Origin of the sequence: Desulfobacter vibrioformis DSM 8776, assembly GCF_000745975.1 — a bacterium.
Lineage (GTDB): Bacteria > Desulfobacterota > Desulfobacteria > Desulfobacterales > Desulfobacteraceae > Desulfobacter > Desulfobacter vibrioformis.
The window spans coordinates 1-57,671 of sequence record NZ_JQKJ01000016.1 but is presented as its reverse complement, the minus strand read 5'-3'; the positions used below and the strand labels follow the sequence as shown (position 1 = coordinate 57,671).

Annotated in this window: 47 protein-coding genes, 1 tRNA gene, 2 pseudogenes and 1 riboswitch (1 of these 51 running past the window's edge); of the genes and pseudogenes, 21 read left to right on the top strand and 29 right to left on the bottom strand. The window is 52.1% G+C overall.

Annotated features, from left to right (window positions below; all coding sequences use genetic code 11):
- The 3 genes from Q366_RS11435 to Q366_RS11425 all read left to right on the top strand — a co-directional run.
- Nucleotides 1–567, top strand: the 3' portion of a protein-coding gene (locus Q366_RS11435; RefSeq protein WP_035238986.1) for a FecCD family ABC transporter permease. 441 nt of this gene lie to the left of the window's left edge; the window shows 567 of its 1,008 coding nt (coding positions 442–1,008); the start codon falls outside the window, past its left edge; the stop codon is at nucleotides 565–567.
- Entirely contained in the window at nucleotides 564–1,364 is an 801-nt protein-coding gene (locus tag Q366_RS11430) for an ABC transporter ATP-binding protein (protein ID WP_035238985.1), read from the top strand. Before Q366_RS11435 ends, Q366_RS11430 begins: the two co-directional genes overlap by 4 nt.
- A 77-nt stretch (nucleotides 1,365–1,441) precedes the next feature.
- A riboswitch (cobalamin riboswitch) is annotated at nucleotides 1,442–1,648 on the top strand.
- A gap of 113 nt (nucleotides 1,649–1,761) precedes the next feature.
- Nucleotides 1,762–3,753, top strand: coding sequence for a TonB-dependent receptor (locus tag Q366_RS11425; protein WP_035238984.1), 1,992 nt, complete (start codon nucleotides 1,762–1,764; stop codon nucleotides 3,751–3,753).
- A gap of 215 nt (nucleotides 3,754–3,968) precedes the next feature.
- Here Q366_RS11425 and Q366_RS11420 read toward each other — a convergent pair whose 3' ends face one another.
- The 7 genes from Q366_RS11420 to Q366_RS11390 form a co-directional block, all read right to left on the bottom strand.
- Nucleotides 3,969–4,505, bottom strand: coding sequence for a 2-oxoacid:ferredoxin oxidoreductase subunit gamma family protein (locus tag Q366_RS11420; protein WP_035238983.1), 537 nt, complete (start codon nucleotides 4,503–4,505; stop codon nucleotides 3,969–3,971).
- A gap of 18 nt (nucleotides 4,506–4,523) precedes the next feature.
- The gene (locus tag Q366_RS11415) at nucleotides 4,524–5,267 is read right to left on the bottom strand and encodes a thiamine pyrophosphate-dependent enzyme (protein ID WP_035238982.1); all 744 of its coding nucleotides are present in this window, start codon (nucleotides 5,265–5,267) and stop codon (nucleotides 4,524–4,526) included.
- A gap of 22 nt (nucleotides 5,268–5,289) precedes the next feature.
- Nucleotides 5,290–6,360: a 3-methyl-2-oxobutanoate dehydrogenase subunit VorB gene (gene vorB / locus Q366_RS11410; RefSeq protein WP_035238981.1), complete on the bottom strand. Its 1,071-nt coding sequence runs from the start codon at nucleotides 6,358–6,360 to the stop codon at nucleotides 5,290–5,292.
- 26 nt (nucleotides 6,361–6,386) lie between these two features.
- Nucleotides 6,387–6,605, bottom strand: a complete 219-nt coding sequence (locus Q366_RS11405) for a 4Fe-4S dicluster domain-containing protein (protein ID WP_004070495.1) — start codon at nucleotides 6,603–6,605, stop codon at nucleotides 6,387–6,389.
- Between the two features lie 21 nt (nucleotides 6,606–6,626).
- A complete protein-coding gene (locus Q366_RS11400; protein WP_035238980.1) occupies nucleotides 6,627–7,310 on the bottom strand; it encodes a hypothetical protein in 684 nt (227 codons plus the stop codon).
- 86 nt (nucleotides 7,311–7,396) lie between these two features.
- On the bottom strand, nucleotides 7,397–8,683 hold the full coding sequence (locus tag Q366_RS11395) for a radical SAM family protein (protein ID WP_035239090.1): 1,287 nt from the start codon (nucleotides 8,681–8,683) through the stop codon (nucleotides 7,397–7,399).
- A 148-nt stretch (nucleotides 8,684–8,831) separates the two neighbouring features.
- A complete protein-coding gene (locus Q366_RS11390; RefSeq protein WP_035238979.1) occupies nucleotides 8,832–10,577 on the bottom strand; it encodes an ARMT1-like domain-containing protein in 1,746 nt (581 codons plus the stop codon).
- 295 nt (nucleotides 10,578–10,872) lie between these two features.
- Between Q366_RS11390 and Q366_RS20325 the strand changes: the two genes are divergently transcribed.
- Nucleotides 10,873–11,532, top strand: coding sequence for a J domain-containing protein (locus Q366_RS20325; RefSeq protein WP_051958004.1), 660 nt, complete (start codon nucleotides 10,873–10,875; stop codon nucleotides 11,530–11,532).
- 39 nt (nucleotides 11,533–11,571) lie between these two features.
- Here Q366_RS20325 and Q366_RS11380 read toward each other — a convergent pair whose 3' ends face one another.
- The 6 genes from Q366_RS11380 to Q366_RS11355 form a co-directional block, all read right to left on the bottom strand.
- Nucleotides 11,572–14,712 (bottom strand): NAD-glutamate dehydrogenase domain-containing protein, encoded by a 3,141-nt coding sequence (locus tag Q366_RS11380; protein WP_035238978.1) that lies wholly within the window; start codon nucleotides 14,710–14,712, stop codon nucleotides 11,572–11,574.
- A 19-nt stretch (nucleotides 14,713–14,731) separates the two neighbouring features.
- Nucleotides 14,732–15,682: a helix-turn-helix transcriptional regulator gene (locus Q366_RS11375; protein ID WP_035238977.1), complete on the bottom strand. Its 951-nt coding sequence runs from the start codon at nucleotides 15,680–15,682 to the stop codon at nucleotides 14,732–14,734.
- An 85-nt stretch (nucleotides 15,683–15,767) separates the two neighbouring features.
- Nucleotides 15,768–17,117 carry an NADP-specific glutamate dehydrogenase gene (gene gdhA / locus Q366_RS11370; RefSeq protein WP_035238976.1) on the bottom strand — a complete coding sequence of 450 codons (1,350 nt, stop codon included), beginning with the start codon at nucleotides 17,115–17,117 and terminating at the stop codon, nucleotides 15,768–15,770.
- A 102-nt stretch (nucleotides 17,118–17,219) separates the two neighbouring features.
- Nucleotides 17,220–19,811: a PEP/pyruvate-binding domain-containing protein gene (locus Q366_RS11365; protein ID WP_245619942.1), complete on the bottom strand. Its 2,592-nt coding sequence runs from the start codon at nucleotides 19,809–19,811 to the stop codon at nucleotides 17,220–17,222.
- A gap of 429 nt (nucleotides 19,812–20,240) precedes the next feature.
- Complete coding sequence (locus Q366_RS11360; RefSeq protein ID WP_035238974.1) at nucleotides 20,241–20,831, bottom strand: YceI family protein; 591 nt, start codon at nucleotides 20,829–20,831, stop codon at nucleotides 20,241–20,243.
- Nucleotides 20,828–21,013, bottom strand: a complete 186-nt coding sequence (locus Q366_RS11355) for a hypothetical protein (protein ID WP_035238973.1) — start codon at nucleotides 21,011–21,013, stop codon at nucleotides 20,828–20,830. The genes Q366_RS11360 and Q366_RS11355 overlap by 4 nt, the downstream gene beginning before the upstream one ends.
- A 294-nt stretch (nucleotides 21,014–21,307) precedes the next feature.
- Between Q366_RS11355 and Q366_RS11350 the strand changes: the two genes are divergently transcribed.
- The 3 genes from Q366_RS11350 (at nucleotide 21,308) to Q366_RS11340 (ending at nucleotide 22,650) form a co-directional block, all read left to right on the top strand.
- Complete coding sequence (locus tag Q366_RS11350; RefSeq protein WP_035238972.1) at nucleotides 21,308–21,682, top strand: desulfoferrodoxin; 375 nt, start codon at nucleotides 21,308–21,310, stop codon at nucleotides 21,680–21,682.
- Nucleotides 21,683–21,799: 117 nt separating this feature from the next.
- Nucleotides 21,800–22,036 carry a hypothetical protein gene (locus Q366_RS11345; protein ID WP_035238971.1) on the top strand — a complete coding sequence of 79 codons (237 nt, stop codon included), beginning with the start codon at nucleotides 21,800–21,802 and terminating at the stop codon, nucleotides 22,034–22,036.
- A 143-nt stretch (nucleotides 22,037–22,179) separates the two neighbouring features.
- Nucleotides 22,180–22,650: a universal stress protein gene (locus Q366_RS11340; RefSeq protein WP_035238970.1), complete on the top strand. Its 471-nt coding sequence runs from the start codon at nucleotides 22,180–22,182 to the stop codon at nucleotides 22,648–22,650.
- 319 nt (nucleotides 22,651–22,969) lie between these two features.
- Here the strand turns inward: Q366_RS11340 and Q366_RS21305 are convergent, their stop codons facing one another.
- The 5 genes from Q366_RS21305 to Q366_RS11320 all read right to left on the bottom strand — a co-directional run bounded on the left by Q366_RS21305 (nucleotide 22,970) and on the right by Q366_RS11320 (nucleotide 25,710).
- Nucleotides 22,970–23,134, bottom strand: coding sequence for a hypothetical protein (locus Q366_RS21305; protein ID WP_156968164.1), 165 nt, complete (start codon nucleotides 23,132–23,134; stop codon nucleotides 22,970–22,972).
- Between the two features lie 298 nt (nucleotides 23,135–23,432).
- Nucleotides 23,433–23,942 (bottom strand): YfcE family phosphodiesterase, encoded by a 510-nt coding sequence (locus Q366_RS11335; protein ID WP_035238969.1) that lies wholly within the window; start codon nucleotides 23,940–23,942, stop codon nucleotides 23,433–23,435.
- Between the two features lie 4 nt (nucleotides 23,943–23,946).
- Complete coding sequence (locus Q366_RS11330; RefSeq protein ID WP_245619941.1) at nucleotides 23,947–24,633, bottom strand: M48 family metallopeptidase; 687 nt, start codon at nucleotides 24,631–24,633, stop codon at nucleotides 23,947–23,949.
- Between the two features lie 184 nt (nucleotides 24,634–24,817).
- Entirely contained in the window at nucleotides 24,818–25,414 is a 597-nt protein-coding gene (locus tag Q366_RS11325; RefSeq protein ID WP_245619940.1) for a M48 family metalloprotease, read from the bottom strand.
- A gap of 5 nt (nucleotides 25,415–25,419) precedes the next feature.
- Nucleotides 25,420–25,710: an integration host factor subunit alpha gene (locus Q366_RS11320; RefSeq protein ID WP_035238968.1), complete on the bottom strand. Its 291-nt coding sequence runs from the start codon at nucleotides 25,708–25,710 to the stop codon at nucleotides 25,420–25,422.
- Nucleotides 25,711–25,900: 190 nt separating this feature from the next.
- Here Q366_RS11320 and purB point away from each other — a divergent pair, with 190 nt between their 5' ends.
- Entirely contained in the window at nucleotides 25,901–27,286 is a 1,386-nt protein-coding gene (gene purB / locus Q366_RS11315; protein ID WP_035238967.1) for an adenylosuccinate lyase, read from the top strand.
- Nucleotides 27,287–27,295: 9 nt separating this feature from the next.
- Here the strand turns inward: purB and Q366_RS11310 are convergent, their stop codons facing one another.
- Nucleotides 27,296–27,595 carry a hypothetical protein gene (locus Q366_RS11310; RefSeq protein ID WP_035238966.1) on the bottom strand — a complete coding sequence of 100 codons (300 nt, stop codon included), beginning with the start codon at nucleotides 27,593–27,595 and terminating at the stop codon, nucleotides 27,296–27,298.
- 300 nt (nucleotides 27,596–27,895) lie between these two features.
- On the opposite strand from Q366_RS11310, the gene amrA reads away from it, so the two are divergent.
- Both amrA and Q366_RS11300 read left to right on the top strand, forming a co-directional pair.
- On the top strand, nucleotides 27,896–28,459 hold the full coding sequence (amrA, locus tag Q366_RS11305; protein WP_035238965.1) for an AmmeMemoRadiSam system protein A: 564 nt from the start codon (nucleotides 27,896–27,898) through the stop codon (nucleotides 28,457–28,459).
- A 23-nt stretch (nucleotides 28,460–28,482) separates the two neighbouring features.
- Nucleotides 28,483–28,749, top strand: a complete 267-nt coding sequence (locus Q366_RS11300; protein ID WP_035238964.1) for a Trp family transcriptional regulator — start codon at nucleotides 28,483–28,485, stop codon at nucleotides 28,747–28,749.
- Here Q366_RS11300 and Q366_RS11295 read toward each other — a convergent pair.
- Together Q366_RS11295 and Q366_RS11290 are read right to left on the bottom strand one after the other, a co-directional pair.
- Nucleotides 28,724–29,347 carry a phosphoesterase gene (locus Q366_RS11295; RefSeq protein ID WP_035238963.1) on the bottom strand — a complete coding sequence of 208 codons (624 nt, stop codon included), beginning with the start codon at nucleotides 29,345–29,347 and terminating at the stop codon, nucleotides 28,724–28,726. The genes Q366_RS11300 and Q366_RS11295 overlap by 26 nt on opposite strands.
- Before the next feature lie 269 nt (nucleotides 29,348–29,616).
- A tRNA-Gly gene (locus Q366_RS11290) sits at nucleotides 29,617–29,691 on the bottom strand.
- 105 nt (nucleotides 29,692–29,796) lie between these two features.
- On the opposite strand from Q366_RS11290, the gene Q366_RS11285 reads away from it, so the two are divergent.
- From Q366_RS11285 to Q366_RS11250, 8 genes are all read left to right on the top strand, one after another.
- On the top strand, nucleotides 29,797–30,789 hold the full coding sequence (locus Q366_RS11285; RefSeq protein ID WP_035238962.1) for an NAD-dependent epimerase/dehydratase family protein: 993 nt from the start codon (nucleotides 29,797–29,799) through the stop codon (nucleotides 30,787–30,789).
- Complete coding sequence (locus tag Q366_RS11280; RefSeq protein ID WP_156968163.1) at nucleotides 30,786–32,060, top strand: YihY/virulence factor BrkB family protein; 1,275 nt, start codon at nucleotides 30,786–30,788, stop codon at nucleotides 32,058–32,060. Before Q366_RS11285 ends, Q366_RS11280 begins: the two co-directional genes overlap by 4 nt.
- A gap of 222 nt (nucleotides 32,061–32,282) precedes the next feature.
- Nucleotides 32,283–32,486 (top strand): cold-shock protein, encoded by a 204-nt coding sequence (locus Q366_RS11275; protein WP_035238960.1) that lies wholly within the window; start codon nucleotides 32,283–32,285, stop codon nucleotides 32,484–32,486.
- 301 nt (nucleotides 32,487–32,787) lie between these two features.
- On the top strand, nucleotides 32,788–34,491 hold the full coding sequence (locus tag Q366_RS11270; RefSeq protein WP_051958003.1) for a cyclic peptide export ABC transporter: 1,704 nt from the start codon (nucleotides 32,788–32,790) through the stop codon (nucleotides 34,489–34,491).
- A complete protein-coding gene (locus tag Q366_RS11265) occupies nucleotides 34,478–36,130 on the top strand; it encodes a cyclic peptide export ABC transporter (RefSeq protein WP_051958002.1) in 1,653 nt (550 codons plus the stop codon). Before Q366_RS11270 ends, Q366_RS11265 begins: the two co-directional genes overlap by 14 nt.
- Before the next feature lie 21 nt (nucleotides 36,131–36,151).
- Nucleotides 36,152–37,000: a prohibitin family protein gene (locus Q366_RS11260; RefSeq protein ID WP_051958001.1), complete on the top strand. Its 849-nt coding sequence runs from the start codon at nucleotides 36,152–36,154 to the stop codon at nucleotides 36,998–37,000.
- Between the two features lies 1 nt (nucleotide 37,001).
- Nucleotides 37,002–37,994, top strand: a complete 993-nt coding sequence (locus tag Q366_RS11255) for an ABC transporter substrate-binding protein (protein ID WP_169742958.1) — start codon at nucleotides 37,002–37,004, stop codon at nucleotides 37,992–37,994.
- The gene (locus Q366_RS11250) at nucleotides 37,972–38,958 is read left to right on the top strand and encodes a PDC sensor domain-containing protein (protein ID WP_084691800.1); all 987 of its coding nucleotides are present in this window, start codon (nucleotides 37,972–37,974) and stop codon (nucleotides 38,956–38,958) included. Before Q366_RS11255 ends, Q366_RS11250 begins: the two co-directional genes overlap by 23 nt.
- Before the next feature lie 226 nt (nucleotides 38,959–39,184).
- Here Q366_RS11250 and Q366_RS11240 read toward each other — a convergent pair whose 3' ends face one another.
- The 5 genes from Q366_RS11240 to Q366_RS11215 all read right to left on the bottom strand — a co-directional run bounded on the left by Q366_RS11240 (nucleotide 39,185) and on the right by Q366_RS11215 (nucleotide 54,042).
- A complete protein-coding gene (locus Q366_RS11240) occupies nucleotides 39,185–40,390 on the bottom strand; it encodes a radical SAM family protein (protein WP_035238957.1) in 1,206 nt (401 codons plus the stop codon).
- 77 nt (nucleotides 40,391–40,467) lie between these two features.
- Entirely contained in the window at nucleotides 40,468–42,021 is a 1,554-nt protein-coding gene (locus Q366_RS11235) for an amino acid adenylation domain-containing protein (RefSeq protein ID WP_035238956.1), read from the bottom strand.
- 3 nt (nucleotides 42,022–42,024) lie between these two features.
- The gene (locus tag Q366_RS11230) at nucleotides 42,025–49,542 is read right to left on the bottom strand and encodes a non-ribosomal peptide synthetase (protein WP_035238955.1); all 7,518 of its coding nucleotides are present in this window, start codon (nucleotides 49,540–49,542) and stop codon (nucleotides 42,025–42,027) included.
- Complete coding sequence (locus Q366_RS11225; protein ID WP_035238954.1) at nucleotides 49,529–53,155, bottom strand: acyl carrier protein; 3,627 nt, start codon at nucleotides 53,153–53,155, stop codon at nucleotides 49,529–49,531. Before Q366_RS11225 ends, Q366_RS11230 begins: the two co-directional genes overlap by 14 nt.
- 347 nt (nucleotides 53,156–53,502) lie before the next feature.
- On the bottom strand, nucleotides 53,503–54,042 hold the full coding sequence (locus tag Q366_RS11215; protein WP_169742957.1) for a DUF697 domain-containing protein: 540 nt from the start codon (nucleotides 54,040–54,042) through the stop codon (nucleotides 53,503–53,505).
- 447 nt (nucleotides 54,043–54,489) lie between these two features.
- Between Q366_RS11215 and Q366_RS11210 the strand changes: the two genes are divergently transcribed.
- Nucleotides 54,490–54,990 carry a rubrerythrin family protein gene (locus Q366_RS11210; RefSeq protein ID WP_035239082.1) on the top strand — a complete coding sequence of 167 codons (501 nt, stop codon included), beginning with the start codon at nucleotides 54,490–54,492 and terminating at the stop codon, nucleotides 54,988–54,990.
- On the opposite strand, the gene Q366_RS11205 is transcribed toward Q366_RS11210, so the two are convergent.
- From Q366_RS11205 to Q366_RS11195, 3 genes are all read right to left on the bottom strand, one after another.
- A complete protein-coding gene (locus Q366_RS11205; protein ID WP_035238947.1) occupies nucleotides 54,974–55,306 on the bottom strand; it encodes a hypothetical protein in 333 nt (110 codons plus the stop codon). The genes Q366_RS11210 and Q366_RS11205 overlap by 17 nt on opposite strands.
- An 87-nt stretch (nucleotides 55,307–55,393) precedes the next feature.
- Entirely contained in the window at nucleotides 55,394–55,942 is a 549-nt protein-coding gene (locus tag Q366_RS11200) for a hypothetical protein (protein WP_156968161.1), read from the bottom strand.
- Between the two features lie 142 nt (nucleotides 55,943–56,084).
- Entirely contained in the window at nucleotides 56,085–56,513 is a 429-nt protein-coding gene (locus tag Q366_RS11195; RefSeq protein WP_245619939.1) for a hypothetical protein, read from the bottom strand.
- Nucleotides 56,514–57,217: 704 nt separating this feature from the next.
- On the opposite strand from Q366_RS11195, the pseudogene Q366_RS11190 reads away from it, so the two are divergent.
- Both Q366_RS11190 and Q366_RS21725 read left to right on the top strand, forming a co-directional pair.
- Nucleotides 57,218–57,379, top strand: a pseudogene (locus Q366_RS11190) (HU family DNA-binding protein); the annotation flags it as partial.
- 67 nt (nucleotides 57,380–57,446) lie between these two features.
- A pseudogene (locus tag Q366_RS21725) lies at nucleotides 57,447–57,671 on the top strand (IS1 family transposase); the annotation flags it as partial.

The following is a 57,671-nucleotide window of genomic DNA, read 5'->3' as shown; positions in this document are numbered from 1 at the left end:
TCCAACCGGATGCTGCTTACCGGCGTCATGATCTCCTATGTGGCCTCCTCCCTTGTTATGCTGCTTATGGCCCTGGCCCGGGCCGATGATCTTCAGACCATTGTGCTGTGGATCATGGGATCTTTGGACGAACCGGACATGGCCCTGATCCGCATGGCCCTGATGGGATCCCTGGCAGGCCTTTTTCTCTCCTATTTTTTCTGCTTTGATCTCAACGCCCTTGCCCTGGGCGAAGAAGAGGCCGCAGGCCTTGGGGTGAACACGGCCCGGGCCAGGAAAGGCATTTTTTTCATTGCATCGTTTCTAACCGGTCTGTCCGTATCCATGGCAGGCGTCATCATGTTTGTGGGTCTTATTGTTCCCCATTTCATGCGTCTGGTCACCGGGCCGGATCACAGGATCCTTTTGCTTGCCTCTTATTTGGCCGGTGCCGTGTTTCTGCTGATGTGCGATGTGGTGGCCCGGACCGTGATCGCGCCGCTGGAACTGCCCGTGGGTGTGATCACCGGCATCATTGGCGGCGTGGTGTTCATCTGGGCCATTTCCAGAAAAAAGGAAGACCTATGACACCATCACCGTTGGTGGAAATTCAGGATATCACCCTGGGCTTTGGCCACCGCCGGGTATTGTCGAATATCAGTTTTGATGTGCCGGCCGGCCGGATTGTTTCCGTTATCGGTCCCAACGGCACCGGAAAAACCAGCCTGCTGCGCACGGTTTGCGGAAACCTGGAACCGTTCAAGGGAAAAATTGTACTCAAGGGAAAGGACATTGCCAGGCAGGTCCGGGCCGACCTTGCCCGGCAGATGGCTGTGGTGCATCAAAACCTGGAGCCCTTGCCCATGCAGGTTCAAGCTTATGTGCTGTTAGGCCGGCTGCCTTTTTTCAAACCGTTTCAGTTTTTTGAAACCGGCAAAGACAGGGACCTTGCCCGGCACTTTATGACAGTCACAGGCATCCTGGACCTTGCCGATTCTGCCATGGACCAAATTTCAGGCGGGGAGCGCCAGTTGGCTGCCCTTGCAAGGGCATTGACCCAGGAACCGGAATTCCTTGTGCTGGATGAACCCACAGCACATCTGGACATCACCCACCAGGCCAGGATTCTTGATCTTATTTCCGGGTTGCGGGATCGTTTAGGCCTCACCGTACTCATGGTAATTCATGATTTAAATCTGGCCGCTGAATATTCCGATTTTCTGGTGCTGTTAAACAAGGATAAAGGGCAAATCCATGCCATGGGCACCCCGGAGCAAATTTTGACCCGGAAAAACATCCAGGCCGTGTATCATACCCCGGTCCGGGTGAACAAAAACCCCCAATCCGGCCGGCCCTGCGTGTTCATAGACAGGGCAGGGGCCTGATGCAATTCTTGATAAATTCTCAAAATCGCTGTGAAAGCCGTTATCTGTTTGACAAGTTCTGTGCATCAGATATAGAAATACAAAAAATTTGTTCAGGTGTGTGCAAAAGCACAATGGCAGTTTCATGGAAAACTGCTAAAAGGGAATCCTGTGAAATTCAGGAACGGACCCGCCGCTGTAACCGGAGACGATCTCTGCATTAAACCACTGGTACACTGTACTGGGAAGGCGCAGGGAAAGCAAGACCCGGAAGTCAGAAGACCTGCCTGGATAAGGTGCCGATAGCCTCGAGGATAGGGCTGGTACGAAAGATCCTGAGATAGTTTGGGAAATCCCGGATTGAAATTTATCGGTCCGGGTTTTTTTATGCCCGGACCAATACCTTCAGGAGGAAAAAGTGAAAAAAAAATTGTGGCTGGTTTTGGTGTCGGCTTTTCTGGCATTGCCCTGCACGGGCATGGCAGATGAAACGGAGGATGATGTGGTACTGGTGGATGATATTATTGTTACAGCCAGCCGGTCTGAACAGGCCAATGAGAAGGTCCCTGTCCAGATTACAGTGATCACGGCCGAAGATATCCGTGCCAGCGGAGCCCAGTCCGTGCCGGATGCCCTTAACCATCTCGGGGGCGTTGTTGTTTCAGACCTCAACGGAAACGGATTTAATCAGAAAGTTGACATAGGCGGGTTTGGTGAATCTTCTGACCGTCATGTGGCGGTTCTGGTTAATGGAAGAAAACTGAATCCCATTGATCTGTCGTCTGTCAACTTCCTTTCCATCCCCATTGAAAATGTTGAAAAAATTGAATTGGTTCACGGAGGTAACTCTGTGCTGTACGGTGGGGATGCCATGGGCGGTGTCATTAATATTATCACCAAAGACTCCCAGGATGGTGTGCATGGATGGGCAGAGGGCGGTATAGGCTCCTACGGCACAGCCAAAGGCCTCGCCGGGATCAGTTTTTCCTCGGGTAAATTGGGGGGGAGTATTGGCGGGGTTTTTTATGATACCGATGGGTACAGAGAGCATTCTGATGCAAGCCGGCAGAGTGGCAATGCAAGTATCAACTTTGATCCGTCGGATACCTTAGGCTTCTCATTTGAGGCATCTACGACCCAGGCCGATTATGAATACCCCGGCGCCCTAACAAAGACCCAGATGGAAACAAACAGAAAACAGTTTAATCCCAGCTACCCGAATGATGAAGGGGAGAGCCAGGACGATGCATATGTACTATCGGTTAAATCTGACTGGGGGGCGTTTGGCCGGCTAAATGTTGATCTCAGTTATCGAACCTATGAGCGGCACGATATCTCATGGGGTTCGTCCTACGATTATGATTTTAACACCCTTGGTGTCAGTCCTCAGTATATCCTGGATCATTCTATTTTCGGCCAAGACAATCGTTTAACTCTTGGTTTTGAATATTACGACACAAACTACGACGCCAGGATGTATAACTGGAATATTCTGGATTTCGCTAATTATAATCATACCCAGGAAACAGCCGGGTTCTATGTGCAGGATGAGTTCAGCATATTGGAAAGTCTGGTCTTAAATTTGGGTGCCCGCTATGAAGAATTCCGCACCACCTTGGAATCTGCTGATCTTGCGGCGAATAAGGATGTAAACGAAGAGGAGTGGGCTTGGAATATCGGTCTGGCCTATATTTTTTCGCCCAGGTCAAAAGTTTATGTCCGGGCTTATCAAGCGTACAGATTTCCACGGGTTGATGAATTCATGAATTTAACATCTGGTACGGTGAATTCGGATTTGACGCATGAAACCTCACAGGGATTTGAGGCAGGTGTTCGTTATGTCGGGTTGGAAAATCGTCTGGCTGTTGATTTCAGATTATTCACGTTCGATGTAGATGACGAAATCACCTGGGTTACTATCGGGTGGTCCGGCGAGAATCAAAACTTGAATCAAACCCGGCACCAAGGTGCGGAAGTGAATGCTGACTTCAAAGCGACCAGACTGATTTCATTTTTCGGCGGTTTGGGATACACCGATGCTGAGGTCATCAGCGGCCAGTATTCCGGTGTAGATATCGGCGGAAAGAAGATTCCTCTAGTTCCCGAGTTTAAGGCAAGTCTTGGGGTTGCATTGAATTTTGACTTTGGCCTGACATTCAGGTGTCAATATAATTATCTGGATGACAGGTACGCAGGAAATGATTTTTATAATTCCGATGAAAAGCTCGGCAGTGCCCATACCGTTGATTTATACTTGGCATATCCCTATAAGCAGCTGGAATTTTTTCTCAATGCAACCAATATCTTTAATGAGGAATACTGTGACGGTTACAGTTATGGGTCTGGCTGGGAATCCTACTATCCTGCGGCAGAAGCGGTTTATTACGGTGGTGTTCGGGTCAAATTTTAAGTTAGTCTGACAGACCGTTAATTTTTATCAGCGAAAAATATGCACCCTTCCATAACCCGACAGCGGTGATGGAAGGGCGCATGTTAAAAAATTCAGATCCTTTTCACAGCAGAACTTTTTGAACGCCATTGCATGAAATGCTCTGGCCAAAAGCGGGAAAAAGGCTTTTAAAGCACTTTTTCCCGCTTTTGATGTTTTGGCTGTTCAGGGAACTATTATGCCTGGGCAGCAGCCACGCCCCTGTCAAACGCATCCATGTTCAAGGGAATAATTTTTGCTTTGGCCGCAAATTCTTCCTTGACGCATTTTTTCAAAAGATCCAGATCCACCAGCTTGCTTTTGGCTGCAAATGCGGCCAGGGCAACGATGTTGGCGGCCCTGACAGATCCGGCCTCAATGGCAATATCATTGACCGGTACCACCAGCTCAACCACATCCTTGCGCTGGCTTCTGACCGGGATCAGTGATGCGTTAATAAATACAATCCCCCCGGGTTTAATGGTGTCGTCGAATTTTTCCAGGGAGGGACGGTTCATGGCCACAAGATGGGTGGGGCTTTTTATAATGGGTGATCCAATGAGCTTGTCACTGATCACAACGGTGCAATATGCGGTGCCGCCCCGCATTTCAGGTCCGTAGGAAGGAATCCAGGCGACCTGGAATCCCTGCTTCATTGCGGCATAGGCCAGCAGCTTGGCACTGAGAAGAATGCCCTGGCCGCCGAATCCTGCAAATTTAATTTCTGTCTGCATGGGTGTCTCCCAATTTTTTTAGGCGTCCTCAGGGGTTTTGTAATCGCCCAGTTCATAGTAAGGCAGCAAGGTTTCTTCGGCCCATTTCAAGGCATTGATCGGCGTCATACCCCAGTTGGTGGGACAGGTGGAGACCACCTCCACAAAGCTGAAACAGGTGTTGTCCATCTGGTACTGGAATGCCTTTTTAATTGCTTTTTTACATTTGTTCACCATCTGTGGCTTGAGTACGGCCTGCCGGGTGACATAGCCCGGGGTCACAATTTCACTCATGAGGTTGGCCATGCGGATGGGCATGCCTGTCTGGGCCGTATCACGGCCGGCAGGGGCTGTGGTGGCCCGCTGGCCCGGCATGGTGGTGGGGGCCATCTGGCCGCCGGTCATGCCGTAAATGGCGTTGTTGATAAAGATGACGGTTATTTTTTCCCCGCGGTTGGCGGCGTGAATGATTTCACCCATGCCGATACTGGCAAGGTCCCCGTCCCCCTGGTAGGTGAATACCATGAGATCCGGGCGCACCCGCTTGATGCCGGTTGCCATGGCAGGGGCCCTGCCGTGGGCTGCTTCCTGGAAGTCACAGTTAATGTAATCGTAGATCATGACAGCGCATCCCACAGGGGCGATCCCCACGGTGTTTTCCCGGATGCCCAGCTCATCTATGGCCTCGGCCACCAGCCGGTGGACAATGCCGTGGGTGCAGCCGGGACAATAGTGGGTGTAATTGTCTGTTAACGCCTCTGGCTTAGAAAATGCCTTTCCCATTATTTTCTCCTTGACCGGCGTGTTACCCGATCAGCTCTTTTACGATTTCCATGATTTTTTCAGGTGACGGAATTTCACCGCCGCATTCCCCGTAAAATTCCACTGGTTTCTTGCCCATAACGCAGCGCTGGACATCTTCCACCATCTGGCCCATACTCATTTCAATGCTGATCACGCATTTGCAGGTCTCTTTTAGTGCGGCATCATGTACCTGTTTTTCAGGGAAGGGAAATAAGGTCTTGGGCCGGAACATGGCGGCTTCAATACCCTCGGCCTTGAGCATGTCAATGGCGGTGCGGCATACGCGGCTCATGGTACCGTAGCTTGCGATCAGAATCTGATAGTCCCCGTCGGCATTGTACAGTTCATACTGAACATCTTCTTTTTTCATCTGCTCGTATTTGGCCTTGAGGTTCAGGTTGTGCTGGTTCAGTTCAGCAGGGTCCAGGAACAGGGATTTCACCAGGTTTTTCTTTTTGCTCTTCCGGGTGGACATGCCATTGGAGGCCCAGTCATCCTTATTGGTGGGTTCTGTTTTCAGATCATCAGGAAATTCCACCGGTTCCATCATCTGGCCGATCATGCCGTCGCCCATGACCATGACGGGATTTCTATATTTTTCAGCCAGGCCAAAGGCCTGCATGGTCATTTCCACGGCTTCCTGAACACCGTCCGGTGCCAGGACCAGCAGATGGTAGTCGCCGTGGCCGCCGCCCTTGGTTGCCTGGAAATAATCACCCTGGGACGGCAGGATTCCGCCCAGCCCCGGGCCGCCTCTCATGATATTGACAAACACAGCCGGGCACTCAGCTCCGGCAATATAGGAAATTGCTTCACTCATCAGGCTGATGCCCGGAGAAGATGACGTGGTCATGACACGCTCTCCGGCACCCGAGGCCCCGAAAAGCATATACCCGACCGCGACTTCACTTTCGCCCTGGAGAAACACGCCGCCTACTTCGGGCAGGCGTTTGCTCAGATATTCGGCGACTTCCGACTGGGGTGTGATGGGGTATGCAAAATAGTTTAGACAGCCTGCCCTGATGGCGGCTTCGCCGATTGCTTCATTGCCTTTCATTAAGACTTTAGCCATTGTCTTTTGTCCTTGGAAATAAAAATTTAAGCACTTTGTTCTTCAACTATACTGATAGCCACATCCGGACACATGGTACAGCAGATGGCGCAGTAAATGCAGTCCTCTGGTCTGGCCTGAAAGGCCGGGAAATGCCCTTTTGCATTTACCTTGTCGGTGATTTCAAGCACGTTCTTCGGGCAGAAATGCACACAAAGACCGCACCCTTTGCACCTTTCGGCATCGATAATGTGTTTATAGGCCATTGTAAGTATGACTCCTTGGTGTTAATTGCGTGTCCAGGGAAGTGCCAGAAACCGGTCAATGGGCAGGATCGGGCAGAAGATCCGTTCAGTGGCCAGTTGAGGCAAAAGTCTGGTGGACGCTGTTATAAATTCAATATTAAGACCGGTGGCTTCGGATACCCGGGTCACCAGATTGTAGCCGTCATAAATAATTTGCGGCGTGGTTTCGTCAAGAAGGTTGGCATTGGAAATCAGGCCTGTGACAGGCAGCTTTGCGGTGGCTTCGATCTGCGCCTTTATTTTAAGGCAGCCTTGGACATCGCAGGTATTGGGGCGCAGGGGGTTGATCACCTGCAGCAGTTTGACATGGCTTTTTTCAAGCACATCTTCCAGGGCCGCAAGAACAGTCACGCCCGCAGCATCGCCGCCAGCATCCAGAATGGTCACGTCGGCCGGATTTTTAATCATGTCAGCCACGGCCGGGGTCAGGATGGGGAGGTCTGCATGCATGTATTTTCTGCCCGGCAGCACCACTTCCACCCCGAGATCTTCCAGGGGCTTTTTAGCTTCCCTGCTTCTGAAATAGGGGTTGACCAGGTCCAGATCCGTTATCTTGACGCTTTTGCCCGACTTCCGGGATACGGCTGCCAGGTTGACAGCAGTTTCACTTTTACCGCTGCCGTAATTTCCAGCTATGATAATAATGCCGCTGATGTCGGGTAACATGTCAGCCTTTCCTTAACGGGTTAAAATACCATTAAATAATTACAAACTAATAATTAAATCAAATCAGGCAAGGTTTTTCAATGATATTATTGGGGTGGATTGAAATAGCCGTGGATGAGATGGGCAAATTTTTGGCTCAGGTCTTTTATCAGGTTTGCCATGCCGGTGGGGGAGCCGCCGGGTGCGGCATTTTCCATGATGCGGATATAATGCCGGGGGTCAAAATTAAGGTTGCGCCACTGGATCATGTTGATATCCGTGTCCCGGATAAAATCAAAAAGCGCCTGTTTTTCCCGTTGGCAATCTGTAAATCCCGGGCAGTTCAGGTAGTTGATTGCCACAAAACAGCCTTTGGCCCTGGCCCTTTTGATACTGTCCACCACATCTTCAAAACGATAGGATTTGGGACGGAAATAGGCCGTATAACACGCTTTGCGTACCGAGTTCATACTCACGCGCATGCTGTCCAGGCCTGCCTTGCACAACCGTTCCACCCGGTCTGGCAGGCTGGCATTGGAGTTCAGGTTGATGGTGCCCTGGCCGGTCTTTTCCCGGATCAGGACAATGGCCTTTTCAATGGCATCTGCCGAGGTTAACGGTTCTCCCTCGCATCCCTGGCCAAAACTGACCACGGCCTTTTCAACTTTCAGGATATGTTCCAGGGCCACGCCTGCAATCTCTTCCGGATCAGGGATAAAGGATATTCTGTCCTGGCAGGCGCACAGGTTATTTTCCGTTTGAAGGGAGATGCACCCAAGGCACCGGGCGTTGCAGACCACGGAGGTTGGCAGCGGCGCTTCATACCGGCCCAGGAAAAAGTTTTTGCCGGCCGGGCATCCGTACTCCAGGGCACATTTTTCCAGGTGGCGCATGAGCCGGTTGTCCGGATATTTTTTTCTGTATTTGTCCACCCCCTTTTGAACGTCTGCAATGGGCATCAGCCGCAGGTCCTGCCGGGGTTCGCCATCCACCAGAAGGGCCGCGGACCTGAAATTATTTTTCCCAAACCCCAAGGCGCCGTAGGAAAAAAGCGGCAGGGGCGTATCCATGCCGGCATCGTCATAGGCGCAGAAATGCAAATTCACATACCCCGGGGAGTTGAACACCCCCACCGGAAAAATGCGCTGGTCAGGCTGGAACGGGTTGGTTTCAAGCCTTTCAAACCGGTCTGTAACAAGGTTGAATACAATGGGGGCTCTGTCGGGCAGCATCATCAGTTCACTGCCGTGGGGCATGGGACAGGTACCGGATTTTGTCAGAATAAAAAAATCATTTCCGGACATGCCTGCGGCAGCATATCCGTCCAGTTCAAAAATATTGCCGTGTTCATCAGCCACTACAGCCGTGAGCATCTGTTTGTTGATATATGCCATGATGGGCAGGATATACCAGAATGGTGCCGGAATCTCAATTAAAGAAAGCGTGTTGTCTCCGCATATCTGAATCAAACAGGGCCATCGCCATATCATTTGCCGTCAGTGTAATGGCAATTTTAAAGATGACCATGGGAAACGCTGTCTTTTATATCCCGGCCAGGCGCTGATCGTACATGGAGCCTACCCCGTATTCATTCCTGCGCATGAATTTATCCACAGAAGGCCCTATAAGCTGCATTTCCGGGTTCTTTTTCTGGACATCCTGGGCAATACGCATCTCCTTGGTGCAGCCGGTGGAATAGGTGGCATCCTTTCCGATCCATTCCGGCGGTACCTTCTGTTCCATGAGTGCAAAACTTTGGGCAATGTCCTCGGAGGTCTGGAAACGCCAGATATCAATGTATCCGCTTTGTTGAACAATTTCCCACATATACATCAGATCATCGGCATCCATGCCCGGCTCATAATATGAAGAGGGATTAATGATAAACAGGTTGTCGGACTGGTTTTGTAAATGCTCGATAAAACAGCTCATTATTTTTTTTGCCACATCAATTTTGCCGGGGATGGAACCGATGATGCCCGAGTAGAACATTACCGTCATATTTTTGGTTTTGGCCTGCTTCATTTTGGAAATAATTTTATCGGCTTTTTCTTCAAGATCCGTGTGGCTGAAATTGATAAAATCAGGGTGCCTGGGTTTAAAGACGATGTCCAGCCTGTTGTCTTTTGCGCAGATGTTGAGCACATCCCGGGTAAACCTGAAATGGGTGCGGATCAGCCGGTTTCTTTGTTTTTCCCCCCTTGACACCACGCAGTCCACCTCCTTGAAAACCCGTGAAAAGGTGGTGGAGACCAGCAGAAGATTCAGTGCTTCCTGGGTACCGTCGGATATCACATACAGATGTTCATCCTGTTTCAGGCGCTGGACCAGCTTGTTTTTGCTGATGGTTTTGTCGTGGATGAAATGGGCCTGGTCCAGGGCCTTGGCAAGAACCGGGTCTGTACGGGTGTCGGTCAGGCACACTTTTTTAAAAAACGGTCCTTCTTTGACCGCAAGGATCACCACATGGCCAATGTTTGCAAGGAACTGGGCAATGGCAATGTCCGCCACCACATCCCCGGACTCGTCGGTAAGCCACAGGATTTTTGATTTTGGCCTATTCACCAGTTCAAGAAGCCGTTCCATGCCGTTGCCGGTCACTTTGGCTTTAAACAAAGCTTTGATGGCCGAAGACGAGGGAACCCTGAAATTGTCATCCTGCCACAGGGATGAGGCCGTCAAAAGGGAGAGCCGCCGTGTGAACTCTATCTCATTGATCTTTGCCTTAACCTGTTGGAGCGTTAATCCCTTCATGGTGTCAATGGCGCCGTTAACTTCGTTTAAGGCTTTTTTAAAGGTTTCCGAGACCATGAACCTGTATGCCCTGGCATTTTCCTTTCTTTTGCGGCTTTCATAGGGGTCTTCTATATGGGTGCGGCTTAAGAAAATTTTATACAGGCGTTTTTCAAGCCGGGAGGGTATGAGCAGCCGGCTTTGAATTTCGTTGTCATATTTTATTTGTATCAGGCTGGACAAAAATGCGCGGTCATATTCTGAATCAATAAACTCTTCGATGATGGCAAGAATTTTGTCAAGCACCTCACGGTAACGGTTGCGCAGAAACCTTGGCCGTTTCCGGGACATAATCGCAGCAAACATGGTATTGGAACAGGGATAGAACCGTTCGTCGTTTTCAGAATACACCATGAATTCCACCTGCTCCCGGGACCCGACTTTCGTGGGATAGGCAAATGGATCAATATGGTTTTCAAGGAAAAACGCCGTAAACCATGCGTTTTGGTCCGGATCTGTATTGACGGGCTTAGGTTCAGCTTCACAGGATGCCATTTTTTCTCCTTGGGTGCTAAAGACAGATCAAAGAACAATAAAGAATCCAGCGGTCACAAAGGCCGTTCAGGGCCGTTCCGGGTCCTGCGGCAGCGGAAGGGATACTATCATGCCCGGTTCTGTTTTTCAAATCAAGTCTCTCCTTTTTGTCTCTATTTTCATACCAAACATCCGGGACTGTTTTACCACAGGCATGCCCCAAGGGCTTGACCGGGATTGGGCCCCGGGGTATGGTTGACCCCCAGGGATAAGCAAACCGGACAAGCAAACCGGACAAGTAAAACGGAAAAACAAAATGGATAAACAAAAAGGGTTAGATATCTTAGGCCTTTCACCGTCCGCCACCCTTACGGATGCCCGCACCGCCTTTCGCAGGCTTGCCAAAATCTGGCACCCGGACAAGTTTGCAAAAGATCCGCTGAAAGCAAAGCGTTCAGAAGAAAAAATGAAACAGGTGAATGAAGCCTTTCATTTTCTGCTGCCCCTGTTGCCGGATACAGTTGCCGGCCAGGGTATTGAGCAGGGCGCCGGGCAATCCCCTGCAGATTCTATCCATGGCTGTGCCCCGGCCCATTGCAGTGGAGAAAAGTCCCGGGGCTTTTTTTCCTTCCTGGCAGCCGGCTTAAAAAAATGCTGTAATGGAAAACAGGGAGCAAACGTCCAGGGAACAGCCAGCGCCGGGCAACCGCACAGGCCAGGGCCCCATCGCCGGGCAGGAACCGTCCGCAGGTCAGGGAAAACAGAATTTGAAACAGTATTCCAGAACGCAGTTCATCATAGCCAGGCAGGCACTAAACCTTTGCTTCGTTCAAAAACAAGACCCCCAGGCCGCTATGCCGACTATAGAAAATACTTTCCGGTGCCTGGGTACTCCCGGAAAATGGGCTGCATGAAAAACAGGGGCGTGGGTCCTGTGGAGGCGATCAGTCCGGTTTCACCCGTGACAAGACATTGATACACGCTGCCTTGGGAAACCAGGTTATCCGTATGCCCGTTATGCCTTCTGTCCAAGGGGAGCTGCCAGGTCAGCCACTGTGCCGGAAAAGTCTTTTTCCAGCCTTGCCGTAAAATTTCCCCATTCCAGGCCGAACCGGTAAAAGGCCGTAACTGCCAGTTGTTTGGTGATGATGGCGTTCCGGTATTCCTGCATGGGATCGGTATTGAGGATGTCTGTGATCCGTTTTTTGCCCATCAGGTTGACCAGGGTTCCGGGAATATAGGCTGCCAGGATTTTCCAGACCAGGGCTTTCTGTTTTAATATGGTGTTGAGCCGGGTTTGAAATGTTTCCTGAAGATCCAGGATCTCTTCCCCTGCCTTGTCTGATTGGGCAAAGAGCGGAATGTCCGGATTTGTTTTGCAGCGGCGGATTAATATTTTTGTTTCCGCGGCTGCATGGGTTTCAACCAGGCCCAGGATCTCCCGAACCAGGGCACTGCGCACTTTAGAATCCTCAAGTATGGCAGCCTCGTATTGGTCCCCGAGAAGGAAACCCGGGAGGACTTCGGCCATGACCGAGGAGAATACGCCGCCCTTGTTGGCGGTGGTATCCTTGAGATGGCGGATACAGGTGTTTGCGGCAATATACCGGCGGGCGTTGTTGTCGAAAAAAAGGCTGGCGCCTTCCACGATGAATTCAAGTTCCTTGAAATTTTCCAGAAAGGATGTGACCGTGCTTCCGGTGACGCCCCCGTTGAATCCGCCGCAGGGCAGACAGGCCCGGATACCGGCCCTGCGGATGTAAGTTCTCATTTCCGGGTCAAAGAGGAAGTCCCTGTGAAAGAGGGCGCTGTCTTCGACCACGGTGCCGTCGGGCAGGAAGATGCGCGCAGTCGTGGCCGGTACCTTGAATCCCTCGGGGGACAGCATGTCCGAAGGAAAGGCCAGGGTGCTTGCGGCAAAGCCGGTACGGGCCGCCAAGACCAGTTTTTCCAATTCGCCGGGATCCAAACCGGCCGGATCAAAGAGGACGGCATCATTGTCTATGGCCAGGCAGATCCGGCCCTGGCAGCAGAGCAGTTCATTGCCCCCCAGTCGGCCGCCGGGTCCCCCGATGACCATGAGATTCAGATCTTTTTCCCGGGCGTTATGGTGGTGGATCAGGGTGCGGAAGGCCGCCATCATCGCCGTGGTGGTCATGCCCATGGTTCTGATTTTTCCACTGATTTTTTTCCGCAGTTTTTCCGGGTCCTGGGTAACCAGCTGGGACTTTCCATTGATCTGCAGGTCGCTTAGGCCGTTCCCGGCCGGCAGCAGCCCGAACAGGTTGCCGTTGTCCAGGAAACCGTAATTATCGTGGGGGATGCCGCAGCCTTTTTCCGTGGCAATGATCCGCCAGTGGGGACAGCCCCGCTCCTTGGCCCTGAGGGCCACGGTATCCATGAGGCCTGCCGTGCCCCGGTCCGGTTCGAAAAAAAGTATTTCAGGCTGGCCGTAATAATCCATTACATATTCATTGGGAAGCGTGAGATCCAGGATGCCTTCGGTGAAATCCAGTACTGCATCCCTGGGGTATTTCCCGTAGACCGGGTGGGGAACGATCACGCCTGCGGCACCGTCTTCGCAGATGTCCTTATGCTTGAGCCGCCGGTCCCGGGGCCCCAGAATAAAGCTGAGCAGGGCCGGATTTTCCATCTGCCTTTCCTGGGGCGTTGGACCGCCTGTTACCAGACGCAGACCCCCCCGGGCAATGTCGGCGGACCGCATGTGGGTGCCTGAGGCATAGTGGCCGTTGATAAAGAAAATCCCGTACACAGGCCGGTTGTATACCAGGGGATCCAGGATGCCGCTGTCCAGGCGGAAGCTGTAGGCCCGTTTGCCCGGGGAATAAAAATTGGTTTTCCGGCAGTGGGTCACAAGTCTTGCCATGAACCGGAAGATCTGCAGGGCTGTGGGGTGTTCTGTGAGGCGGGTCCGGCACATCCGGTGGAACGTCTCAACTTGTTCCCCGGGGTCAGTTGCCGACTGAAGGGGGGCCAGGGCCGGGTCAAAGCGAAGGGCGAATAATTCATATAAGGCTTTGAGCAGGCCGGGGCGGGCCGTGGCAGCGGCCTCGATGGTCCGGGTGTCAAAGGCGGCCCGGGCCGCCTCGTGGATCCGGCAGGCAAAGGCCTCTTCACAGGCCCTGTCATCCAGGCGGGACATGATGGCCCAATCACTTTGGGCCTTGGTTTCCGAGAAGATGAATATCCGGGCAAAGTCAATGGCATTGCCGGCAAAAAGCATTTCCTTGTAGGTCAGTTTTCCTTCCACGTAAAGGGTGGTGACAGGGCCCACATCAAAGGCCAGGAAATCCTGAATATCCCGGATCAGTCCGGTTTCCCGGGTCCGTGAAATTTCTCCCCGGATATAGAGGGAACAGATGGACGAGGGCACATCGGTGCCGTCCCAATAGGGCTCCCAATAGGCCCGCATGAGGGTGAAACCGTGGTCCTTGAGCATTTGCCGGAAAATGGGGATTTGGGGGGTGGCAAAATTCGAGTTGAACATGATCCGGGTTTCCGCGGTGGCCGGCAGATTAAAGGCTTCCACCAGGGGCGTCACCGATGCCTTGCAGTCCTTTAGGAATTTTTCATACCGCATGCGGGTGGATTCTGGGGTTGCGGTGTAATCCCCGGCAAGGTTGAAAAGAAAGGGAGACTGCCTGAACTCATTTTTGGTGAAATCGTTTACCGTTTCCGGACGGAAGATATAGGTGTAGTATTCATTTTCCCGGCTGTAGTAATATTCCCTGCGGTGGCCGGATATCATGGTTTCCATCAGTTTTTCCATGGCGTCCCGGGTTTCCCGGGTGGCGATGCGGATTCGCTGGACCTCACTGCCTTGCCCCAGGTCAAAGTCGATGTGGGCCACCCGGCCCACCAGGACGACCCGGTCATCCTGGACAGCAATACTGGAGGTGATGGAGGAGAGGATCTGCTTGAGGGAGTCCTTGGTGATATTTTCGAAAAAATAGCTGGGAAGCCCCAGGTCATTGAGCAGGATACCTGCGGCCAGATTGATGCAATGGGCCGTGATCAGGCCCTGGGCGGAAAGATCGATGACCGCTTCGTAGAGAATCCTGATATTGAGGTTGAGTGCGTCGGCGCGGTCAATGATATGGGGGGACTGGCTGATGTCGGGCAGCAGGTTGCCCATGGGTGTTCCTCCATGCGGGTTACAGGCCGGACAGGTAAGATGTCAGGTTGATTTTTTTATTGGTGATGCCCAGCTTTTTGCGGATGTGGTTTCTATAGGTTTCCACGCTGCGGTGGGAGAGGTTGAGCATTTTCCCGATCTCCTTGGAGCCCAGGCCGGTGCGGATCATATTGCAGATTTCGTTTTCCCTGGGGGTAAGGCGCTGGTGGAGCCGGGAGATTTTGGCACCAAAGGAAGAGGTGAGCTGGGCGATATTTTCTTCCAGATGTCGCAGGTATTCTTTGTCCAGGTCCGATCCCCGGTCTTCCATTTTTTTGACCAGGGGCAGCAGCAGATTTTCCACATTGGCCAGGACCCGCTCTTCCAGGTCCGCTTTTTCTTCCCGAAGCTGGTTCATCACTTCCCGCAGGGCAATATTTTTTTCCTTGAGCTGCTGGTTCTGTTCCTTGAGCTTGCGCCGGGATTCCCGCAGTTCGGTTTCCGCCATTTTCCGCTCGATGGTCCGGCCGAGATGTTCGGCCACGGCATTGATCAGGGACCGTTCTTCGGCCAGGAAAGCGCCCTCGTCCAGGTCGGGGCGCTTTTCCAGGTAACAGACCGTGAGGATGCCCATGGGTTCCCCGTAGGCAATGATTTCAGCCTGCTGTTTCCAGAATGTATTTTTGTAATTTTTCGTGCGGAAACTCTGGTCGTTGATGAGGAGCTGGGCGCAGGTGATCTCCGGGTACTGCCAGGATGGGGGAATGATATCCACCACCTTCTGGAAGGTATCTTCCAGGGACAGTCCGGTCTGTTCCAGGATCTTGGAAATACCGTACAGGCAGTTGATTTCCTTCATCCGTTCCTGGAGATTGTGGGCCTGCTGCTTGAAGATCATCTCCATACGCCGGTGCTCCTGCTCCAGTTGTTCCAGCTCCCGGTTGCGGCGGACCAGGGTGTCGATATCTGGCTGCTCCACGATGTGATTCATTTTCCCCTCCAGATTTTTTCAGCCGCCCGGGCATGAACAGGGCGGCTGATTCTGATATGGACCGGATATACCAGGAATTTACGGGCTATACAAGACCCTGATCCAACATGGCGTTGACCACCTTGGTAAAGCCGGCAATGTTGGCCCCGGCTACGTAGTTGCCTTTCTCGCCGTATTCGGCACAGGCATCCACGCAGGATGTATGGATGGATTTCATGATGCCCTGCAGCCGTTTGTCAACTTTTTCCCGGGTCCAGGCCAGGCGCATGGCGTTCTGGGACATTTCCAGGCCGGATACGGCCACTCCGCCGGCATTGGCCGCCTTGCCTGGGGCGTAGAAGATTTTGTGGTCCACAAAAAGATCCACCGCGTCAGGGGTAGAGGGCATGTTGGCCCCTTCGGACACGACAAAGACCCCGTTTTCAATGAGGTTGCCCGCATCTTTGCCGTTTATTTCGTTCTGGGTGGCAGAGGGGAAGGCGCAGTCGGCCTTGATGGTCCACAAGGGATTGTAATCCAGGGCCGCATTTGTCTCGGTGTATACTGCTTCCGGATATTTTTCCGCATATTCCTTGATCCGGCCCCGCCTGATGTCTTTCAACGCCTTGACCCAGGCCAGTTTTTCCCGGTCAATGCCTGTTTCGTCATAGATGAACCCGGCGGAGTCCGACAGGGTGACGGCTTTGCCCCCCAGATCCAGGATTTTTTCCACGGTGTACTGGGCCACGTTGCCGGAACCGGAAACCAGGCAGGTTTTGCCCTCCATGCTGCCATTGCGGGTGGCCAGCATTTCCGCGGCAAAATAGACAGCACCATAGCCCGTGGCTTCCGGGCGAATGAGGCTGCCGCCCCAGTCCAGGCCCTTCCCCGTAAGCACCGAAGAGGATTCATTGCTCAGTCGTTTGTACTGTCCGAAAAGATAGCCGATTTCCCTGCCGCCCACGCCGATGTCCCCGGCGGGCACGTCTGTGTTGGGGCCGATGTGGCGGTAAAGTTCGGACATGAAAGACTGGCAGAAACGCATGACTTCATTGTCGGATTTCCCTTTGGGGTCAAAGTCGGACCCCCCTTTGCCGCCGCCTATGGGCAGGGTGGTCAGGGCGTTTTTAAAAACTTGCTCAAAGGCCAGGAACTTGAGTATGGACAGGTTCACCGAAGGGTGGAAACGCAGCCCGCCCTTGTAAGGGCCGATGGCCGAGCTCATTTCGATGCGGTAACCGCGGTTCACCTGGACCGTTCCGGTGTCGTCCATCCAGGGTACCCGAAATATGATGGTCCGTTCAGGTTCGGCCAGGCGCTCCAGGATTTTGGACTGGCGGTATTCGGGGTTGCGGTCCAGCACGGGTTGTACGGTTTCGATCACTTCCTGAACAGCCTGGTGGAACTCTTTTTGATCGGGGTCTTTGGCAATGATTTTATTCAGTTCTTCTGACATGGTCTACCTTTCCTTTAAGATGTGAGTCTTGTAAATCGGGTTGATGAGATCAATGAGATCAAATTGTTCGGTATGATCCGCAAAATAATCAGCGTCGGGAACTCATTTATCCTGTATGTGATTGTCTGCTTTTCCGGCGTCAATGATGACACTGCGGGAATGTTTTCCATCGACTTTAATCAGCAGGGGGTGGTTCAGGCGCATATGACGGATGAACCCCTCGTCCCGGACCGTGCCGCAGCTGGCCAGGTTTTCCAGATCAATGCGGTCGGAATCCCCGGGATTCACGGTGATATAAGGAACGCCCCGGGCAGTGATGGTGTTAAAAAAATGGGAGCCCCCGGAGGCATCGGCATGGATGGTGCCGTCCCGGATTTCCACGATGGCACCGGCACCGGAGATCTGCTGCCAGTCAACCGGGATGCCCAGCCAGGGATCCGAAGACCCCCACCGGCCCGGACCAGCCAACAGAAACCGGCGGTTGGTTTTGGCCAGTTCCGCATTGATGCGGCTGATCTGCTGTGCCATATCCGGGGTTTTAGCCCCTTCAAAGGTCTCCGGGTTGACATAGACGATGTCCCGGATGGTTTTCAGGGTGCAGTTCCCCAGAGCCGAGGTGGAGACGCAGACTGCTTCGTCAAGATCTTTTTTGGTGATCAGGCTGGTGTCCCGCGGGCTGGACATGGGCCGGACCTGGAGCAGGGAAATGTTCCAGGGGCCGCCTGATTTGTCCGGGAGGTCAGCGGTAAACTCCAGTTCTATCGGGCCGCCGGCATCATGCGCCAAAGCCGTCATGAGATCGTTTACCAGGGCGGTAAGGGGCGGAGTCCCGTATTTCAAAACCTGGGCAAAGTTTATGATTTTAGGCCCCCGGCAGTACCAGGTATCCCGAATCCGGTCTTCGGCAGGCATATATGTGGCGGCCAGGGCCTTGACCGGAGCCTCTTCCAGGGCCTGGGCCAGGTCCCGGCGTTCCAGGTTGGAACAAATGCCGAAGCGCAGGGTCTCCGGATAGTCTGCCATTCTGAGGGCATAAAAGCGATTTTGTGTTTTTTCCAGAAAATCCCGGGTCCCGGAGAATTGGGGTGTGGCCTGGGGATGTTTGGGGAACACCCTGAAACTCTGCTCCCCCTGGGCCAGGGTATGGCCTAAACCCAGAGCCAGGTTCAGGACCCCCTCGTCGGCTTTGGCATTGGCTGCAGGGTAAAAATTCAGGGAATGGGCCGTGCCTGAAATGGCTGGGTAGAAAAAGTCTTTGTACCGGCTGCCGGCGACTTCCTGGATCATAACAGCCATGCTGTCCCTGAAGGGGTGGGCTGTTGTGCTGCGCACAAAGGCCCGGGCCTTTTTATAGTATGCAGAGGCATAGACCAGCTTGACTGCGGTGGCAAGATGGGACAAGCGGATGTCAGGGTCGGCATGGTTATTGGGGATCATATAGGTTTTGTACAGCCCGGCGCAGGGATGGGTGCCTGCATCTTCCAGAAGGCTGGAGGAACGCACGGCCAAAGGGGCACAGGTCGCGGCCAGATAGGTTTCCAAATGCCGGAGAATCTCCCGGGGCAGGGGGGCGTCGATGAATGCCTGGACCAATTCCGCCAAGGGGCGGCCGGTAAGTCTGATCAGGCCGTTGTCACGGACAAAGTCGTCAAAAATGTCTGTGCAGAGGATCAGGGTGTCAGGGATGTTGACAGCCATTTGGGGATAGGCCGTTCCAAGATCGGGGCGGCGGTTAAGGGTCTGGGCGAGAAAGGCAAGCCCCCTGGCTTTGCCACCGATGGACCCGCGTCCGATTCTGGTAAGCCCGGCAGGGCTTGTTTGAACAGGATACTGGTCTTGGGGATTGGGTTTTTGTTCCCGGTTCGGGCGGTCCGCTGCCAGGCTGAGGAAAAATTCATGGAGGTCCCGGTCCAGGTGGTTGGCATTTTTATCCAGAAAGGGGGCCGGGATGCCCTTGGCCATTGTTTTGTTTGCGCCTTCCGCACTCATGAGCATGATGGGAAGGCCGGGCATTTCTTTGTGAATGGTTGATAAAATGTCAATGCCGGCTCCGGACGCCTCTCTTCCCTGCCAGGGGAGCCGGGTATCGGAAAGGACACCGTCAAGGCGTTTTCCCAATTCACGGAACCGGTCCATGGCGGTTTCATGGGACCCGGCCAGGATAAGCCTGGGCCGTCTGGCACCGGGGAAGGCCGCATCTATTCCTTTGTATACTTCAGGAAGGAAGAACGAGGCGTATTCAAGACTGTCTTCCACCAGGAGAACTGCACGGCGGGTGGTGTCCTTGCAGAATTGGTCCTCAATGAAGCGGACCATGGCATGGAAGAGTCCAGGTGTCCCGGACCAGACAAAAATGTGATCCGCATCCTCTTCCGAAGGCCGGTTTTTGAAGCGGCCCGGACGCACCAGAAGGATTACCGGCAGGCCGGGGCAAAGGGTCTTGAGGTGGTGTCCCGTCATTCCTGTTTTGTCGTCCAGGGCCTCAATTTCAATGAAAACAAGGTCAAATGCCGTCTTGGGAAGCAGTGCGGCAGCCTCTTCCATGGAAACAGCGTGGGTGATCTTCCAGGGGGATGGATGGATATCGGCTTTCAGTCCCGGCAAATGATAAGGAGCGGAAACAAAAAGGATATTCCTGACTTGAAAACCGGGGAGCTGTGGATTTTCAGGTCTGGCGTCTGTTTTTTTGATCATTTTATCCATTTTTATGCGTTTGGGCCCATTTAAAATTCTTAACCACGATAGAAATGCGATATTTTGCATTTGGCTTATGGTGAACATGTTTATTTGAATATTAAAAAGAAAACAACGCGACAAAAATAAGATAAAAATGCGTATAAAAACATAGTTGACGAAAGACTTTACAGGCAGGCTAAACCGGTCTGAAGACCCGCTGGATGGCGATTTTGGAGATCGGAAGCAGTTGTGGAAAAGGGGGGTGGGGCGGCTGGTTAGATCGTCTTCCAGCCTAAAAAGTTAAGGCTCATGTTGTGTTTCAAGGTTTTATTTGCCCCAAAGCTCGACAAGCGAATGGAGCAAGGTCTTTCCTCGCTCCCGTGGTTCACCCTTTGCCATTATACGATCCTGAAACGGAACATGAGCCAAATAATTTTGAGATGGGCTTTACTGTTTATCTGCCAACGCCTCTATGGTAATCGTGATATGCACATTCTCTCCCACAATCCCCATCTTTACATATTTCCCGTTTCCGACATGATAATCCAGCCGGTTTAAAGAAAATTCAGTGGTAAAGCCGCTGACCATTTTTTCCTTTGCAAAGGGGTGGGGCTTGGGGCCAAAATATTGAAATTGCGTTTTTATATTTTTTGACACATCTTTAATCGTCAAGACACCTTCCAGGGCATAACGCCCTTTGGCGATCTTTGAAATTTTCTTAGAAACAAATGTCATTTCAGGATAGGTGTCTGAATCAAAAAACTCCCCGGTGCCAAGGTGGGCATCCCGCTTTTCAATATGAGTATCTATACTTTTAACTTTCACGGTGAAATTAAATTTTGCATCTTCAGGGTGTTTGGGGTCAAATGAGATATCCGCATCATAGTCCCGGAAGTACCCGGACACCGTGGTCAGAATATGGTTAATCTCAAATCTGATTTCAGTATGGTCTTTATCTGCTTCCCAGGTTTGTGCAAGCGCAGCGGTGCTGGAAAAAAGTAGAATCAAGACCGCAATCAAAAGTTGTCTGGGTTTCATGAGTTGCCTCCTTTTTCAAATTGAATGCCGCGTCCATCATCACAGGGTTCAGGCCCCGTCTCATTGGGTCTTGCATGCTCTGCCCATGCAGGATCAGACGTACAGATATCTATATTTTGTTCATTGGTATCACTCTTTTGTACGTTTTGTGTTTCCCGGTTTGAACTTGTTTTATCTGACATAATAACTCTCCTTTAAGCCTTGGATTAAATGGGATTAAATGTGCTTGTCAATTTGTTTCTTGGGTTATTTCTTGGGTTGTTTCTTGGGACTTCCATTTAAATATAAGAGGCCATCCATGTCTATTTCAATGGGGGAAATTATGTATATTTGCAATTACATGGTTATAAAATCCGCAATGGGTAAAAACCCGAATATACGATCAAACGCTTTACCTGTAATCTTGGCTCATGAAATCGGACAGGAATCGTCATTACTTGTTTTACCTGCATATAAAAAGACATAAAGGAGGAAACATGGCTGAAAAAAAACAGGTTTATAAATGCGAGATTTGCGGAAATGTTGTTGAAGTCCTTCACGGGGCTGCAGGGGACCTGGTCTGCTGCGGTGCTGAGATGGTTCTTTTTGAAGAAAAATCTGCGGATGAAGGAAAAGAAAAGCATGTACCCGTAATTGAGGCAACGGCTGACGGCGTTAAGGTAAAGGTCGGATCCAACCCGCACCCCATGGAGGAAAAACACTTTATTGAGTGGGTTGAAGTCATTGACGGCGAGACCTCCTGCCGCCACTACCTGCAACCCGGACAGGCTCCGGAAGCTATCTTTAAAGGTTGTTCAGCCAATGTCACGGCACGGGAATACTGCAACGTTCATGGCCTCTGGAAATCTTAATAGGCGAATTCATACATATACAAACCTTTTATGTTTAATCAAGCTGATACGAACATCAGACAATAGGGGATAAGAAGGTTTTAAAAGCCCTCCTTGAAAACTTGAAAAGGATACGCCATGGATGAGGCTATGACATTGAAAACACTGGACCAACTGATACAATTAGATACCAAAGCAATTCAAACATATGACCTTGCGTTGAAAATTGTAACCGATCCAGTTATCCGGGCACGGATTGAGGAGTTAAAAGCCCGGCATACACACCATGCCGAACAGTTGAGCCTTGAGATGCTCAAGATGGTGCATAATCAAATTGCCACACACTGGGATGCCATAACTTCAGCCGCCGTATAAAATTATTATTTAAAGGCTGCAGCCTGACGGGAATGAGGGTGACTTTATTAATTAGTGTCCGTCCAGAAAACGGATGGGCGCTGACTGCAAAGGGAAACGCAGGGTGTGTGCATCCTTTAAATAATCATAAGGAGATAAAATCCATGAACAAAATATTGCTTGCGTTCGATGAGTCTGAAAACGCTAAAAAAACGGTTGAATATGTTTCAGGACATTTTAACAAAGACCACGAAATAACGCTGTTCTATGTCGTGCCCAATACCGCCGCAGCCTGCGAACTTAACAGCCCAAGCCTTACGCCCTATTTTGAAAAAGAACGTAATGCGTTTTGCCGGATGGAGGAAAAGCGACAGGATATGATGCGGGAAACACTTGAGGCCGCAAGAAATGATTTACTGGGTGCCGGATTTAACCCAGAAAAAATTTCTATAAAAACCCAGCCCCAAGAGAAAAATATTGCGGCCGACATTGCACAGGAGGCCCAAAAAGGCAGATACAGCATGGTCGCTATGGGGCGAAGGGCCTCTTCGGGTATAAAAGAATTTTTTATGGGCAGCAACGCTTCACGGGTAATGCACGCTCTAAATGGCATTCCAATGGTAATCGTTGACTGAATAAAAATAGAATCAATAAAATAGAACCAACAGGATGTCTTAATACATATTTTTTAAGACAGGGATAAACAAGCAGGGGCAGGGTTCTGGTAAGACCTGCTCCTGATTGTTTTTCAGGTTTCAATCAAGCGCTGACCCGCTGCACCTGGCGATTTAAGTCTAAGTCAAATCAAAGCGGCTGATAAACACCCTGAAATTTTCTTATGAAGAACAAAGCAATGGTATCATCATGTGTTCAAAAAAAATCCTGCAGGGGCAATCAATCCCACCCCCGCAGGATAGTTCGGTCAATATTTGTGATACATATACTGTTCCCAATTCAGGCCTTCACTTTACAGATTTCGTTTTTGTCCGTGGATGTTTTACCACAGATTGTACATTTGAATTTATTGATATCATTACCTTTGTATTTTATCTGGACCATCCAGCCGAAATTATCAATTGAATATTCATAGTCCCCGACAGTACTTTTATATGTTTTCATGTCATCTCCTTATATATTTTATTTGGCACTGCCAGCCTAAATTATTAATTTAAGATTCAAAATCTCGGGCAGCTCTCGTAAATCCTTGCTGAATCTTTTATAAAAAAGATATGACTGTTTCAGAAATAGTCAATATTATTGGAACACAAAAATGTTATGTATAGATAACTAAAACAATCGATAAAACCTGCATGAACCGATGTGGCTCAAGGTTCAGCCACAAGCCTTCCTCTGAAATTTTTGCTTAAAAATGATGTTGCTCGTCGAATAAGACCCTGAAACCCAACATGAGCCAAAGTTAAAACGTCAGTGATGCCAGTTTTTTACCGGACAGCGTCACCAGACTTATACTGTTGCTGTCAATGACGGCAAAGGTGGCTGTTTCGTTTCTGGGAAGCGCAATGGAGCCTGGATTCAGGTGGATGCACGTTTGAATTTTTTCTAACTGGGGCAGGTGGGTGTGCCCCTGAATAACGATATCCGTGCCCTCCGGAATTCGATTGTTCTTATGTCCGTGATGCATGAAAATGGTTTTATCAAAGGCTGTAAAGCGCAGCTTATGGGAAAATCCTTTGCAGAACCCTTCCACGTCACAATTGCCGTAAATATAAAAAAGTTTAAAATCCAGGCCGGCAATGGTTGACCGGATCTGGTCCGGGGCAAAATCTGGCTCATTGTAGCTGCCATACCGTGTATCAAACAAATCCCCTGCAATGGCAACGGCATCACCGGGGCCAGCCAAGGCTTTGACCGTCAGCCAGGCCGAGAGACTGCCGTGAAGATCCGAAAATACTAAAAGCCGTTCCATGATATCAGACCATGCCTTTAATTTTTTCCATGGCTGCAACACGCTGGGCCAGTGGCGGGTGAGAGTAATTTAAAAACACATAAAAGGGGTGGGGGGTAAGGTTGGCAAGATTATCGGCACTGAGTTTTTTTAAAGCCGTTATCAAGGCCCCGGCCTTTTTTGTCGTCAACGCGGCAAACCGGTCTGCTTGGTACTCATCCTTTCTTGAGAAGAACTGCATGATAATGGAGATGACCAGATCAACCGGGGAAAAAAGAATACTGAAAAAAATCAGGCCGGCATATATGGACGGCGTATCCACATAAAATGCCGTGAAAAGGCTTTGCTGGCTGATGAATAAAGACAGAAGGTAAAAAATAACCCCCATCTGAAGAATGCCGAAAATCAGACGGCGCTGGATATGTTTTTTTTTGAAATGTCCCATTTCGTGGGCAAGTACGGCCAGAAGTTCGTCCGGGGTATGGGCGTTGATCAAGGTGTCAAACAGCACAATGCGTTTGTTTTTTCCAAAACCTGTAAAAAACGCATTGGACTTGGTGCTTCGTTTGGATCCGTCCATGACAAAGACCCGGGTCAAAGGAAAATCAATGGTTTTTGCGTAGGCAAAAAGTTTGTCCTTTAACTCACCGTCTGCAAGGGGAGTGAACTTATTGAACAAGGGCATGATCCATGAGGGAACAATGTATTGCACCGCCAGATTCAACCACTATGGACTGAAAGTCCATAGAATGGCGGGCTAAAGCCCGTTGCGACTGAAAGTCGCTGATCTAAGGTACCGCTGCGCGGATCATTTTTATACGGCTACAAGAACTAAGAACCGAAATCCGTAGCATGCCCCTTAATGCCTATAAAAATAATGCACTAAAAGTCTTGGACTAAAGTCCATAGTTTTTACTACCGATTGGGACAATAAAACCTGTGGTCACACCCCAGCAGATCATCCAGGCCCAGGACCCCGTGCTTTCCAGAAACCAGAATATGGCAGACAGCAACGGGATGCCCAGGGCCAGGGACAGCATCATGGATTTGATCAGATCCAGAACAAAAAGTTTGGGTGTGGTTTTATTAAAACCGAATTTCTCTTCAATGACAAAGGTGGAATAGATGGAAAAGGGCAGGGATATAATGAATTTGCATCCTGCAAGGATACCGATGAATAAAAGTCCGCACCCCATGGAAGACCATCCGGTTTCCCGGACAAAATTGTCCAGGGCACCGAACCCGCCCGAAAACCAGAACGCTAAAAGAATACCAAGATCAATGGTCGACGTGACCGTACCCAATCGGGTGGTGGCCTTAAGATACTGCTGGGACTGTTTATACCTTTTTCTGTCATACACATCTGAAAATTCTTCAGGCAGGTGGGTCGTCAGCCTGCTGATGTTCAGACGATCAGCCACATAATTCATTATAAAATCAACAATGAGCGTAACAAGAATAATGTTGGTGATCGTCTGGTCAGATAAAAACATTAATTTTACCGGGCGTTGGAATTAATCAAATCCCGAAGTTTTCCGGAACATTTAAAGGTGACAACCCGTCTGGCTGAAAGCGTCATTTCCTCATCTGTTGCAGGGTTGCGCCCCTTTCTTGCTTTTTTTTCATTGACGCAAAATTTGCCGAAACCTGAAATCATAATATCTTCACCGCCTGCAATGGTCTCTTTTATAATTTCGAGAAATTCTTCCATGACATCGTAGGCAACGGTTCTTGACAGGTCCAGTTCATTTTGTATTTTTTCTGTAATAATCGTTTTGGTCAGTGCCATAATAACTGTTTACTCCCGCGGCACACAAAGCTCGCTTCTTGAAAGATTAATAAAAACAGGTTCGTAAAATACTTTAAATCCTTCAAGATTGTCAAGATAAGGATGATCGGTTGTTGTATTTTATTGCAAAATCAACATGATGGTTCTATTATGACACCCGTATTTTTTATTTATTCATAATGGAGAGAAAATGACACAGGTGTTATCCATCACGCCCATAGACGGTCGTTATGCAAATCTTACCGGGGTTCTTTCACATATTTTCAGTGAATCCGGATTAATTCATCACCGGGTTCACGTTGAACTTGAGTGGCTGAAATTTCTGATAACGGATTTAAAGGTCCATGAGATTGTACAGGGCGGCCACGCCTTAGATTTATCAGGTCTGGATGTTTTGATAAATGATTTTAATGAGGATTATGCGCTCAGGGTCAAGGAGATAGAGTTCCGGACCAACCACGATGTAAAGGCCGTGGAATATTTGATTAAGGAAAAACTGGATGCGGCAGGACTGGCCTCCATACGGGAATGGGTCCATTTTGCATGCACTTCCGAAGATATCAATAATACAGCATACGGGCTGATGCTTAAAAAAGGCAAGGCCCTGGTGGTTGAGCTGCTTAAAACCTTTGTGGCAGAGATTGAGAAAAAAGCCCTGGTTTATAAAAGCATTCCAATGATGTCCCGCACCCACGGGCAACCTGCGACCCCCACGACTCCGGGAAAGGAGTTTATCAATTTTGCCTGGCGTTTGAACCAGGAAATCCAGGTGTTGGAAAGCACTGAAATCCAGGTGAAAATAAACGGGGCCACGGGCAATTACAACGCCCATGTGTTTGCGTTTCCCGGAATTGACTGGATGGCCGCGTCTGAACGGTTTATTCGGGATCACTTGTCTCTTGAACCCATTTTATTCACCACCCAGATAAATCCAAATACGGCCCTGTCCAGGGTTCTTCATGCCATGGTCCGGGCTGCGGCGGTGATGATTGATTTCGACCGTGACATGTGGGGATATATCAGTCTCGGATATTTTAAACAGCGGATTGCGGCAGGTGAAACCGGATCATCCACAATGCCCCATAAGGTCAACCCCATTGATTTTGAGAACAGTGAGGGGAATATGGGCCTTGCGATTTCCATGATGGAACATCTGGCGGTTAAACTGCAGAAATCCCGGTTCCAGAGAGATTTGACTGACAGTACAGTGCTGCGCAGCCTTGGCACAGTATTCGGGTATTTTACCATTGGGATGAAAAATGCCATAAAAGGCCTGTCAAAAGTGGATTTAAACCAGCAGATGCTTGAAAAGGATCTGGATGATAACCCCGAACTTCTGGCTGAACCGTTTCAGACTGTTATGCGGGTATATGGCGAGGATAATCCATATGAACGGCTCAAAGATTTGACCCGGGGCAGAAAAATTGAGAAAGAGGATTTGGCCCGGTTTGTGGACGGGCTTGAAAAGGTGCCGCCTGAAGTGAAAGAACGTATGAGGGCTCTTTTACCTCAGACATACCTGGGGTTGGCCGAATCCCTGGTGGACAGGTATTTTGAGGAAAAATCAAAAAAATAACAGCCCCTTCTAATAAATCGTCGGAGATTGTCTGGCATTAAAACTGGATAAGTACCAGGGAGCGGATTTGTACTTAAGACGGCTCAACCCTTTGGTCTCAAGGACATTCACCGCCAGGGAGAATGTGTGATAATCAATGTCAATGTCTTCCCAGCCCAGATATTTAAGGCGTTTAAGAGCCTGGCAGTAGGACATGTTGGGGTTGATCAGAAAGGCATTGGCCAGACTGCGAATAAACCCGGGGATTAAGGCTGCTTCCACCCCGTTTTCTATTAGTTTGTTCACAAGTTTCTGGTCAATAACAGTCATTTATCACCAATAACGATCTCTATTAGATTGTTGTTAATTCTTTCGGTGGACTTGACCGGTGGCCTTGACCGGTGGCCTTGAATTGACTTCAAATGTTTCAAGTCTACCATACCAATTAAGATCTACGATAGTTTAGAAAGATATTTAAGTCAAATCGAGTTATGTAGAATTGATATAAAAATTGGAAATTTATTATCCAGAATTCAATTGTTCCACGAATTGTTGGGTTTTAAAAAATATATTTGCGCTTATTTCCGTCGGATTCTTTCTAAATTCTTTTATGATAAGGATGCAGGATAAATGATTAGTGACAAACAAGGGCAGATGCTGCTGAAAATGGCTCGCATCAGTATTGCTGAAAAACTTGGCCTTCCTGTGGATGAAACACAAATTGATTTAAATCAGCCTTTTTTGGAAATCAAGCAGGGTTTGTTTGTGACCCTGCATAAAAACGGTGCATTAAGAGGATGTGTTGGTGTCATTGAACCGGTTGAACCCTTGAAAACAGGGGTTGGTGAAACCGCAAGGCTTGCTGCTTTTAAAGATTCCCGGTTTGCACCCCTTGCCAGGGATGAGTTTGACCAGGTGGATCTGGAGATCAGTCTTTTGTCCTTGCCTGAAAAATTTGAATACCGTACGTCAAAAGAGTTGGTTCAAAGACTTGTGCCTTTCAAGGATGGCGTTATTATAAAAAAAGGAAGCAGACAAGCCACCTTTCTTCCCCAGGTATGGCAGCAATTGCCTGACCCCCCTTCTTTTTTATCCCAGTTGTGCATCAAAGCCGGGCTTGATGCCGATGAATGGACCACAGGCAGCCTGACCATTCATACTTACAGGGTTCATATGTTTTGTGAAAAGGAATAATACTGCAGGGTGCAGAAAAATTTATGCGTATAGATCAGGAATTACTGGAAGTCATTTTATCCATTAACACTATGGATGAACTGGAACATTTTTTTGATGAAATTTTTACACCTGCGGAGCTTTCGGATCTTTCCTTGCGCTGGAAGCTTTTAAAAGATCTGCATGCGGGTATGACCCAGCGGAAAATCGCTGAGAAATACGGCATCAGCCTGTGTAAAATCACAAGGGGATCAAAGGTGCTGAAAAAAAAAGGTTCCATTGCACTTAAAGTGCTGGATTCAAGGAATTGACAAGTTCCAGGGCCAGCTCGGACCACAGTTCCAGGTTCAGTTGTGAGAGCGTTTGTGTTGCATGCCAGGTAAAGCTGTGCAATTCATCCCCGGGCAGATAGCCTTCCGGCTGCTGTGTCCGGATCAGAAAGACAGCGCCCAGGTGAACGCTGCCCACCGGCGTGATATCTTCACTGATGATGCCGATGAATTCAATGGGGTCACTGGAAACCCGCCGGATCAGTTCCTCATCCAGTTCTCTTTGCATGCCGTTTGTTAAAATGTTTTCAAAACTGTCTGCCTCCATGGTCTTATCCCCGGGGTTGATATGGCCGCCGATCCCGATGGACCACAGGTCATGGAGCCGTTTTTCGCTGCCCTGCCTGTTGTAGGACGCTGTCCTGCCGCCGTCAGCTGTCTGTAAAAGAATATACGGAATGATCTGTTTTTTTTGTCTGTCTTCTTCAGCAATGACCCGGCGGACAAAGGAAAAATTAGCTTGGGCGCATGTGGCGGCAAACGTGGAAAAATTCATTGGGAGAACTGTTCTCTGGGTTACCCAGGATGCGGGAAGGGTTTCACGGTCAATGCACAAGACCTGTTCTTGTTTTTTGCTCATAATTATTTTCCAAAGTTTGTATGAATTAATAATAATGGGCCGGTTGTAACATAAATGTTTCCAAAGGCATACCTTCAGTGGTTTCCATGGCCTTTTTTTTATGTCTGTGGTATGTGAAATCTGTATTTATTAAGCAATTGATGAGAATAGAATGTACTATATCTTGGTAAAAAGAATATTTAAAATGTATATGAATTTTCACACAAGAATAATCTGGGTGTAAAATTGAATTTTAACGGGCCGGATTTTTAAATGGATTTAAAAAAAGATGGAGCGGGAAACGGGAGTCGAACCCGCGACTTCGACCTTGGCAAGGTCGCACTCTACCACTGAGTTATTCCCGCTCAGCTGAAAAACGAGATCACTTTTATAAAAAAAACTGCGACTTGTCAAGCAAAGATTTAACAGCTATTTTATAAAATTTTGGATATACAGGTGGTAACGGTAAAATGAGTCTGGGAAATATTCTGGTTACCGGCGGCGGCGGGTTCCTGGGCAGGGCCCTGGTCAGAAAACTTGTGGATAAAGGAGAAACTGTTTTTTCATTCTCCCGGTCCTGGTATCCAGCGCTGGATCAACTGGGGGTTTCCCAGATCCAGGGAGACCTGGCCGACATCAATGCTGTGACACATGCCTTAAAAGGCATGAACACCGTGTTTCATACGGCGGCAAAACCCGGGATCTGGGGTGCTTATGATGAATATTTTCGCATTAATGTGACCGGAACCGTGCATGTTATTGAAGCCTGCATGAAAAATAAGGTTGGGCAGCTGATTCACACCAGTTCGCCTTCGGTGGTGTTTGATGACAAGGATATGCACGGGGCCAATGAGCGGGTTCCCTATCCGGATAAATATCTGGCCCCCTATCCTGAAACCAAGGCCCTGGCGGAAAAAGAGATAATTAAAGCTGCGGGGCAGGGACTTTCCGTAATCATTTTACGGCCCCATCTGATATGGGGACCGGAAGACAACCACCTGGTACCCGGCATTATCAGAAGGGCATCCCGGCTGAAAATCATCGGCCCGGATACGGATCTTGTGGATACCATTTATGTGGATAATGCGGCTGACGCACATATCCTGGCCGCTGAAAAGCTGTCCCTGAATCCTGATCTGTCCGGCAACATATATTTTATCAGCCAGGATGAACCCATGTCCAAATGGACCCTGGCCAATGCTTTTCTGGCAGCCGCAGGCCTGCCGCCCATTAAAGGGCATGTGTCCGGGAACACCGCTTATGCGGCCGGGTGGCTCTTTGAATTCATTTACCGGACCTTGGGTATTAAAAAGGATCCACCCATGACCCGGTTTGCGGCAAGGGAACTTGCCACCTCCCACTGGTTTGATATCAGCCGGGCAAAAAATGACCTGGGTTATGTGCCAAAGATCTCCACCCAGGAAGGCTTAAAACGCCTGAAGGCATGGTTGAACCGGAAATGAAGCAGAGGATCTCCTTTTCATTCGCCCAATTTCGGGCCAAGGCCATTCGGGTGCTTTACAGGGCTGGCAAGGGATATCAACGGGACAACTGTGCGCTGCGGGCATCTGCCTTGAGCCTGTACACCCTTTACAGCATCGTGCCGGTCATGGCCATGGCCTTTGGGATTGCCAAGGGCTTCGGGTTCCAGCAGTTCCTTGAGGCTGAGGTGATGTCTTTGTTTGAGGGCCGTGAGGAGATTGTCCAGAATATTCTGGTTTTCACCAACAATCTGCTGGAGAAAACCCAGGGAGGGCTTATGGCCGTGCTTGGCGTTCTGCTTCTTTTATATTCCCTGATTAAGCTGATGTTTCATATCGAAGGCACATTCAACTGTATCTGGTGGATCAGGGATGGCAGGCCTTTGATCAGAAAATTCACCGATTATCTGACCATTGCCCTGGCAGCATGGCTTTTGGGCATTTTGTCCGGATCCGTGAATTTATTCATGATTCCCCGCCTGGAATCTTTCTGGGTCTATCTTGGCGTTCCCATTGATATTAAAGGCATTCTCTCTTTTTTCATCCATGTCGTGCCCTATGTGGTCACCTGGTCGCTGTTCATGTTTTTTTATGTGATCATGCCTCATAAAAAGGTAAATTTCAAGGCTGCCGCCGCAGGGGCGGTGTTTGCCGGCACCCTGTTTCAGATTATCCAGACTGCGTTTTTAAAGTTTCAGGTTTTTGTCACAGGTTACAATGCCATTTATGGCAGTTTTGCCGCATTACCCATGTTTCTGATCTGGTTGCAGATTTCCTGGGGGGTACTGCTCTACGGGGCGGAAATCGCCTTTGAGTGGGAAAACACTGAAAATGCAAGAACCCCGGATCTGACGTTGACTGCCATGAGCATTCGGGCCAGAAAACTTGCCATGCTCGAGATTGTCAAAGGATGTGTCCGGCGTTTTGCCGAAAAAAAGCCCCCGGCCACAGATACCCGTATCGCAAGGGAACTGAATCTGCCCTTAACCATTGTACATCACCTTCTGGAGATTCTTATGGATGCAGGCATTTTGTATTCAGTGAATCTTGAAGGCAATACAACCGGGTACACCCCGGCCATGGATATTGAGTGCATGAGCATCATGGATGTGCTGTGTGCGGTAGAGAACCAGGGTGATTCAAATGCGTACACGGCAGGTACCCTGCTGGCCCAGTCCCTGGAGGACAGCCTGGACGGGTTTGACCGGGCTGCCCGGGCGTGTAATGGGGAACGGTTGATTAAGGATATCTGACATGGGATCGGCCCTGTCAGATATCCTTGGCACCTGGTGGTTTTCTAAGGCTGGAATTAATTTCCTTGACATGCTCTTTTTTTCATGTATGATGGCTGAACTTATTACAAGCGCTTATGTGCTTGAGTTTCTTCCTTAGATATTTTCCCCGAGAAATCAGTGATTATCTTTTTAAGATCGAGACGATTTATTTTTTATTTTTTTATTTAGGAGAACGCCTACATGGCAAATGGTATCGTAAAATGGTTTAGCGAGTCAAAAGGTTTTGGATTTATCGAACAAGCAAGTGGTGGCAATGACGTGTTTGTCCATCATTCAGGCATCAACGCAGCGGGTTTTAAATCTCTCAATGAAGGTGAACAGGTTTCATACGACATTGTACAGGGTCCCAAAGGACCGGCAGCTGCAAATGTAACCGTGATTTAATATCCCATTTTATCCCTGTAACATTTTAGCCCCTGGGTAGATTCTTACCCGGGGGCTTTTTAATTTCGATCGCTTTCATAAAAAAGTTCTTTCTCTAATCGTAATATTATTGTAATTATAAGCGTTTATAGATTAACAAATGGCTGTTGAATAATGGTTGAGGGGTTTAGGCTATCCTATTGTTTTATCTGGTTGTTTTGGCCGGTTGTTTTGGCCGGACTGCTTGACCAGGGATGAACCGAAAAGGAATGATATTCAATATGGGGCTCACGGGCCGGATATATGCGTCAGGGAGATGGGGATGAACCTGGTTCGGCTCCTGAATGTTTCCGGAGAAAAGCCGCTGCGCAGACTCATACGGTATGCGGCCGTCTCTGCCCTGGGCACCACGGTTATCCTGGCGGTGATTACCTATGCGGCAAAAACCATCCACGACGCCCAAGAGGCGTTTGTAGATCTCCGTCTTGCCATGATTTTTGTCGCCAGCACATTCATATACGCCACGGCAGAAAGTACCATGATCGCCCATCTGGCCGCTGACCTGGAACAATCCGTAAACCGGATCAGAATGGCATTGATTCACCGCCTGCGCCATGCAGATCTCTGGAAGCTGGAACATTTCGGCAGAAGCCGGCTGTTCGAAAGCATCACACAGAATTGCAAGGCCATTTCCGCCAATTCCCAATACATTGCCCAGGCCCTGAGGTCCGTGATCCTGATTCTGATGATCCTGGTTTATATTGGCACCATTTCAATGATCGCCTTCCTGCTTTTGTCCGGAATGATAACCGCCGCATCCCTGTTTTATTACCGCCTGGGAAAGAGCCTGGAACAGGCCCGCAAGGCCATGGGGGATCATGAAGCCCGGCTGTTCGACTACGTCTCAGACCTCTTTGACGGGTTCAAGGAACAGCGGCTGTGCAGCGTTCGCAGCCAGGCCATCAGCCAGGGGTTTGCGGCCCAGTCCCTGGAAACGGCCAATGCCTGCAGCCGTGTACACCAGCACACCTGGCAGCAATTCGTGTTCGGCGAAACCACCTTTAACGTCATGCTTGGGGTGGTGCTATTTATCGTCCCCCTCTACGCGCCCACGGTCAGCAGCAATCTGGTTAAAATTTCAGCGGCCATTCTCTTTTTGGGATCGCCGATTTTCGGCCTGATGCAGTCCCTGGCCGTGTTGCGTGCCACTGAAGCTGCCGCAGGACGCATGCTGGTGCTGGAGGAGGAACTGGCCGCACTGGAGGAAAAAGGCAGTGTTGATCCCTTTGAGCCCCTGTCCGCCAATTTCTCAGACATCCGGATGCAAGGCATTGAATTCACATTTCCAGCCCCGCCGGGAGAGCCCGCCTTTACCATCGGTCCCATGGATGTCTGTATCAAAAGGGGGGAAACCGTGTTCATCAGCGGGGGCAACGGTGCCGGAAAATCCACCTTTATCAAGTTGCTCACAGGCCTCTATCACCCCGCACGGGGTCAATTATCCCTGGACGGTTTTCCCGTCACACCGGCCCGCCTGGCAGGCTTTCGCAGTTTAATTGCACCGGTTTTCTCGGACTTTTACCTGTTCTCCCGGCTCTACGGCCTCACAGATGATGACCTGGCAGAAGCAGGCCGCCTGATGGCGTGGATGGAGATGGCCCAGGTCTCTGATATCCGGGATCAGGGCTTCACCCGCACCGACCTGTCAACCGGACAGAGAAAACGGCTTGCCCTGGTGGCGGCCCTGCTTGAAAACAAACCCATCCTGGTTCTGGATGAATGGGCAGCAGACCAGGACGCCCGGTTCAGAAAAAAATTCTATCGGGAAATCCTGCCCGCTCTTTCGGAAAAGGGACTTACCATCATTGCCGTGACCCACGACGACCGTTACTTTGATACGGCAGACCGCAGGTTTCATCTTGATGAAGGCAAATTGACGGAAGTCGCCCATTCTAAGAAGAAAAAGGGACGTAAGGAAACGGGGAGTTGCGTAATTGAACCAGGGAGGAAAGATGAAACTGTTTAGGCTGCTGGTCCGCGAAATTCCGGGTAATTTTAACGCCACACTGGCCATGAACGCCCTGATTCCGGTTTCCACCCTCGTGTTCGTGGCCCTTATTTCCACTGTGTCCCAGACCACAGCCACCCAGGGGGTCAGCCCGCGGCTGATGTTCATGTTCGTCATCAGTATCATCGTGTTCCATATCACCCATACCCACACGCTGGTGACAGCCTCCCGGGATGCCGAGCAGCTGATTCACCGGCTTCGCACCCGCCTGTTTGATCTTGTCCGGCAGACAGACCTGATCACCATTGAAAAGATCGGCCATGCCAGTCTGCAGGGGGTCCTGACCCAGGATACCCAGGTGCTTTCCCAGGTGCTTCCCATACTGGTCATTGGTCTGCAGCAATCGCTGATGCTGGTTTTTCTTGCGGCGTACCTGGCCTGGCTCTCCCCCCTGGCCTGTGTCTTGTCCTTCGGCCTTGCCGGCCTTGCCGTGGCCCTGCATTTTGCCAGGGTAAAGACCATTCGTCTTTTGATGCGGCGGGCGGATACCGCAGAACGAACTGTATTTAAAGGGCTTTCAGAACTTATAAAAGGCTTTAAGGAGATCCGGATGAGCGGTTCCAGGGCCGAGGGCGTGGTGGGTCACCTGGCCGGCGCATCCACGGATGCCGGGGAGAGCAACGCCCAGCTCAAACTGAAGTGGGGACGCAACTATGCTGCCACCGAAGCCTTACTCTATTCCCTGGCCGGACTCATCGTTTTTGTGGTACCGGTCTTTGCCCCGGATTTTCACAAGGTGGTGATGCCTGCTACCATTGTGGTGATCTTCATTGCAGGACCCGTATGCACGGTTGCCTTTGCCACCCCCATGGTGACCCAGGCGGAGCTGGCCCTGGAACATATCGCATCCATGGAAGACCGCCTGGCAGCGGCAGCCGCTGACACCGCCACCGAAACCCGGGAAGCGCTGGAAGGAAGGCTTGGGTCCATTGGCCTGACCCGGGTAACCCACACCTACCGTGATGACCAGGGAAATTCTTTGTTCGCAGCCGGCCCCCTGGATGCACAATTCAAGGCAGGCCGGATCACCTTTATCACCGGCGGCAACGGATCGGGAAAATCCACCTTGCTCCGCCTGCTGACCGGCCTTATCCCGGCTGATTCGGGGCAGATTCTTGTCAACGGCTCCCCCCTGGGCATTGAACAGCTTCAAAGTTACCGGGACAAAATTTGTGCCGTTTTCAGTGACTTCCATCTGTCGAGCCGGATTTACTGCATCAACGACCACACCCCCGGAAGGATTGATGAACTGCTCAGCCGGCTGGATATCTCAACCAAGGTAAAGGTGGAGAACAATACCTTCAGCACCACGGATCTGTCCACAGGACAGCGCAAAAGGCTGGCGCTCATGGTGGCGGAACTTGAAGACAAACCCGTGATGGTTCTGGACGAGTGGGCTGCGGATCAGGATCCCCACTTCCGGCGTATCTTTTATGAGAAACTGTTGCCGGACCTGAAGGACCGAGGAAAAATCATCATCTGCGTCACCCATGACGACAGATGGTTTCACATGGCAGACCAGATATACCACATGGAAGAAGGCAGGATGAAGATCACCGGCCCCCCCTCCCAGGACACGGGACAACATACCTTATGAGAACTTAATCGGGATTATCAGATGGCTTTGCAAACACTCAAGAAAAAAATCACCGCCCTGTGGGATAAGCATACCATAGGCATCACTGTTTCCCTGCTGATCCTTGCGTTTCTGATTGCATTTTTCTGGAACAATATTGTGATCTCAATCTATCCGGGGCAGCAGGGGGTCCGGTGGTCCAGGTTCACGGGGACCCAGATCAACGAAATCAACAGGGAAGGCCTGCATCTCATCTGGCCCTGGGATGTCATGTACATATACAATACCCGTGTGCAGACATCGAACAACACCCTGAAGATTCTGACCACCGAGGGGTTGACCATCACCGTGGAGTACGCCTTCAGATTCTATCCCATCAGGGACGGGATCCCCACCATCCACAAAACCCTGGGGGCAAACTATGCACAAACCTTTGTGGATCCGGAGGTCAAGGCCGCATCCATGTCCGTCATCGGGAATTATCCCCCGGAGCAGCTCTACAGAATTTCCACCCTGGTGATCCAGGCATCCATAAAATATTATTTAAATAAAAAGATGCTCGCCCGCAATATTGTGCTGGAAGACTATTTGATCAAACGCATCATACTCCCGGAATCGGTTGCCGACTCCATCGAAAGGAAGATGGTCTCCGACCAGCTCAGCCAGGAATATGATTACAAACTGTCCATTGAAGAAAAGGAGAGGAAACGCAAGTCCATAGAAGCCCAGGGGATCAGGTCCTTTGAAACCATTGCAGGCATCCCCATCCTCAAGTGGAAGGGCCTTGAGGTCACCCAGGAACTGGCCAAATCCCCCAACTCTAAAATTATTATCATGGGCAATGGTGACAAGGGGCTGCCCCTGTTGCTCAATGCCGACGGGAAACCATGATATGAAGCGGCATACCGGAAAACAACGCTGTTTCACCATCATTTTCCTGGTCTGGGGGATGATGCTCCTGCCGGGGGTATCCTGTTTACAGGCCGGAGAACTGGAAAAAATCAACTTCATGCTCATGTGGCTTCCCCAACCCCAGTTCGCAGGGTTTTACATGGCCAGGGAAAAAGGGATTTATGAAAAGTACGGACTGGATGTTACGATCCAGGACCGGGGCTACAATGAGGATGTGCTTACCGATTTGGTGCAGGGAAAGAGCGATCTGGGTATCATGAACCTGTTGACTGCCCTTGAAAAAAAGGCATTTGGGGAAGATATCGTGAATGTGGGTCAGGTATTCCAGAGAAGTGCCATCGAATTTGTGGCCCGTAAGACCTCAGGTATCAACACGCCCCGGGATTTTAACGGCAGAAAAATCGCTGTATGGCGAACCGTGCTCCGGGCCCAGACCCTGGGGTTTATCAAAACCCGGAACATCAGCGCCGAGATCTATTCGGTGGATGAGGGGATAAGTTTTTTTCTGAAAAAAGCTGTGGATATCATTTCGGTCATGCACTACAACGAGTACAACACCCTGATCAATCACGGTATTGATTCTGATGAACTCACCCTGTTCCGGCTCAAGGATTTTGATATGGATTTCCCTGAAGACGGAATTTACTGCCTGGCCCGGACCTATCAGGCCGACCCGGCGCTTGTCCGGCGCTTCGTTAAAGCCTCCATGGAAGGCTGGGAATACGCAGTGGCCCACCCCGATGAAGCCATCGGCCTTATCAGCAGGATACTCCTGAAGAAAAACCTGATCTGCAATCCTGTCCACCTGCAATGGATGATGGACGCCATGCCGGAGATGATACGCCCAAAAGATCCGGACACTCCTGGCGGGCATCTGGCCAGATCCGATTTTGACAAGGCCGTGGATTTTCTGCTCAAGACCCAAAAGATTCCCCGGAAGGTGAGTTACGATGCGTTCTATGTCAACCGCTGATAACAGCCCCCAGAAACCTCAATCCAACCTGGGAAAACGTCTTCTCACAAGGCTTGACGCAATTCTTGCAATTGGTATTTTCGTCATTGCCGTGTCATTTGCCGCCACCAGCATAATGAAACGGACCGGCAATCCGGACACCATAACCATGTCAGGCAGCCAGATCCGGCAGATGCTGAAAAAAGATACGGACCGGATTGATCTTTTTGTAAAGTCCATCCAGAAAATTCCCAGGGAAGTTGCGACAATCCTTGAGTTACAGCGACTCCGGACAGAAGAGATTAAAATCGTTCTGGAAGCCATCATGCTGAACAATTCGGAAATTTTCGGCACATCCGTGGCATTTGCCCCCGGTCTATCATGGGAAAAGAGCCTCTCCTGGCCATTGTACGCCTGCAAAAAGGACGGCAAGATCAGGTTCAGTGCCCTGGATCAGCCCGGATATGACTATTTCAACAAAGACTGGTATCTATTGCCGAAAATACTTAACCGGCCGGTGTGGGTGGATCCCTATTTTGATGAAGGCGGCGGCGATGTCTTTATGACCACCTATGCTGTACCCTTCTCCTTTTTTGACGGTGTTGCAGACACCTTTACCGGGGTGGTGACCGTGGATGTATCCATTGACTGGCTGACCCGCTTTTTCAATACAGAGAAAAAACTGCCCAACAACGGGTTTGTCATGCTGCTTTCGGAAGACGGCACTGTGATCAGCGCTCCCCGGGAAGAATGGGAGGTTAACCACACCCTGTTTTCTTTGGCGGTCTTTTTAAAGCTGCCTGAATTGCGCAGGGTCGGACGTGATCTCCAGAAGGGCAAGTCCGGTACGGCCAAGGTGATATCACCTGCCACCGGGGAAACCGTAAAAATATTTTATGCGGCAGTGCCTTCCAATCACTGGGGTATCCTGTATATTATTCCTGAAAAAAAACAGAATAGCCTCCCTGGAAATAAGGGCGGCTGACCAGATTTTAACTTGAAAAGGAATTAGCTTATGCCGCCTATGGTGATTCTATATTTGGTTCTTTCTTTTATCGTGGGTATTCTTGGCAGGAAAACCTTTCTCGGGTTCTGGGGGAATTTTTTCTTCTCACTGTTTTTCACCCCTGTCCCGCCAATGATCTATATCCTTTTGAACCGGGCCTTTAACAAGATTTTTATAAAGAAAACCGCCTAGTGCCCCTATCCGTCTAAAAGGGGCTGTCAAACAGCTTGCGTTGGTACCCCAGGCACTGGTACCCGTTTTCATTGATGATGGGGATCATGTCGATGTCAATGTTAAGGGCCTTGCGCACCCAGTAGCAGATGGACATGGAGATGCCGTAATCGCGCCCTGCCTGCTGGAATCGTTTGAACTGTTCCATGCAGAAGTCGCGTTCCGGTGCCGTGCGCTGCCGTTGTTTTTTATGGTCCTGGTTCTCCGGTGCCAGATAGAGGGTGTAGAGGCGCCGGGCCTGGTCCGGATCAAAATGTTCCAGCAGCTGCCCGATCCAGGCCAGGGTGGCCGGGGATACGGTGAGGAACTCGGGTTTGAAATTGACAATGCCGTTCCGGTGGAGTCTCCCGAAAAATTCGGACATCACTTCGTCGTTCAGATATGAGGGAAAAATGGGCTGAACCAGGGCGGATTCGGACAGGATGCCCCGCTCCTGGCAGGCCCGGACCGCAGCCATCCGTTCCGGAACCGGCGCTGCAAAAGGTTCAAGCAAAAGGCGCAGGGAATCGGGCATAATGGAGATGCTGGTGTTGAACTGCATCTTTCCTTTAAGCTGTTCAAAAAGGTCGATAATCCGCACACCGTCCCGGGCATACATCAGGTGTTTGATCCCGGCTTTGGAGGCGATGAAAAGCCTTGCCTTGGAATCCGGATACCTTTCATAGTGGCGGATAAAGGTGTTGAGTATCCTGTGGGCGATGCCGGTCTGGAGGGTGGGCTCCTGAAGGGCCTCGGTCTTTGCCGAATAGTAATAGTAGTGTTCCTCGTGCCGGTGTTTTTCCAGAATGGGTGCCAGGAGCTGGTCGTAATTTTCATAGGCACTAAGGGTATGCTCATGGACCCCGTCGGTGACCAGGCAGTAGAGACAGCCCACCTGGCAGCCCTGCACCGGACTCACCTCGTAGGTAAGGGTGGGACAGTGTGAGGTGTAGTTGTGGATTTCCAGGTCGTTGCCAAGATCAATCGGACCCAGGTCCACCCGGGGCCTGGGAATGGCGGTACGCGCCTCCCAGCGGGCCATGAATGAGCGGCATCCCGCGGTGAACAGATCCATGGTTGCCTCATCCGGTGTAACGCTTACCCCGAGGGCCCTGAGATCTTTTGTCCTCATCATCCTGGGCGCAAATCCTTTCAGGGTGTAAATATCCGGCTGGTTATCGTAAATCGGTGTCAATTCCATCTATTTATTTTTCCTTTTCTTATTTTTTCCCCATCTTTCTGGCTAAATAGGCGAAGCTAAAGCCCACCTCTCCCGGGTTAGAGCCGCCCCAGGGTTCCAGGGTCGGCCAGGGCTGCCCCGTCCACCTTGCCGTTGGCGTTCAGGGGGAGGCTGGGCAGCTCTGCCATGCGCCCCGGGATCATCTGGGCCGGCAGGGTATCTTTCAAATACGCCTTAATGCTGTGAAAAAAGGCGTCGGTGCCTGTCTGTCCGGCACACCTGACCACATAGGCGGCCAGGCCTGTTTCCCCGTTCCCGCGGGTAAAGGGCCGGACATGGGCCTGCCTGACTTCCGGGTGGGCCAGCAGGGCTGTCTCCACCTCAATGGTTTCGATACGGCAGCCCCTGATTTTGATCTGGTGATCCTTTCTGCCCCTGAAATAGATCTGTCCGTCCTGGCCCAGCAGCCCCAGGTCCCCGGTCCGGTACATGCGGCTGAAGGCAGGGGCCTCTTTTCCCGGGTCATACAAAGGATTGGCCGTAAACCCCTGGGCGGTCTTCAGGGGCTGGTTCAGGTACCCGGCACTGACCTGGTCTCCGGAGATGCAGATCTCACCGGTCCTGCCCGGCGGACAGGGGGCAAGGTTTTCATCCAGCAGCATCACCTTCATGCCGGGCAGGGCCTGTCCCAGGGGATAATCGGACAGGGGCCGGGTAATGGGAAATGCCGTGACATAGGCCGTGGTCTCGGTGGGACCGTAGATATTGAACACCTCATAACTTCTGGGGACAAATTCACGGAGCACCTCCCCGCCGGTGAGCAGGCGGCGTAAATGGGGATTGTCAAAGGCCTGCATATACGCCTCCCCCACCCGGGTGGTCAAAAAGGAGAGATGGAGCTTATGGCGCATATAGTACCGGTGAAGGGCCACAAGGGAGATGCGCTCCTCTTCTCCCAGCAGAAAGACCCGGGCCCCTGCGGCCAGGGGCGCATAAAGGTCCATCACAAAGGCGTCAAATGAGACCGTGGCAAAGGCCGCCACCCGGGTGTCTGCCGTGATATTGTTAAATGCGTTGTGCCGCCGGGCAAATCCCAGGACATTGGCATGGGTGAAAACCACCCCCTTGGGATTGCCCGTGGTGCCGGAGGTATAGTAAACCAGCATGGGGGTGTCCCCGGACAACAGATTTTCCCGGGCTGCCTGGGCCTGGCGCAGGGATTCGGACTGGCGTGCGCCGGTCTGCCATGTTTCCGATTGCCATAAATCCGCTGCCACCGTCTCGCAGGGGCAGCCCGGGAACCGGTGTGCCAGGTCCTGGTGGGTCAGGATAAAAGGGGCGCCCGTATCTTCGAAGATATACCTGGCTCGGTTCAGGGGGACGTCCGGGGCCAGCTGCACGGCCGTGGCCCCGGTCTTTATCACCCCCAGGGCCCAGACAACGCAGTCCAGTCCCCGGTTCAGCACCACCGGGATGGCCATCCCCTTTGTGCAGCCGGCTGAGATCAGTTTCTCCGCTGCCAGGCTGCTGAAAAGATCCAATTCCCGAAAGGTCAGTTTCTGTGCAGTCTCACCCTTGTAGCAAAGGGCCGGGGCATCGGGGCATTGTCCGGCCAGGTCACCCAGCATCCGGGTATAGGTTGCGTGTTCCATATGTTATCCACTCCTTTCACCAGTATGATGCGTTTCAAAACCCTGGTCCAGGGTCAGTGCCCGGTCCAGGACGGCTTTGGCCAGTTCCCGGGTCATTTTGGGCCAGACAAATCCCAGATTCGCCAGCAGGGCAAGGGTCCAGTCCATTTTTATCTCACCGCCAAAAATTTCGCCTTCTGCCTTCTCCCTTTCCTGCTGGCCTATCCATGCCAGGTACTCCCGGGCAGCCTCTCCCCGGTCACCTGGCCCGGCCTGGCCCATGATCCGCAGTTGCGCTTTCAGGGCTGTAACCGGAAGCCGGACAATGGCCTCTTTTCTGGGCAGGGCCATGGAAAGGATTTGGGATATGGCAATCTGGTGGGGGTTGTCGATGTGGAAAATCCCCGGTCCGGGATCTGTCTGACCGGCAAGGAGGCAGATGGCCTGGGCAGCCTGGTCCACAAAGTTCGGCCCCATCTTGCCGGTCCCGTCCATTGCCAGACCTGTTTTTGCGATCATCCGGGCCAGGCGCAGAAACATGTTGCTTGGGGCGGCCTGGGGAAACCGGTGATTTACCGTGTCAAGGATCAGGTTTCCGGTACGGAAGATCAGGCAGTCCAGACCGTTATCCCTGGCCCTGAGCACCCGTTTTTCCGCTGCCTGCTTTGTCCGGGAGTAATGGTTCCGGGCAGGTGGACCCGCATCCTGGGTAAGTTCTGAAAACCCCGGCAGGTTGACCGCACTCAGGGTGGAGATATGGGCAAACCGGCAGTGTCCATACCGGGCGGCCAGTTCCAGCAGATGTTCTGTGGCCGTCACATTGGCCGCAGTCAGCAGTTCCGGGCTGCCGTAGTGGTTGACGGCGGCTGCCGAGTGAATAATCATATCCAGGTGGGGAAGACAGGTTTCCAGGGCATCCACATCCCGGGAACGGCCCAGGTCCGCCCTGACAGGAATGATGCGTTTTCGGTCCACCATACGTTCAGCGTCCGCCTTGCCGAAATAAAAGGCAAGGCTTGTATGCAGCCGCTGCCAAGGATCTTTTCCGCCCCTTACCGGTACCAGAATTGTAGCCCTTGTCCGGTCCTGGTACGCTTTTAAAAGAAAGGCGCCCAGATAGCCTGTGGCCCCGGTGATCATAATTCTGTGCAGCGGGAGGGGGCTGGCTTTTGAAAGACGGGCCGCACCAGCCATAAGGGCCTGGTAATGCGGGTCTTCCCCGGCGTCCTGGTGATGTCCTGTATGCACAACTGGGTCTGGCCTCCCGTTATCCCCATGGGCCGCGCCCGGTTCTACCGGTCTCATGCGGGCTGCCAGATCTGAGAGTTTCGGGGTTTTAAAAAAATCCTGAATTTCAATAAAATGGGTGCCGGCCATGTGCCCCATGACCTTGAGCAGTTGCAGGGAATGCCCCCCCAGGTCAAAGAAGCTGTCTTCCCGGCAGATGTTTGAAATGCCCAGAACCGCTTCCCAGGAACGGGCCAGGATTTTTTCCGCCTCGGTCTGGGGCGGGGTGCCTGACACGGTTTCAAGAAGCGGTGACGGCAGGCGGTTCCGGTCCAGCTTGCCGTGGGCGTTTAACGGCCATTGCCGAACCGCTGTAAATGAGGACGGCACCATATACGCCGGCAGGCGGGATCCCATAAACGCCTTGATCTGGTCCCGGGTGGCGGGAGAATCCTGGGGAATATAATAGGCATCCAGACGACTGGGCTGACCGGTCCGGTCGTTTTGAATCAGCACATGGGCATCCCGGATCCCAGGCGCGGCGATCAATACCTGGCGGACCTCTTCAATTTCAATCCGGTACCCCCGGATTTTGACCTGGTCGTCTGTGCGTCCTAAAAATTCCAGATTTCCGTCCGGCAGCCAGCGAACCCGGTCCCCGGTTCTGTAAATCAGATTAAATTCCGGATGGTTAGAAAATGGATTGTCCAGAAAGGCCTGGCTTGTCTCCCCGGGCATGCCCAGGTATCCTGTGGCCAGCTGGGGGCCGGAAATGCAGAGTTCCCCCGCCACCCCCAGCGGACAGAGCCCAAGCCCTGGGTCCACCACATAGACCTGGACATTGGCCAAAGGGCGCCCGATGATGCGGCTGGCACCGGAAAGCGTTGACACGGGACAGGTGGTAACCTGAATACAGGCCTCTGTTGGGCCGTAGGCGTTAATCACTTCAAAATCCACCGGCATAAGCCTTTGGGGCGATTCACCGCCCACAGTCAGGGAGACCAGGGACCGGGGAAATCCGCTGCGCCCCGTATCCTTTCCGGCCGAGGCCCTTCGGGCATGGTCAAAAAGCAGATCCCCCACCCGGGTGGGCAGGGCTAAACGGGTGATGCCAAAGCGGTGGAGGGCTGCCATAAGGGCGGCGCTGTCCACGAGCAGTTCCCCGGCTGCCATGTGCACGCAGGCACCGCCGGCCCAGAAGGGGAAGAGCAGCCATAAAGAGGGATCAAATGAGAAGGCCATGGTGTGAAGGATCCGGTCATGGGCGTACGGCCCGAATCTGTCCAGGGTCCATGCGACCTGGTTCGCCAGGGCCCTGTGGGGTACTGCCGTTGCCTTGGGGCGACCGGTGGTGCCGGAGGTACAGATGACATAGGCCAGATCCGCCGGGGATGGCTCCGGTAAAAGCGGGGCGTCTCCTTCGGGTTCCAGATCTTCAAAATTTTCTGTCAGGATCAGGGCCGGAAGGGAAATATCCGCAGGTGCCAGGCAGTCCGTCACCAGGGCGCAGGCATTGGTGAACGCCAGCATGTCGTTGATTCGGGAAACCGGCCAATCCGGTGCCAGGGGCAGATAAGCGGCTCCGGCTTTCATGATCCCCAGGGGTACGGCCCCCCCGGCAAGGCTCCGGGACATGACTGCCCCGACCACGCAGCCCCGGCTCGCCCCCATGGCTGCCAACCGGCGGGCCAGGGCATCGGTCCGGTCATCAAGCTGACTGTAAGTCAGGCAGACCGTGTCACGGGCCAGGGCCGGCAGGTCCGGATATCGTTTGGCAGCGGCGCGGAAGGCATGCACCGCCGTGGGAAAATCAACGGCCAGATGTTTGCCCCGGCCGAATTGTTCTGTAAGCTGCCGGATCTCTTCCGCCGGGAGTCGGGAGATGACTCCGGCAGGCAGGTCCGGGGTCTTCCGCACCCGTCTGGCCATGGCCCGGAACTGGACCCTGAGCCTGTCAGCCAGGGCAGGCGGTACGGCTTGGGAATGGAAGCGGAATCCAGCCGCAGAATCGGCCCCGCCGTCCCGGAACAGGCTCACAAGGTCGTAGCCGTCGCTGCCGTGGGCAGATAAGGGCATGGGAAAATGCCCGTTATCCTCTCCAACGGCTTCAAAAGAAAAGAGATGGCGGGGCAGACGGCTGGCCATGGTGTCAGGTACGTCATACCGGGCCTGGACCTGATCCATCTCATCCTGGACTGCCAAGGCAAAGCCTGTAAAAGATTGATCGCCGGCCAGGGGAATGGCCAGCGGGAGGGTCCTGGCGCACATGCCCACCAGGGACTCAATCCCGGGCAGGGGCGGCCGGCCGGCAGATACAAATCCCAGCATCATCGGCCCCTCTTCCGGGCAGTCGTTATAGCGCGTCAGAACCAGCATCCACATGGCCATGAAAAATGCCGCAGGCGTGACCCCTGCCTTCCGGGCAGCCGCCTTGCAGTCCATGAATTCACCAGAGGAAAGCAGCGGCAGGCTTTGGGGCAGGTCTGAACCAGCAGGATCTGCCTTGGCAGCTTCCTGGGGCGGCCACAAGGGCAGGTCTGCCGGCCGGGCATGGGCGGGAAATTTTTCATCCCAGAAACCGGCAGAAATCATCTTGCCGGATGTTTTGTCTTTGCCCCCCCCATGCCGGGAAATCCGGGCGTGAATCCATTGAAGATATTCCCCGAAACAGAGAACCGGCCCAGGCGGCCCGGGCACACGGCCAAAAAGTTCGTCAAACAGGATACCCAGGCTCCAGCCGTCCAGGATCAGGTGGTGGTAGTGAAGCAGCATCTCCAGGTGTCCCTCGGCCATTCTGAAAATTTCCAGGCGGACCAGGGGGGGCTTAGAGGGGTCCAGTCCGGCTTTCATTTCTGCCAGCCGGTCCAGGAGCCGGCATCTGATATCCTCCGGGTGCGCATGATCATGATAAACAAAGGGGATTTGCATCCTGGGCGGGACGACCATCCAGTATCCTCCGTCCCCATCCAGGACAAAGCCGGCCCGCAGGATATCGTGGCGTTCCATGGCCGATACCAGTCGGTTGCGGATCTCTTCCGGGGACGGTGCCGTGTCCGGCAGCCTGTAATGTCCTGTCACGGCATAGGTGTCCGGCCCGGACATGGCGACCTGGGTCAGCAGCATTATCTGGGTAGGCGTGGGCGGAAGGATGATTGTGTCCTTGCCCCAGGCTGCTTCCATGGTCCTGGAAAATCCGGTATCGGGAAGGGGGAGGGGTACGGGTTTGTCTTCGGCTTCGTTGGCATCCGGGGCCTTCATCTTTTCCGCCAGGGCCCTGAGGGTGGGGCTGGCCATGATATCCCTGAGGGCAACCCGCCACCCCAGACTTTCCAGCCGGGCAGCCAGACGGATGGCGTTGATGGAATCCCCGCCCGCCGCCAGAAAGCCCAGCAGTACATTGGCATCCATTCCGGGCAGCAGATCTGCCAGGACAGCCATGAGCATTTTTTCGGCCGGCGTATCAGGAGGCGCGGCCGGAAGGTCTGGGGCCCGGCCATCCGGCACAGGAAGGGCACGAAGGTCTATCTTGCCGCCGGGGGTCAGCGGCAGCGCGTCTATCCGGATGAGTGCAGGGCGCATATGGGACGGCAGTTTCTCCGAGAGAAAGGCAAGGATATCCTCTTTCCGGAACTTGCTGGCGGGGCAGACCACCCATGCGGTCAGACGCTTTTCGCTGCCGGATGCCGGGGCCAGCAGTGCTGCCACAGCCCTGTGTATCCCGGGATGGGATTGGAGCACGCTTTCAATTTCTCCCAGTTCCACCCGAAATCCCCTTACTTTGACCTGGTGGTCCATGCGGCCCAGAAAGATCAGGTCGCCCCGGTCATGGTCCGGAGCCGCCTGCCAGCAGGCCAGGTCACCGGTGCAGTAAAGGCGTCTGTGTTCAGGATCGTCCCGGTCCGGATCAAAAAAGGGATTATCTGTGAATTTTTCAGCGGTGAGCCGGGCGTCTCCCAGATATCCCCGGACCACCTGGACCCCTGAAAAACAGAGTTCTCCCGGCACGCCCAGGGGGGCGAGCCGGCCCATCCGGTCCAGAATAAGAGCCCGCATTCCGGGAAGGGGCCTGCCGATGGGGATGGGCGTCATGTTCCGGGACAGGGTATATGAGGTACAGGTTACCGTGCATTCAGTGGGGCCGTACTCGTTGACAACGGTGTAAGGCACCTTGGTATAGCGGCCAAGGGCATCCCCGCCTGTGGCCAGGAAGCGCAGGGCAGGGGGGGCCTTGGTGCCGGGGAACATGTCCATAAACTCCTCGGCCATGGCAACGGGCAGATCCATGTGGGTAATATTTTCCCGGACCAGGTAATCCCTTATCCGGTGAAGGGTATGCCGAACCTCCTGTTCCAGGATATGCACGGTGCCGCCGCTGAACAGGGCCGGATAGAGCCCCCAGATGGCCACGTCATAGGCGAACTCGGTCTGGATGGCGGCGCTCATGCCCGGCCCCCACTGGTACCGGTCCATGGCCCAGGTGCAGAACGCCACGGCATTCCGGTGTTCCACCACCACGCCCTTGGGGCGTCCTGTGGTGCCGGAGGTCATGATGACATAAGCCGGATTTTCCGGACAGGGAGATGGGGATGCCGTCTCTTTTTTCCCGGCGGCCGGCACATGTCCGAGCCGGTCAAGGGTGTCGTCGTCCAGCACCAGGGCCGGATGGGTATCGGCCAGAATCTGCCTGATCCGGTCGGCCGGCCACTCCGGGGCAAGGGGCAGGTAGGCTGCTCCGGCCTGGAGTACGGCCAGGACCGCAATGGCGATGCGGTGGGACCGGTTAAGCTTAACAGCCACCAGGTCACCCGGCTTCACGCCCTGGCCGGCCAGGGCAGAAGCCAGGGCGTCCACACGGCCTGCCAGCGCTGCGTAGGTCATGCGGGTGCTGCCCCAGACCAGGGCGGTTTTCCCTGAATGGATCGCCGCCGCCGTCCGCCAGAGCGTTGCCAGGGTGTTACCGGCCGCCGGCAAGGGCGGATCGCTGGCCAGCAGCAGGGCCGCCTCTTGATCCGGAAGAAAAGAGATATCTTTCAGACCGATATTCGGGTTCTTAATGACAGCGGCCAGGATGTTGCAGAAATGGGCTGCCGTGCGTGCCACAGCCCGGACCGGGTATTTGCGGGTATCATAGGAAAAGCAGGCCAGAACCGTTTCTCCCAGTTCGAAACCAGCAGTAAATCCTGCCACAGCCTCCCCATATCCCCGGACCCACTCAGGGCTGTCTGCCGGGGGGGCAGGATCAGCCACAAAGAGAAGATCAGCATAGTTGGGTACTATCTTGTTCAACGCGGTGGGGGAGGTAAATCCGTGGCGTTCATCCGCAGATACCTGGGTATTCCATTCCCTGATCCAGGTGGAAAAGGACTTTTCTTCGGGCAGGTCCAACCGGGCCGGAATGGTATTCACACACATACCCACCATCCCCATCACCCCGGGCACTGTTCCCATGCGGCCGGTGATCACATGGCCGAACACGGCCTGCCCTTCATTGTACCGGCACAGCAGTAGGGCCCACAAGGCCTGGAGCAGGCGCCCCGGAGAGATACGCAGTTGCCGGGCCAGACCGTACAGACCCGTGCTTTCCCCCAGAGAAAACCGGTGGTGTGCGGGGTCCGATGGCATGGTATCCGTTCCTTGATCCGAAATTGGGTCTGGAACCTGGCCGGGGAGCCGGCAGTCAGCCCCAACGCCGTCAAGTCTGGCCTGCCAATAGGCAAGATCCGACTGAATGTCCCGCTTTGACAGGAACCGGAGATACCGGCTAAAGGGCACCCCTTTGTCCCCGGGCGCCTTCTGGGCCAGAAGCTGCGTCATCAGGATGGACAGGCTCCAGCCGTCCAGCACGGCGTGGTGGAAAATGATTCCCATATCCCGGATACCCGCACCCTGCCCGCCGCCTCTGTCAAACAGGACCAGCCGGCACAGGGGACCGGCAAAGGGGTCTATCCCTGTTGTGCGGACCGCTTCAAGATAATCGTCAATGGCCCGGTCCTGATCTTCGGCACTGCGACCGGAGATATCCTGGCAGCTGAACCCGGGAAGATGGTCTTTGGGAAAGGCCTGGGTCAGGTTTCCGTTGTCATCAAGGAAAAACCGGGTGCGCAGGGCCGGATGGATTTGGGCAAGACCATGCCAGCGCCGGCCAAGGGCCCCAGGATCACAGGGACGGGGAAGCCTGAAATGGATCAGTGAGAGGTATCTGGGACCGGACTTGTGCCCGGATGCCGCAGACGATGTCGATGCCATGGAATCAAAGATCATCCCCTCCTGCATGGGGGTCAGGGAGAAGCGGCCGGGGATATCAGGCAAATTCATCGTCCTCGTCATCAAAAGCGTTTGCAGGTTCCATCATTTGTATCAACTCACCCAGCCGGGCCTGCTCATAGATTGTGGTGGCCGGCAGGTACCATCCTGCCTTGAAAAGTTCCGCCTCCAGGCGCATGGCAGTAATGGAATCCCCCCCCAGCGCAAAGAAATCGTCCGCCGGCCCGGCCATGGAAACGCCTAGAACCTCCTGCCATGCAGTGATCAGGGCCTGTGTGGCCATATCATCCCCGGCCCAGTCTGCATCATAGGAAAACGGCGGGATATGCGGATCGTCATCGCTCTCTGCCGGTTTAAATTCAGCCAGTATCCGGTCCGAAGGCCAGGGCAGTTCTTCCAGAGGCCTGCCGGGATCGGCGCAGGCTGTTCTGACAATTGCAGCCACTGCGTCTGCCCAGATTTTCATCAGACCGGGCTGGAACAGATCTCTGGCATAGGTCAGTTCCAGAAAAATCTGATCCCGGCCCTCCCGGATCTCCAGGATGATGTCGAAGATGGCCGTGGGACGGTTGAACCCGGGAACGATCCTGGCGGAGACTTCCTGGTCCGTTGACCTGAACACCGGGAAGGGCCGGGGCTGGGGAAGCCGGTTGATCATCACGTCGAACAGGGGACTGCGCCCCGGAATCCGGGGGGGCTTGACCAGCTGCACAATCCGCTCAAGGGAGCAGGCCTGGTGTTCCCAGGCATCCAGAAAGCTTTCCCGGACCTGGCGGAGCCAGTCTGAAAATGGCTGGGATCCGTCCGGTGTGGGCTGAAGACGCAGGGGCAGTGTCCTTACAAACATCCCCTTGCAGAACTGGAGTGCGGGATGGTCCCTTCCGGCAAAGGGCACGCCCATCACGATTTCGTCAAACCCTTGGGTAACGGCTGCCTGGCGGGAAATAAATGCGGCCCAGACCGCCAGCAGTGTTTGGAATACGCTTACCTGGTAAACATCGGCTAGTTTTGCCAGGGCGGCCCGGTCCTCTTTTCCCAGGACCACCCGGGCAACGGCACTGCCCCCTGTCAGGGCAGAGGGTCTGGGAGAGGCCGCGCCCGAGAGATCCAGGGGCGGCGGAAGGGGATTTAACCGTTCCTGCCAGAAGCGTTCAGATGTTTTAAGTCCCTGGCTCTCCTGCCGGGCACGGTCCCAAAGCACATAATCCGTCATTGGAACGGTCTGACCGCCTCCGGGATCATGGATTTTTCCAACCGTGTACAAGTCCCACCAGGCATCCATCAGAAGGCGGGACGACGCCGCATCCACGAGGATATGATGGGTTGTCAGTCCCAGAAAACTGCAACGGGAATTGATTTCGATACAGACCACGTAAAAGAGCGGAGACCGGGACAGATCTATGGCCGGCCGGGCAAGGCTGAGTTTCTCCCACAGCAGGCGGGCCTGTTCCGGATCCGGCGCACGAAGGGACACAAAATCATAGGGCATGCTATCATTATCGTCAATCACCCAGAACGGCTCCCCGTCCTTTTCAATGAATCTGGAGCGCAGGAGAGGCTCCTGGGCCACCAGTCTGGCAAAGGCCTGTTCCAGCCGCTGGCCGTCCACATCCCCTTCCACCATCATGCAGGTATCTACCTCGTAAGCCCGGGGATCCCGGCCCAGCCGCCACAGCAGGTACATCTGCCGCATGGGCATGGTCAGGGGGTACCGGTCCCGGGCCGGGGAAGCAGGGATACGCGATATGCCGGCCCCATCTCCGGCCAGGTCCATCATTTCAAGAACTGCCGAGGGCCAGGGTCTGCGAAAAAGTTCCCCATAGGGCAGATCAACCGAAAATTCGCTGCGCAGCATGAGCTGTAGCCCTGCAAGTTTCAGGGAATCCCCCCCCAGGGCAAAGAAATTGTCCAAAGGGGTGACGCGGGAAACCAGTAGTTTTTTTGCAAAAATTTCACACAGGCGTTCCAGGCGGGGATCATGGCCGGCCACCGGATTCTCCGGATCAGAGAGGCCCGCAGATGCCATGTTTTCCGCCGGGATTTGTGGGAGCCGGGAGCGCTGAATTTTGCCGTGGACCCCCCGTGGCAGGGCCTGCATAATTTTAATCCGGTCCGGCACCATGTAATCGGGCACAAGGGCTGCCAGCCGGGATTTCAGGGCCTGGGCGTCCAGGTTATCTCCAGCGGCCCAGGCCCATAGGACCACCTGATCCGCTGCTTTCTGGGCAGCCACCACACACTCCCGCACGCCGTCGCAGCTGGCCAATACCGCTTCCACATGGCCCGGATCCACCCGCATCCCCCGAATTTTTACGACAAAATCACTGCGCCCGCAATGGACCAGCATTCCGTTTTCATCCAGGCGGGCCAGGTCCCCGGACAGAAAAAGACGGTTGTAGGCAGAAGTGTCCATGCCGTGGGCCGGGCCCGGATCTGTCAACGGGGGCGTATACACCGAGGGCCGGACATGGGTAAAGGGATTGGCGATGAAACAGTCCCGGGTCTGATCAGGCATCCCCAGGTATCCCCTGGCCAGGGACGGGGAACTCACCGCCATTCTCCCTATCTCACCCGGGCCGACCATATTGTTTTGATCATCCAGGAGATAGATGCGCGAAGGACCGAATGCCCCGCCCAGGGGGATATCGGATTCATATGCCTTTTGGATGGATAAAAATGTGACGGAACCGCCGTTTTCAGACATGCCCAGGGAGTACAGAATTTCGTAAGGGGTGCGGGAACAGGAGCGCAGGGGACCGCCTGCCACCCGGACATATTTCAGGGACTGTCCGTGGCAGTTGTGGCTGAACATTTCCGCCATATCCGGAGACAGAAACACGTACCGGATCCCGTGACGTTCAAAATAGGTTTCCAGGGCCAGGGGATCCCGCCGCACCTGCTCACTGAGAATATGCAGGGTCATGCCCGAGGCCAGGGGGAAAAGCAGCTCCCAGGGCGCAGCAATAAACCCCAAGGGCGCAAAGGCTGCGGTGTGTGATCCGGGGGGAAGATCCATGTATGATTTCTGCCAGGCCAGCATGGCCGAGATCGCCCGGTGCTCCAGCACCACCCCCTTGGGCCGGCCGGTTGAGCCGGAGGTAAAAATGGCGGTGGCCATATCCCGTGGATGGGGAATAAACCGGTCCCATGCGCCGGAAGGGTCTGAAAGCGCCTGGTTGTGCAGCCCCCAATCGGTAAGGGGATCGGTAAGGTCGATGCAGGGGATATCCTCCAGGCCTTGATTCCCAGAACCAGAAGTCAGTACTGCCGTCACTTTGGCTGTTTGTGCAATCTGGCGGATGTAGGCCCGGGGGGCCTCTTCGGGCACACAGATATATGCCCCGCCTGCCCGGAGCACCGAAAGAATGCCCACGGCCACATCAACGGTTCTGCCGGTCAATACCATGACCCAGGGGGACACCCTTGCCTTTTCCGGATAGCCGATGTCGTAATTTTCAGGAGCGGTGCTTTGGCCCAGGCCCAAATCCCTTAGATGCCGGGCGATTAGGCACGAGTGCCGGTCCAGCGCTTTAAAGGATAGCTGCCGCCGGTCATCCTTGACCGCCGTCCGGTCCGGGTAATTTAACACACATGTATAAAATTGTTCCGGAAATGAGATTCCGGACAGAAGCGTGAATGTCATATCGTCAACACAGGAAGTCATTGGTTTCCGTTTACCCAACAATCAAGAAAGATAAATATGCTGCCCTGTCCCCTATGCACAGAATATACAGGCACACACAGGGGGGGGCCATTGCCGGCAACCTGTCTTCCTGAATCCGGGCAGCGATTTCCGGGTGAATGGGAATAAAGAATACAACCCGGGAAAATTTAAACCAGCAGGATTTACGCAGTTGTCCCTTGCAAAGCAGCCCTAATTTACACAAACACCATTTCCGACCCATGGCGCAATATCATAGGAAAACCTGCCATGCGCAGATCCTGGTGAAAAATCAGGTATAATTAAAATTTCGGGACAAATTAAAAACAGTCCGGGGTCTACACGCTGGCCTAGGCTGCTTCAGGTGCGTCCTGTTTTCCGGCAATCACGTTTCCCATTTTTTGTCTGGCAACCTTGACCGCGGATTTAAAGCTGCCTGAAAGCTCACCTGCCGCTGTCCCGACAAGGGAACCCCCCTGGGCAAAATGTGTGGCAAACACATGCCCCAGTGCGTAGGTTGTTACCCCGTTGAGCACCGGTGCTGTAGCAATTGCCAGGGGAAGCCCCACCAGGGGAACGGCTAAAGCAACGCCTCCGACGGCTGGAGCTGCCAGCGAAACAGCCCCGCTTGAAAGCAGGCCGGATATGATATTTCGAGCGGCAGTTTCGCTGAAGGTTTTGCCATACTTGGTACAAAGGCTTTTAACCAGCCCGACTTGTATAGTGGTCACTCCGGCAAAGTTAATAAGAGGTAATCCCAGAAGTCCCACGCCGGCAGCGTAGTTGGCACGTCTGCGAATAAGTTTGGTGATTTCCTCCGATGTCGGATCAATCGGATTGGGGGCGGCGGTAGTCTTTTTTTCTTCTTTTACCTGCGTTTTTTCGGTCATATTACCTCGCATGAAAATTTTTTTGTGAACGTCACAGCATTTGTCCCGTTTGTAGAAGCCGGGTCCCTCAGAAGACCCGGAAATTAAGAAATAGATCCGGGGATGCATGCCTAATTTTTAGAACTATAACCAATCCATATTTATTTCGCAAGAATAAATTCAGGCCTTGATCATCGTTTCGGAACTTGAGAATTTGGGGCATTGTTCAAATTCATAACCCACTGCCGTTAAAGGTCTTTCGATAAGTATTTATGATTCGAGAATCAAAATTGGCCCAAAAGATGATCAAGGCCAACGTGTTCCCCCATAATGAAATAATGAGGACAGGTTCAAATTCGCCCCTCCTTCAATTCATTGATAAAAAATCAAAATAATAGTAAAAAAGCAAAATGCGATACAGATAAATTCAGCTTTTTTCATCAATTCATTAAATTAAGGGAGGAAATGATGGCAACAACCAATGACAATCTAAAAGAGGCGTTTGCAGGTGAAAGTCAGGCCAATCAGAAATACAGGGCTTTTGCCCAAAAAGCCGAAAAAGAAGGATTCAAAAATATTGCAAAACTGTTTAAAACTGCTGCCGAAGCAGAACGGATTCATGCCGAGGGTCATTTGGCTGCCTTGGGTATGATCGCGTCAACCGCCGAGAACCTCCAGGCTGCTATTGACGGCGAGACCGAAGAGTTCACCCAAATGTATCCGCCCATGCTGGAACAGGCAGAGGCCGACGGCCATAAAGCCAAAATTATGTTTAAATTTGCCCTGGGTGCTGAAGAAGTGCATGCCAACCTCTACACAAAAGCCCTGGAAGCCGTTAAAAATGGCATAGATCTGGATGCCAGCGAATTTTACCTGTGTCCGGTCTGCGGTTACATTGAGCTGGGTGCCGCACCGGAAAAATGTCCGATCTGCTCCGCCAAACAATCCAAGTTTATCCTGATGGACTAATCGAATACTTGCCGGCCTCGGGCATGATAGACTGCTCAGGGGCCGGCCAGAAAGCCGTTTTTTTGGGGAAGGGGGAAATGTTTAAAATCCTGTGGTGTAAGCAGGCGGTTCCAGTAAAAAGCCCATTGCCCGGAAAGCCGATGCCCTGGGTCGAAAAATCTAACTGACCAAGGTCCAGCCTTCCCGCCCGGGCCGTGTGTATTGCGGGCCGGACTATCCACCCGTCCGTGACCAGAATGATGCACAGGAGGACCCCAAGTTTCAGGACAGTGCGGGATATATGGTGAATATGGCGCTCCATGCACCTGGCGGACATGTTATACCATTTCCTTTCACCGTGTAAGGATTCACCGGAATATTACACGGTACGGCGAAGCCGGTTCAAGGGGGAGTCCTATCCCGATTATGCATTTTTTATTTGAACACTGTAATATAAATCTCCCAACAAACGAACCAATACAAACAACAGGTTATTTGTCATTGATATAGCCTTTTTCCGGGCACTTTTAAACGATGCATACTTTACCACTTCGCTCTCCAAATAGTGCAGAAGATTAAGTTGAATTTTTGACTCAAGGCTTTGATTAATAAACCTTTTCTGCAATTTCGTTCTAAACTTTTCATCCATTGGGATTTCTTTGGTAATAGATTTAAGTTCTGCATCAATCTTTGATAAATGGCCTAGGACCAAATCCTCCTCATTTTTAAATTCAGGAAGGCAGCCAAACACACTATTGAAAACCCATATCACATCACAGGACAAATCCAGATATAAATTGGCCATATCCTTATTAATCATGGCAATGCCATCTGATGGTTCACCGAAAATAAATTGATAAATATAAGGATGCTTTTCTTCTAACGCATCAAGCATTTCAGTGATTTCCTGTTCTGAAGATGCTCTTCCTTTTGCCACTATTTCTTCGACTTCTACTTTTCCGATGTATTTCATTTTTTTATATTTGATTGATTGTATAGATGAATAATAGGCAGTTCAGCCGACCGGGGCAATAGTCGAGCAGGTTGTAAAAAGTCAAGTTTTTTCAAACGCCGATAGCTCCCAGGGTCGGTCTGGAGCGGATTGTTCGACTCAATTATTCCATAAGGTAAACGGAGGAAGTATCAAGTGCTTGCTCTGGTGTACCGTGCCAGGAACCGTTGTCAAATATACACGGCTCGTACTTCATATTGCTGTATGTGTAGAAAGCCATCGACCAGTTTTCCTCATCACCAAAGTACCGAAGTCGGCAGAGATGAATCGGAATCTCGCGTAACTGTGCAATACGCTCTTTTCGTGATTTACCACCGAAAAGTTCTGGGTCGTAATCTGGTGGGACGAACGGTTCAGTATATGCATCAATATAGCAAAACTTCCCACGGAACCGGACATCAATACGATTACATCTGTCGGCGTAGTGTTTTTCTGCATGATCAAGAATACGTTGGCGTATTCTAGGCTGAATTGATTTCGGGATTGATTTTCCCCCAGATTGAGGGTCGTAAACCCACATTCCTTTTGGCATTGAGTATCCTTTCTATTAGGGTCGAATAGTTAAGATTAGGCATAATAGGCAGATTTTATCTATCTGTTTTTTTGTAAATCGGTTGATAAAAAACTTCAATTAAAAAACTCAAACAGGTGATCATTATCAAACTTGACTAATTTTAGGATAATCAAATGTAAATCATAAAGAGTTGATTCTTCGTCTATTTCAATTATGCGAACACATTCTTCTTCAAGATATCTTCCCCATTCACATTCAATTTTAAGTGTCCAAATCATCTTTTCTGCCTTTGAAGGTGTGGTTTATAAATGGGCCGAACAGTACTCATTGTTCCCCTCCACCGTCGGTCAATTTTTAAAATTAACGGCGATTTTTCTTTTCTGAGGCCTTTGCTTTTATATCATGGATTCTTGAATACTTGTATTGAAGAAAAAGCACAACATAGAATTTGTCGTCAGGCAGTGACCCGGCAAAGGGATACGTCAGAGCTTAGAAACAAGGTGACATTTTTTTGTATTCTATGCCCCGAATGGCCTCTCGGCTGTGACCTGGTCGTTAAAGCTGTTGGCATAAAAAAATTATAGATTGGCTGTAAGCTCCTATTCTGTAACAACAAACTTGACAATACCGCTTCTAAATTTTAAACATCAGCTTTGACATGGGGAAAATACCAGGCATGATAAACAGAGGAGCAGACTCCCTTGGCGCTTACCAAACACACCGAAGACATCATGATAAGCGGGTCCGGCAAATTTCAAGTGAAGAAGAAATCTTCCAGGAAGGGGCGGAATCCGGCCACCGGTGAGAAGATGATTCTGGATGGAAGGAGAGTCGTTGTTTTTAAGTGTTCCGGTAAATTAGGTGCTCACCCGGTAATACTTTGAAAAAGAAAAAATGCTAATTATCCTATCAGTTTGGATATATATACCGAATTGATTGGAGGATTGACCCATGCGAAAACCCAAGGACTGGGGCCAGCCATGCCCAAACCCGGAATGTTCCCATTATCGGCTGATGAACCGAGGTAACATTAGCGCCATTTCGACCTATATGACCCAGAACGGAAAACGACGTATCTTTTATTGCAACAAATGTGATCACTGCTTTGCTGAGACACGTGATACCGTTTTCTTTGACCTGCGGACCCCGGAAGACAAGGTGATGATGGCTCTAAAG

Coding starts and splice junctions, on each gene's coding strand:
- Q366_RS11430 (WP_035238985.1), top strand. CDS start 564: ATGACACCATCACCGTTGGTGGAAATTCAGGATATCACCCTGGGCTTT.
- Q366_RS11420 (WP_035238983.1), bottom strand. CDS start 4,505: ATGCAGACAGAAATTAAATTTGCAGGATTCGGCGGCCAGGGCATTCTT.
- Q366_RS11415 (WP_035238982.1), bottom strand. CDS start 5,267: ATGGGAAAGGCATTTTCTAAGCCAGAGGCGTTAACAGACAATTACACC.
- vorB (WP_035238981.1), bottom strand. CDS start 6,360: ATGGCTAAAGTCTTAATGAAAGGCAATGAAGCAATCGGCGAAGCCGCC.
- Q366_RS11405 (WP_004070495.1), bottom strand. CDS start 6,605: ATGGCCTATAAACACATTATCGATGCCGAAAGGTGCAAAGGGTGCGGT.
- Q366_RS11400 (WP_035238980.1), bottom strand. CDS start 7,310: ATGTTACCCGACATCAGCGGCATTATTATCATAGCTGGAAATTACGGC.
- Q366_RS11395 (WP_035239090.1), bottom strand. CDS start 8,683: ATGGCATATATCAACAAACAGATGCTCACGGCTGTAGTGGCTGATGAA.
- Q366_RS11390 (WP_035238979.1), bottom strand. CDS start 10,577: ATGGCATCCTGTGAAGCTGAACCTAAGCCCGTCAATACAGATCCGGAC.
- Q366_RS20325 (WP_051958004.1), top strand. CDS start 10,873: ATGGATAAACAAAAAGGGTTAGATATCTTAGGCCTTTCACCGTCCGCC.
- Q366_RS11380 (WP_035238978.1), bottom strand. CDS start 14,712: ATGGGCAACCTGCTGCCCGACATCAGCCAGTCCCCCCATATCATTGAC.
- Q366_RS11375 (WP_035238977.1), bottom strand. CDS start 15,682: ATGAATCACATCGTGGAGCAGCCAGATATCGACACCCTGGTCCGCCGC.
- gdhA (WP_035238976.1), bottom strand. CDS start 17,117: ATGTCAGAAGAACTGAATAAAATCATTGCCAAAGACCCCGATCAAAAA.
- Q366_RS11365 (WP_245619942.1), bottom strand. CDS start 19,811: ATGATCAAAAAAACAGACGCCAGACCTGAAAATCCACAGCTCCCCGGT.
- Q366_RS11360 (WP_035238974.1), bottom strand. CDS start 20,831: ATGAAACCCAGACAACTTTTGATTGCGGTCTTGATTCTACTTTTTTCC.
- Q366_RS11355 (WP_035238973.1), bottom strand. CDS start 21,013: ATGTCAGATAAAACAAGTTCAAACCGGGAAACACAAAACGTACAAAAG.
- Q366_RS11350 (WP_035238972.1), top strand. CDS start 21,308: ATGGCTGAAAAAAAACAGGTTTATAAATGCGAGATTTGCGGAAATGTT.
- Q366_RS11345 (WP_035238971.1), top strand. CDS start 21,800: ATGGATGAGGCTATGACATTGAAAACACTGGACCAACTGATACAATTA.
- Q366_RS11340 (WP_035238970.1), top strand. CDS start 22,180: ATGAACAAAATATTGCTTGCGTTCGATGAGTCTGAAAACGCTAAAAAA.
- Q366_RS21305 (WP_156968164.1), bottom strand. CDS start 23,134: ATGAAAACATATAAAAGTACTGTCGGGGACTATGAATATTCAATTGAT.
- Q366_RS11335 (WP_035238969.1), bottom strand. CDS start 23,942: ATGGAACGGCTTTTAGTATTTTCGGATCTTCACGGCAGTCTCTCGGCC.
- Q366_RS11325 (WP_245619940.1), bottom strand. CDS start 25,414: ATGTTTTTATCTGACCAGACGATCACCAACATTATTCTTGTTACGCTC.
- Q366_RS11320 (WP_035238968.1), bottom strand. CDS start 25,710: ATGGCACTGACCAAAACGATTATTACAGAAAAAATACAAAATGAACTG.
- purB (WP_035238967.1), top strand. CDS start 25,901: ATGACACAGGTGTTATCCATCACGCCCATAGACGGTCGTTATGCAAAT.
- Q366_RS11310 (WP_035238966.1), bottom strand. CDS start 27,595: ATGACTGTTATTGACCAGAAACTTGTGAACAAACTAATAGAAAACGGG.
- amrA (WP_035238965.1), top strand. CDS start 27,896: ATGATTAGTGACAAACAAGGGCAGATGCTGCTGAAAATGGCTCGCATC.
- Q366_RS11300 (WP_035238964.1), top strand. CDS start 28,483: ATGCGTATAGATCAGGAATTACTGGAAGTCATTTTATCCATTAACACT.
- Q366_RS11295 (WP_035238963.1), bottom strand. CDS start 29,347: ATGAGCAAAAAACAAGAACAGGTCTTGTGCATTGACCGTGAAACCCTT.
- Q366_RS11285 (WP_035238962.1), top strand. CDS start 29,797: ATGAGTCTGGGAAATATTCTGGTTACCGGCGGCGGCGGGTTCCTGGGC.
- Q366_RS11280 (WP_156968163.1), top strand. CDS start 30,786: ATGAAGCAGAGGATCTCCTTTTCATTCGCCCAATTTCGGGCCAAGGCC.
- Q366_RS11275 (WP_035238960.1), top strand. CDS start 32,283: ATGGCAAATGGTATCGTAAAATGGTTTAGCGAGTCAAAAGGTTTTGGA.
- Q366_RS11270 (WP_051958003.1), top strand. CDS start 32,788: ATGAACCTGGTTCGGCTCCTGAATGTTTCCGGAGAAAAGCCGCTGCGC.
- Q366_RS11265 (WP_051958002.1), top strand. CDS start 34,478: ATGAAACTGTTTAGGCTGCTGGTCCGCGAAATTCCGGGTAATTTTAAC.
- Q366_RS11260 (WP_051958001.1), top strand. CDS start 36,152: ATGGCTTTGCAAACACTCAAGAAAAAAATCACCGCCCTGTGGGATAAG.
- Q366_RS11255 (WP_169742958.1), top strand. CDS start 37,002: ATGAAGCGGCATACCGGAAAACAACGCTGTTTCACCATCATTTTCCTG.
- Q366_RS11250 (WP_084691800.1), top strand. CDS start 37,972: ATGCGTTCTATGTCAACCGCTGATAACAGCCCCCAGAAACCTCAATCC.
- Q366_RS11240 (WP_035238957.1), bottom strand. CDS start 40,390: ATGGAATTGACACCGATTTACGATAACCAGCCGGATATTTACACCCTG.
- Q366_RS11235 (WP_035238956.1), bottom strand. CDS start 42,021: ATGGAACACGCAACCTATACCCGGATGCTGGGTGACCTGGCCGGACAA.
- Q366_RS11230 (WP_035238955.1), bottom strand. CDS start 49,542: ATGAATTTGCCTGATATCCCCGGCCGCTTCTCCCTGACCCCCATGCAG.
- Q366_RS11225 (WP_035238954.1), bottom strand. CDS start 53,155: ATGACTTCCTGTGTTGACGATATGACATTCACGCTTCTGTCCGGAATC.
- Q366_RS11215 (WP_169742957.1), bottom strand. CDS start 54,042: ATGACCGAAAAAACGCAGGTAAAAGAAGAAAAAAAGACTACCGCCGCC.
- Q366_RS11210 (WP_035239082.1), top strand. CDS start 54,490: ATGGCAACAACCAATGACAATCTAAAAGAGGCGTTTGCAGGTGAAAGT.
- Q366_RS11205 (WP_035238947.1), bottom strand. CDS start 55,306: ATGTCCGCCAGGTGCATGGAGCGCCATATTCACCATATATCCCGCACT.
- Q366_RS11200 (WP_156968161.1), bottom strand. CDS start 55,942: ATGAAATACATCGGAAAAGTAGAAGTCGAAGAAATAGTGGCAAAAGGA.
- Q366_RS11195 (WP_245619939.1), bottom strand. CDS start 56,513: ATGCCAAAAGGAATGTGGGTTTACGACCCTCAATCTGGGGGAAAATCA.